This is a genomic window from Klebsiella sp. YJ, assembly GCF_002108615.1.
Lineage (GTDB): Bacteria > Pseudomonadota > Gammaproteobacteria > Enterobacterales > Enterobacteriaceae > Klebsiella > Klebsiella planticola.
This window is the reverse complement of sequence record NZ_MTEG01000006.1, coordinates 230,687-288,357: the sequence shown is the minus strand read 5'-3', so window position 1 is coordinate 288,357 and position 57,671 is coordinate 230,687. Positions and strand designations below refer to the sequence as shown.

Genomic DNA, 57,671 nt, shown 5'->3' with positions numbered 1-57,671 from the left:
CGCTGATTCTGGCGATTATGCAGACCGAATCCTCTTTTAACCCATACGCCGTGAGCCATGCTGATGCGCTGGGTCTGATGCAGGTTGTGCAGCACAGTGCCGGGAAAGATGTCTTCCGTGCACAGGGGAAATCGGGGCTGCCAAGCCGCAGCTATCTGTTCGATCCGGCGAATAACATTGATACCGGCACCGCCTATCTGGCGATGCTGAATAATGTGTATCTGTCAGGTATCGATAACCCGACCTCGCGCCGCTATGCCGTGATCACCGCGTATAACGGCGGCGCCGGCAGCGTATTGCGCGTCTTCTCCAGCGATAAGGTCCAGGCAGCCAATATTATCAACAGCATGACGCCGGGGGATGTCTATTCCACCCTCACCAACCGTCACCCGTCGGCGGAATCGCGCCGCTATCTTTATAAGGTGAATACGGCGCAGAAGTCCTACCGCCGGAAATAAGGTTATCTCCTCGCCCGCCCCTTTCCCGAGCAGAGAGGGTCGGGTTTTCCCGCTTCACCTCGCCTTTCCCATAGGAAAATGTTATTTGCATCACAATCTAATCTGCAAATTAATGGGGATTGCATTTTTTTGCGGAAGGTAACAAAACATCGCGGCGTTAACTGATAGAATTTCATCAAATTGAAACCCTGAATGTAATTATCACAACACATCCCCCGCTTACTCGTGAGGAAAATAACATGAACCTTAAGCTGCAGCTTAAAATATTGTCGTTTCTGCAGTTCTGCCTGTGGGGTAGTTGGCTGACTACACTTGGCTCCTATATGTTTGTGACGCTCAAGTTCGACGGTGCGTCTATCGGCGCCGTTTACAGCTCGCTCGGCATTGCGGCAGTTCTGATGCCAACGCTGCTGGGTATCGTGGCGGATAAATGGATCAGCGCGAAGTGGGTTTACGCGCTGTGCCATCTGGTGGGGGCAGGTACGCTGTTTATGGCGGCCCAGGTCACCACGCCTGGGGAGATGTTCTTTGTGATTCTGCTTAACTCGCTGGCCTATATGCCAACGTTGGGCTTAATCAACACGATTTCCTACTACCGTCTGAAATCCGCCGGTCTGGATATTGTGACCGATTTCCCACCGATTCGTATCTGGGGCACCATCGGCTTTATTATGGCGATGTGGGGCGTCAGCTTCGCGGGCTTCGAGCTGAGCCACATGCAGCTCTACATCGGTGCGGCGCTCTCCGTTGTCCTCGCGCTGTTCACCCTGACGCTGCCGCACGTTCCGGTCTCCAATCAGCAGAAAAACCAGAGCTGGAGCAGCATGCTTGGCCTCGATGCCTTTGCCCTGTTCAAAAACAAACGGATGGCGATTTTCTTTATTTTCTCCATGCTGTTAGGCGCAGAGCTGCAAATCACCAACATGTTCGGCAATACCTTCCTGCACAGCTTCGATAATAACCCGCTGTTCTCCGGGAGCTTTATCGTTGAGCACGCGTCGGTGATGATGTCGATTTCCCAGATCTCCGAAACCCTGTTCATTCTGACTATTCCGTTCTTCCTGAGCCGCTATGGCATCAAGAACGTGATGATTATCAGTATTTTCGCCTGGATGCTGCGCTTCGGTCTCTTCGCCTATGGCGATCCGACTCCGTTCGGCACCGTGCTGCTGGTTCTGTCGATGATTGTTTACGGCTGCGCCTTCGACTTCTTCAACATCTCCGGCTCGGTGTTTGTTGAGAAAGAGGTGAGACCTGAAATCCGCGCCAGCGCCCAGGGGATGTTCCTGATGATGACCAACGGCTTCGGCTGTATCCTCGGCGGCGTGGTGAGCGGGAAAGTGGTGGAGATGTATACCACCAACGGCATCACCGACTGGCAGCCTGTCTGGCTGATCTTTGCTGCCTACTCGTTGGTTCTGGCCATCGCCTTCATCGCGCTGTTTAAATACAAACACGTGCGTGTACCGGCCGGCGCGCAGACCACCCCCGCGCATTAACCGATTGTTCCCTCCCCTCTCTTCGGGGGGAGGGAAATTAACCGCACTTCGCTAAAACCCACGCCACCGACAGTAAATCCGCGCTCCCTCCCGGGCTTAAATGACGCTTTATCAGCGCCCGGTCCATCTCCAGTAAACGCCGGCGATCCCAGCCGTTTGCCAGCAGCGTTCGCGCATAGCTCTGCACATATCGCAGCCCGTGAATACCGCCGCGCGACACCAGATTACTGTCCGGATTCACCGCCATCAGGCGCAGGAGCAAATCATGCAGCTGGCGGCCGTTCCACTGGGGCAAGACGCGACGTACCGTCGCAAAACCACTTTCCGCCTCACCGCGGGCGCCGGTTAAACCCAGCTGCCGGAACTGACGTTCGCCTGCGGTTGCTGCCGCGCTGCGGCCAGCCAGCTCGCGCGCCACCAGCCCCCGGCACAGAATTCCCACTTCGCGACAGAGGTTTGACGCGGTCACCTCCCGCACCCTTCCGGCGGCAAAACAGAGTAACCCGAGAGCAAATATCCCCCCTTTATGAGTATTCACGCCACCGGTTGCGGCATACATTGCCTGCTCGCAGGCAATGCCCATCGGGCGTAGCAGGCGCAACTGCTCGCCTGCCGGTTGGTCTGCGTAGTCACTCCCCAGCGCGGTAAAGCGGGAGAGCCACGGCGCAATCGCGGTAATACTGCGGACAAACAGAGCGTGGTCCATATCGTGATGAGACCCGTTGTTGAGTCGGTCCACCAGCCCCGGCTTAGGGGTCAGCTCCAGCTCCTGCCACAGAGCCTCTTCCGCCAGACGAGGGACCTCAATGGCGCAAAATTTAGTCGCGGGCAAACCAGTCATTGATAATCTTCTCCACACTTCCCACCACCTGCCCGACCGGATGCTTGCGCGAGCGAGAGCAGACATGCGCCGGCTCATCACACACCAGGCAGCGGCGCATGTGCAGGCCAAGCGACAGGCGGCCAACGTGGCCATCCTGCGGGCAGATCACATCCAGGTCCCACAGCCTGCCGAGCGGATGGCTCTGCTCCAACGCCACGCAGTGGGCCTTGATCTCCGGCGCATTGTGCGCCACGGACCACATCGCCTCAGGCCCCGTCGGGAGCCACAGTATCTGGCGATCCCGCACCGGCCAGCGGTTCTCCCACAGCAGCTGGTCGCACATCTGTAGCGCCACGCCCATCGTATTGCGGTAGCGGAGACTATTTTTTACCGTTCCCGGTGTCACCAGGGTCAGCGAAATAATCGGCTGTTGATAACGTTTTAGCCAGTCAGCCTGGCGTGCCGCGCGGCATTCTTTCGCCGCCAGCCACGCCTCAAGGCTGACACCCGCCGCCACGGGTGTCGCAGTGTTCATGTTGCTACTCCTTAACCTGGCGCACGGTATCAATCACCCGCCCGTCGCGGTAGCGAATGACGCCGACGATTTTGTCGGTGAATTCAATGGGTTTGGGGATCCCGCTTAGCGAGATAGCCCGCGCATACAGCGCGTCGATATCGACGATGTTCATCCCGGCGGCAATCAGGCGCGCGCGGATCTCCGGTCGCGCCGGATTCACCGCAATCCCGTGGTCAGTGACCAGCACATCGATGCTTTCTCCCGGCGTCAGTCGCGTCGTCACCCGCTTGACTACCGTGGGAATGCGGCTGCGCAGCAGCGGGGCGACGACAATAGTCAGGTTTGCCGCTGCCGCCACATCACAGTGACCGCCGGACGCCCCGCGCATCACGCCGTCGGAACCGGTAATCACGTTAACGTTGAAATCGACGTCGATTTCCAGCGCGCTGAGAATAGCCACGTCCAGCTGGTCGCAGCTCGCCGCCTTGCTGCCCGGGTTGGCATAAACGTTGGTGGAGATCTCCACGTGATTGGGATTGCGCCCCAGCGAAGCGGCCGCCTGACCGTCAAAGCACTGGGTATCGAGCAGCTTTTCAATCAGCCCCTTCTCATGCAGATCCACCAGACTGCCGGTAATCCCACCCAGCGCAAAGCGGGCTTTCACGCCGCTGCGCTCCATCTTCTCTTCCATAAAGCGGGTGCAGGCGGTAGCCGCCGCTCCGGAGCCGGTCTGCATCGAAAAACCGGCTCTGAAGTAACCGGAGTGCTCAATCACATCTGCCGCATAGCGGGCGATCATCAGTTCACGCGGGTTACTGGTGACGCGCGCCGCACCGACGCTGATCTTCGCCGGGTCGCCCACGCTATCAACCTGTACGATGTAATCCACCTGATCCTGCATCAGGCTCGCCGGCATATTGGGGAATGGCACCAGTTCTTCAGTCAGCAGCACCACCCGCCGGGCAAAGTGCGCATCGACCATCGCATAGCCGAGCGAACCGCAGCAGGAGCGCCCGTGGGTCCCGTTGGCATTGCCGAACTCATCGCTGCACGGCACACCGAGAAACGCGACGTCAATGTTCAGTTCGCCATCCTGTAGTAATTTCACCCGCCCGCCGTGGGAATGGATTTGCACCGGCTCATCCATCACTCCGTGGGAGATAGCCTCCGCCAGTTTCCCGCGCATCCCTGAGGTATAAATGCGGCGAATCACTCCGTTCTGGATATGTTCGATAAGGGCATCGTTGCAGGTCATCAGTGAGCTGGAAGCCAACGTCAGGCCTTTAAAACCCATTTGCGCAAGCTTCGCCACTACGCTGTTAATCACCCGATCGCCTTCACGGAAGGCATGGTGAAAGGAGATAGTCATTCCGTCCTGCAGGCCGCTGCGCGCCACCGCCTCTTCGAGGGATGCACACAGCTTACGACGATGCTTTTCCTCCACGTCGGCCAGCCAGGGCGTAGCGCTGAGGGCAGAATCAAACGGTTTTAAATCCCGCAGATGAGGGAAGGTCGCATGGAGAAGTTCTGTCTGGTTCATTGTTTTATCCTTAACGGCGCACGCCGGAGGCGGCCGCGCGTTCCAGCACTCTCTGTGCGTGGTTAATAATCGGGGCATCGACCATTTTGCCGTTGAGCGAGACCACGCCCAGGCCATTGCGTTCCCCCTCCTGCGCGGCTTCAATCACTAACTGCGCGTGTTCGACCTCCTGCCGGGTTGGCGCATACGCATTGTGCAGCAGGTCAATCTGACGCGGGTTAATCAACGATTTGCCGTTAAAGCCCATTTTGCGGATCAACTCGACTTCGCGCAGGAATCCGGCTTCGTCGTTCACATCTGACCACACCACGTCGAAGGCATCGATACCGGCTGCCCGGGCGGCATGCAGTACCGCGCAGCGGGCGTAGAACAGTTCGGTACCGTCGCTGCGCTCGGTCTGCATATCCATCACATAATCAAAGGCCGCCAGCGCAATCCCAATCAGCCGCGGGGAACGGCGGGCAATGGCCACGGCGTTAATGACGCCAACGGCCGACTCAATCGCCGCCATGATGCGGGTGGACCCCACTTCACGCCCGCAGTCGCGCTCGATACGCACCAGGTGGCTTTCCAGTTCGTCGATATCTTCCGGAGTATCGGTTTTCGGCAATCGGATCACGTCCACGCCAGCCCGCACGGCGGCTTCCAGATCCAGCAAGCCAAACGGCGTGCTCAGCGGGTTAATGCGCACCACGGTTTCGATATCCTGATACATGGGGTGCTGGAGCGCATGCCAGACCAGCAGCCGCGCGCTGTCTTTCTCACGCAGCGCCACCGCGTCCTCAAGATCGAACATGATCGAATCGGGACGGTAAATAAAGGCGGTAGAGAGCATGGCTGCGTTAGCGCCCGGCAGGAATAACATGCTACGACGGAGCCTGTTCATCACAGTGTCCTCCAGTCGATATGCGGTTCATCGACGGCGCGCAGCACCGCGCTTTGCAGTCGCGCACGAATGACGCAATCCAGCGCGCCTTTGTCTTCGATGATAATCAATCCCTGCCGCACCGCCATCGCGCGCAGCGTTTCCTCAACCACCTGACGAATCTGCTCGCCAAACTGCTTCATCACTTCACTGTGGATGACAATCTCCAGCTCGCCGTCGGCGGGGGCGATTTTCACCATCAGGTCGCTGGACTCCTGCGTACCGGCCAGCGCCTCCCTTACAATTTTCATGTTCGTTTCCTGATAGTTAAGCGACTTCCGCGCTGTAGTGCGCTTCGAGATGCGCGAAAGTGGATTCCGGGACAATCTCCCGAATACGAGAATACTGTTCTGTCTTAAGTAAACGACGGACTTCCGAGGCCGAAATGGCGCTGCCCCCGGCCTTGATTCGGGCCACCTCCTCAACGTGGATGTGGCCAGCCAGCAGTTCGTGCAGCGCCTGGTTGTACTGACGGGTGATATCGCAAAACGGCTCGGAGCCGATAAAACGATGGGTAATGCCGAGAGACGGCGCGATGTAGTCGCGAAAGATCAGCACGTCGATTTCGCTCCACGCCTGCTGCACTTTTCCGCTCTCTTTCAGGAAGTAGGCCGGAAAAGTGGCGCGCGAGATGATGTACTGCGAGCCCTCGTGCACGGAGACATTCGACAGATGTGCCACTCCGGCCCGCACCATCTCCAGACGCGCGGTGAACGGAAAGAAAGAGGCGTCTTCACGTACCACAAACAGATGCAGCCAGTCGCAGCGTGCCGCCGCGTGTTCCACCAGATGACGGTGGCCAAGCGTGAACGGATTAGCGTTCATGACAATCGCGCCGATATCCTGGCCGGGCCGGCGCTCCTGGCGCAGCGAACGGCAGTAGCGCGTAATGCCCTGCGGCGTGTTTTCCATCAATACCGCGTTATTGCCACTGCGGGCGACAGGCCAGAAGCCGCTGCGGGCAAAGCGCTCCTCGTTGCAGGGCCGGGTGCAAAGGAAGAGATGAAAATGGCCGCGCGCGAGGGCGACGTTTTCCACTTCCGCCAGCAGCCGCGCGCTAAGGTTCACACCGCGCAGCTGCTCATCGACCGCCACGCATTTGATAACGTTGGCGGCCAGCCCCGCGCAGCCCACCAGCTGCCTTCCGGACCAGGCCTCAACAAACAGCGTGATATCGTTGTCCATCCCCAGACCGCTGTCCGTCAGCAGGTAACGAATCTGGCTCAGACGTTCCGGGTGTTGGGCCACTTCCGTGAAGCGAAAGTCGATAGCGGGTTGCGAGTCCATCATCACGCCCTACTCAGTGTGCCGTCGTCAGCGTGCTGGCTGGCGCTTCCATGATCACATTGCTGAGATGGCCAATATGCTCAATCTCAACCTCAATGCGATCGCCCTCCTGCATAAACAGCGGCGGGTTACGCTTTTTCCCCACCCCGCCCGGCGATCCGGTGATGATCACATCGCCCGGGCTTAAGCGGGTGAAGGTGCTGATGTACTCGATAAGTTCCGCCACCTTGTGGATCATGCTGCTGGTGTTGTCATCCTGAACCATCCGGCCGTTCAGCCAGGTGCGGATCGTCAGCTGATGCGGATCCGGGATCTCATCCGCGGTCGCCATCCACGGGCCGAATGCGCCGGTCTGCCGCCAGTTTTTCCCCGCGGTAAACCAGCTGTGCTGCCAGTCGCGCGCGGAGCCATCCATGTAGCAGCTGTAGCCGGCAACGTGGCGCAGCGCCTCCTCGCGACGGATGTTTTCGCCGCTTTTGCCGATAATCACCGCCAGTTCGCCTTCGTAGTCAAATTCGCTGGAATGGCGCGGTTTCAGCACCGGCGCGTTGTGCGCCGTCTGCGAATCCGGGAAACGAACAAACAGCGTCGGCGCCGGATTGTGCTGGTCGAACTCTTTGCGCTTTTCGGCATAGTTCATGCCGACGCAGAGGATTTTTTCCGGCTGCTCAATCACCGGCAGGAAGGTGACGGCACTCATCGGCACATCGACCGCATCGTTGAGATAGCGGCCGGCTTCCGCCAGCCCGTTGCCCTGCAGCAGCGCCTTGAGGTCACCGTAGCGATCGCCGAGGCGACGACCTAAATCGATCATCCCTTCCGCCTTGACGATGCCAAAGCTACGGGAACCCTGATAGATAAAGCTTGCGAGTTTCATGATGTTTTCCTGAAAACTTAAACGAGGAAGTTGCCGAGAACCAACAGCGAGATGGAGACGTTGATCGCCCCGCCGATGCGGGTGGCAATCTGGGCGAATGGCATCAGGCTCATACGGTTGCCGGCGGTCAGAATCGCCACATCGCCGGTGCCGCCCTGTCCGCTCTGGCAGCAGGAGACGATGGCGACATCAATCGGATGCATGCCAATCTTTTTGCCGACGAAGAAACCGGTCGCCACCAGCGCAGAGACGGTGCTGATAATCACCAGCAGGTTGCTGACGGTGAAAGCGGCGACCAGTTCGTGCCATGGGGTGATCGCTACGCCAACGGCAAACAGGATGGGATAGGTCACAGAGGTCTGGAAGAATTTGTAGACCACCTGAGAACCTTCAAGAATGCGCGGGGAAACGCCATTAAACAGCTTCACCAGCACCGCCATAAACAGCATGCCAACCGGTGCAGGCAGACCAATCAGCTTGTGGCCCAGCATCCCCAGCATATACAGCAGTACCGCCAGCAGCGCGCCGGAAGCGATGGCGGTGACGTCGACTTTGCCGGAGAAGGCAGGCTGTGAGGCCGTTTCGTCGGTATTCGCGCGGTTTGGCATCAGCTGGCCTTCACCGGTCAGGTGCGGATAGCGTTTGCCGAGTTGGTTCAGACAGCCGGAGATGATAATGGCGGTGAGGCCGCCCAGCATCACCATCGGCAGGACGCGTCCCAGCGCCACGCCCTGATCCATATGCAGCAACGTCGCATAGCCGATCGACAGCGGGATCGCCCCTTCACCCACGCCGCCCGCCATGATCGGCAGAATGATAAAGAAGAAGATCTGGAATGGTTCGAGGCCGAGCGCCAGCCCCACCCCCATGCCGACGATCATGCCGACGATTTCCCCGCACAGCATCGGGAAGAAGATGCGCAGAAAGCCCTGGATCAGCACGGTGCGGTTCATACTCATGATGCTGCCGACAATAATGCAGCAGATATAGAGATAGAGGATGTTGGTGGATTTGTAGAATTTGGTGGTGGACTCCACCACCACGTCCGGCAGCAGGCCGTAATAAACCAGCGCGGAGGGGATGAACGTCGCGCAAATCGCCGCCGCGCCGAGCTTGCCGACAATCGGCAGACGCTTGCCGAATTCACCGCAGGCAAAACCAAAAAATGCCAGCGTGGCAACCATCACCACGATATCGCTCGGTAACTTCCCCCCCAGACAATCGATGGCGATCAGCAGCCCGGCAAGAACAAACAGCGGTAAAGGAATAATCCCCACTTTCCAGCTATCCATAATATGCCACCAGCGCTCTTTGAGCGAAGGTTTATGAATATCAATTGGGTCCTGGGTAACAGAGAAAGAATCGTCAGTTGTGCTCATGATTAAGCCCCTTGGTTATTTTGTGCAGGCAGCTTAATGTGCCCGAAGCAGACTTAATGTGAGGCTCAGCATATTAAAACCGAAACTTTAATGGACGCTATGGTTTTAATGGTTTCTTTTATTTAATGTGATTCACAGTTTATTTATTAGCGTGGTTTTTATGGTTTATTTTCTAAAACGAACAAACAAATAACATTTATTAACCTAAATTTAAGATCTGTGGCGACAGCAATATTTTTCTCATGCAGAGCGCTTGTGCAAAGGATCACAAGTTTCCGGCAAAGCAGATGTCAGCCGGAAAAAAGATGATATATTAGCCACTTCCCTTGATACCCAGCGTGATAGCGATGAAAGTTTCATTTCAAATAAAGCTGTTCATTTCACTGACGGCCTTTTTCTCAGTGCTCTTCGTGCTGTTAGGAGGCTATTATTATATTGATGTCGAAAAACAGCTGTATATGGAAATGAGCACGCGGGCAAAAATACAAGCAGAAGAGATCGCCATCATCCCTGTATTACGTGAAAATGTCGCCCGCAAGGATATTAGCGCAATCACTAATTTTATGCATAAAATAGCGGCGCGCAGTGACGCCAGTTTTATTGTCGTCGGCGATAATCAGGGCCGTCATTTGTTTCATTCGGCCTTCGCCGACCGGGTCGGCACTCTGCTCGTCGGCGGTGATAATGAGGAGGTGCTGAAGGGCAAAACCACCACCACCATTCGCCAGGGGGGTTTAGGGATTTCGCTACGCAGTAAAGCACCGATCTTCAGCGATGACGGTCAGGTGGTGGGGATTGTCTCCGTGGGCTACCTCACCAGCTACCTCGACACCATTACCGTCAGTAAAGCCGTCAATATTCTGCTCGCTGCCGTTTTGCTGCTCGTTGCCCTGTTCGTGTTCTCGTGGTTTTTTACCCGCAGCATTAAGAAGCAGATTTTCTCGCTGGAGCCGCGTGAAATCGGCCTGCTGGTGCGCCAGCAAAAAGCGATGATGGAGTCGATCTACGAAGGGGTGATCGCTATCGATGACCATCTGCGGATCGAGGTGATCAACCAGGCTGCGCGGAAGCTGCTGGGCCTGAACCAGCCCGCCCGACAGCTGCGCGGACAGCCGATCGGCCAGGTGATCGCCCCCGTCCCTTTCTTCTCACCGCAAACGATGCTGCAACGGGACACGCATGATGAGATCTGTCGGTTCAACGATCTGACGGTGATCGCCAGCCGCGTACGGATCATGCTGGAGGATTCGCTGCAGGGCTGGGTGATAACCTTCCGCGATCGCAATGAGATAGACACCCTCAGCGCTCAGCTCAGCCAGGTGAAACGCTACGTCGACAATCTGCGCATCATGCGCCATGAGCAGCTCAATCGCATTACCACGCTCTCCGGCCTGCTGCATATGGGGCGTTATGAGGAAGCCATTGGCTATATTCAGGCCCAGTCAGAACACGCCCAGGAGCTGCTGGACTTTATCTCGTCGCGCTTTCATTCGCCAACGCTGTGCGGTCTGCTGTTAGGCAAGGCCTCCCGCGCCCGCGAAAAAGGGGTGCAACTCAGCTTCGATCCGGCCTGCCGGATGGCGAGCCCCTTCGCCCCGCTTGCCGAAGCAGAGCTGATTTCGATTATCGGCAACCTGCTGGATAACGCCATTGAAGCGACGCAGCGCGCGCCGCTGCCGCACGAGGCGGTAGAGGTGCTGATTAAGCTCAACGCCCGTGAGCTGATTATTGAAGTCGCCGACCGCGGCGTCGGCATTACACCGGCCTTGCGCGAGAGGATATTTGAGCGCGGCATCACCACCAAAACCTGCGGCGACCACGGTATCGGACTGTACCTGATCGACAGCTATGTCAGCCAGGCTGGCGGAACGATCGAGGTCGCCGACAATATGCCCCGCGGCGCGATTTTTTCACTGTTTATTCCCGCCACGGGAAGCGCCTGGCGCCCGGAACAGGAACTGGAAGAGACCGACTATGCAACATGAACTTATCGATGTACTGATCGTGGAAGACGAGCACGCGTTGGCGCAGCTGCATGCGGAGCTGATTGGCAAACATCCGGGCCTGCGGCTGGTGGGCATTGCGTCATCCCTGGCCGACGCGCAGACGCAAATTGAGAGTAAGCGGCCGCAGCTGGTGCTGCTGGATAATTACCTGCCGGACGGGAAAGGCATTACGCTTATCGGTAATGCGCTGCTGGCACGTACCCCCTGTTCGGTCATTTTTATCACCGCCGCCAGCGATATGGATACCTGTAGCCTGGCGATCCGCAACGGCGCGTTCGACTACATCCTCAAGCCGGTATCGTGGAAGCGTCTTAACCAGTCACTTGAGCGCTTTATGCAGTTCGCTGAACAGCAGCGGGTGTGGAAGATCGTCGATCAGCAAAACGTGGATTCCCTGTATCAACTGCAGGCGAAAAACTACCGTCAGGATAACGGCAGCAAAGGCATAGAGGGGAATACGCTGGCGCGGGTACAAAATCTCTTTAGCCACCATACGCTGCGCTGCTTTTCGGTGGACGAAGTCGCGAGCGCGACGGGACTGAGCAAAACCACCGCCCGCCGCTATCTGGAACACTGCGTGGAGAGCGGTTTTCTCAGCGTGGAGATGCAATACGGTAAGATTGGCCATCCGCGCAGAATGTACCGACATAGCGCGGGCTGAGCCACCGCATCCCCTCTCCCGACACACTGCAGGAGAGGGGTCGCTATTAAGAAAGGCGCATAGCCGCCTGGTTCAGCACATAGCCGTACAGCCGCTTGATGCCGTCAGAATCCGTTTCGCTATATACCCCCTGCAGCTCGGGTGAAAAACCGGGCAGCATGTTGACGCCCTCTTCCAGCGCCAGGAAATAGCGCAGTACCGCCCCGCCCCAGACTTCTCCCGGTACCACGCACAGCACGCCCGGCGGATACGGCAGCGCCCCTTCCGCGGCGACCCGGCCTTCGGCCTCGCTTAACCGTACCAGCTCAACGTTGCCGCGAATAAACTCGCGGTTTGCATCCTGGGGGTTCATCACCACGTGCGGGAAGCTCTGCTTGCGGAACATCTCTTTTTGCAGATCCTTCACATCAAAGCTGACATACAGATCATGCATCTCCTGGCACAGCTCGCGGAGGGTATAATCGCGATAGCGAACCGGATATTTGTTATAGATAGTCGGCAGTACATCGGCCAGCGGCGTGTCGGCTTCGATATGCTGTTCAAACTGCTCCAGCATCGCCACCAGGCGGGCCATTTTTTCCGCACTCTCGGCCGGCGTGAGCAGGAACAGGATCGAATTCAGGTCGCACTTCTCCGGCACAATGCCGTTCTCACGCAGGTAGTGCGCCAGAATGGTCGCCGGAATACCGAACCCGGTATATTCGCCGCTTTCGGCGTCAATGCCCGGGGTAGTCAGCAATAGCTTACAGGGATCGACAAAGTACTGCTCGCTGGCATAACCCGCGAAACCGTGCCAGCTGGCGCCCGGTTCAAAGCTGAAGAAACGCCGCTCGCGGGCAATCGTCTCGGTAGGATAATCCTGCCATGGGCGACCCGCCACAGCCGGCGGAATAAACGGCTGTATCATTTTGCAGCGGGCGATAATCGCCTTGCGCGCTTCAATGCCCTGCACCACGCACTCTGCCCACAGCCGGCGACCGCTCTCTCCTTCATGGATTTTGGCGTTCACATCCAGCGCCGCAAACAGCGGGTAAAACGGACTGGTGGAGGCATGTAGCATAAAGGCGTTATTCAGCCGCTTATGCGGGCAGAATCGCGCCTGGCCGCGCAGGTGATTATCTTTTTTGTGGATCTGCGACGTTTGCGAGAACCCCGCCTGCTGCTTATGCACCGATTGGGTTACAAAAATGCCCGGATCGTTTTCATTCAATTCCAGCAGCAGCGGGGAGCAGTCGGCCATCATCGGAATAAACTGTTCATAGCCTACCCACGCGGAATCAAACAGAATGTAGTCGCACAGGCCGCCGATTTTATCCACCACCTGACGGGCGTTGTAGACCGTCCCGTCGTAGGTGCCCAGCTGAATGACCGCCAGACGGAACGGACGTGGTGCGTCGGCTTTTTCCGGCGCCACTTCCCGAATCAGATTACGCAGGTAGTGTTCATCAAAGCAGTGGTCATCGATGCCGCCGATAAAGCCAAACGGATTTCGCGACGCTTCGAGATAGACCGGCGTGGCTCCCGCCTGAATCAGCGCACCGTGGTGGTTGGATTTATGGTTATTGCGGTCGAACAACACCAGGTCACCGCGCGTCAGCAGCGCGTTGCTGACCACTTTATTCGCCGCCGAGGTGCCGTTGAGGACAAAATAGGTTTTGTCGGCATTGAAAACCTTCGCCGCGAACTTCTGCGCATGCTTCGCCGAGCCTTCGTGGATCAGCAGATCCCCAAGCTTCACATCAGCATTGCACATATCGGCGCGAAAGACGTTTTCGCCAAAGAAGTCAAAAAACTGGCGGCCCGCCGGGTGTTTTTTAAAGAAAGCACCGTGCTGATGCCCCGGACAGGCAAAGGTGCTGTTGTCCATCTCGACGTACTGCGTCAGGGTATTGAAGAACGGCGGGAGCAGGTTCTCTTCATAGCTGCAGGCAGCGGCTTCCAGTTCGAGCCACTCCTGCTCCTTCCCGCCGATGATCGCCGTCACGCCGTCTGGCTTTGCCATGTCGCTATCGGTCAGCAGATAGACCGGCAGGTTAAAGCCGCTGCGTTTAAGCAGAGAGAGGATGCAGCTGCGGCTGTCCGCTGCGGTAATGACGACTGCCGCCACATCGGTAAAATCAGTACTGTCCAGCGCCACCACGCGACGGTGGGTAGAGAGATGAGAGACCAGCGCGTGGCTGGCGGCAATGTGCATTGATTTCATTAGCGCGAATACCCGTTTCCGGAGAGTAAAAGGCTTCAGGCAAGGCGTTGATGCCTTGCCCAACGAAATGTCAGGGTCCGACTGGATTCCAGCTCCGACCGCCAGACATCAGTAAAAGCAGACCGGGTCCGATCTTACTGTTGTCCTGCAGTGAGCATGCGCTGCCTTCACCGCATGGGGTGCAGAGAATCAGAATGCAGAGTAGCAAGATGAGACGGCTTACGCATCTGCGCGCAGCGGCAATGATGATGTACGGATGGGGTGATCATCGGCGGCCTCATCGCTGAAGAGAAGAAAATTCGCGCAATAATGTCACCTTTGACATACCTGCGCAAGATGAAATCTGTATGCAAACTGGCGACGTATTTGCAGGTCTTTACCCTGCTTTCGGGTCATAATGATGCCGTTGTCAGGGATAATGAACAGGAGCACTGCTATGGTGACAGGACCTTTTATTAATGCCGGCGCGGTCCTTTTAGGCGGCGTACTGGGCGCGCTGTTAAGCCAACGATTGCCGGAGCGAATTCGGACATCGATGACCTCTATTTTCGGTCTGGCCTCATTGGGGATTGGTATTCTGCTGGTAGTGAAATGCGCCAACCTGCCGGTGATGGTGCTCTCCACGCTGGTCGGCACGCTGCTTGGCGAAGCCTGCAATATGGAAAAAGGCATCAATACTCTGGTCAGCAAGCTTCAGCAGTGGCTCACGCCAGCGGGCAAAAAAAAGGCGCAGTTGAATACGTCGTTTATTCAGAGCTATGTCGCCATTATTGTCCTGTTCTGCGCCAGCGGTACCGGGATTTTCGGCGCCATGCGCGAAGGGATGACCGGCGATGCCAGCATTCTGATCGCCAAAGCCTTTCTCGACTTTTTCACCGCCACGATTTTCGCCTGCACGCTGGGATTTGCCGTTTCAGCTATTTGCGTCCCGATGCTGCTCATCCAGCTCACGCTGGCGGCCTGCGCATCGCTGATCATGCCGCTCACCACGCCGATGATGATGGCCGATTTCAGCGCCGTCGGCGGCATGCTGCTGCTGGCGACCGGGCTGCGCATCTGCGGAATTAAGATGTTTGCGGTGGTTAACATGCTACCTGCCCTGCTCCTGGCGATGCCGATTTCAGCGGCCTGGACGCTTTTTTTCACCTGAAAACGGGTGCTTTTAATTCAAACTGGTGATAGATTGTGCAGTCTGCATCGATTTAAATAAATTTCGTTGACGAAGCGAGGCGAATCGGTTTTAATGCGCCCCGTTGCCCGGATAGCTCAGTCGGTAGAGCAGGGGATTGAAAATCCCCGTGTCCTTGGTTCGATTCCGAGTCCGGGCACCAATCATTTAGAAACGGACGTCTACTGACGTCCGTTTTGCTTTATAAAGTCAACAAGTTATCCCCTTCCAGTTGTCTACTACTGTCCGTTAAAATCTACTGGCAGCGCCTCCGATTTGTTGGTAAAAGTGTTGGTAATCTCAGTTCGATGAGATTTTTACCAACATTTGCACAAGGAGGCTTGCTATGCGCTTAACTGATATTGCTGTAAAAAACGCCAAGCCTTCCGACAAGCAGATCAAGCTATCGGATGGAAAGGGGTTATATCTGCTGGTGCATCCGAATGGTTCCAAATACTGGCAAGCTGCTTATCGCTTTGATGGTAAGCAAAAAGTCTTCTCAATTGGTACCTATCCCGCAGTATCACTCGCAGAAGCTCGTACAAGCCTCTTAGAGATGAAATCTCTGTTAGCCAGTGGTATCGACCCACTTCAACAGAAAAAAGCTGTAAAGGCCGAAGAACGTGGAGATTTTACGTTTGAGGCTGTAGCTCGTGATTGGCACAAAAAAATGTCTGTTAGTGAGCGGTGGATACCTCAACACAGCGAACGGATTCTGAACAGCCTCATCAATCATCTTTTTCCCGCTCTTGGTTCAAAAGACATTACGAAATTAACTACCCGCGATCTGCTTCTTCCTCTTCGTAAAATTGAGGTCAAAGGACAACACGAAACGGCTTCACGCCTGAAACAACGTATTACAGCTATCATGCGTTATGCTGTTCAAGAAGATATGATTACCCATAATCCCGCTAATGAACTTGGCGGCACGTTAATCACACCTAAAAGAACGCATTACCCAGCGCTTGAACTTGAGCAGATACCCGATCTACTTGCTCGTATTGATGCTTATAATGGGCGTAGATTAACGGTATTAGCTTTAAAGCTCACTATGCTTGTATTCATCCGCTCAAGTGAATTGCGGTTTGCTCGTTGGCCTGAAATAGATTTTAAAAATGCTTTATGGGTTATTCCGCCAGAAAGAGACGAGATCGAGAACGTTAGATTTTCTGAGAGAGGATCTAAAATGCGGATACCGCATTATGTCCCTCTCTGTAAACAAGCTATAAAAATATTAGAAGAACTAAAAGAGATTAGTTATGATGTTTCAGATGGGCAGGGATTAATTTTCATTGGTAGCCATGACTACCGAAAACCAATGAGCGAAAACACAATCAATAAATCCTTAAGGCTCATGGGCTATGATACACAAAAAGATATATGCGGCCACGGTTTCCGCACAATGGCTTGTAGTAGTCTGGTTGAATCCGGCATATGGACTGAAGACGCTATAGAAAGGCAAATGAGCCATAAAGAACAAAATAATGTTCGTGCTGCTTATATTCATAAAGCCAAGCATATTACCCAAAGGCGGTTAATGCTTCAATGGTGGGCTGATTATTTAGACGCAAACAAAGAAAGGCATATTATGCCGTTTGATTTTGCCAGAATAAATTAACTGATTGCCGAAAACAATAAAAGAGGCTTTAAGCCTCTTTTATCGTGATTTAAAACTTCTTGGTTTTAAATGCTGATCGTCTTCCTGCTGTAGTGGTGTCATTTCTTTTTTTGCTTGTTCTTTCTTTAGATTTTCTTTTAACTTCGATTTAAATCTATTTTCATAATCAACCATATAAGATGGCTTTTTCTTTATTTCTTCTTTAACCAGCTTTTCCTTATTCTTTGGCTGAATAACTGGTTTTTTAATACCTAAACGCTCTCTTACTTCTTCGATCTTAGCTGCTCTACTATTGAAACGGCTACCGCTCTTGAGTCTAAATTGATTGGTGGCTGCGTTTGCTGTTTCTGCATGATCAAGTATCCTACCAATAGAACCGCCGCTAAATTTAGAACTCCCACTATTGAAGCCACCTTGATTATAATCATTGTCTGATTTTTCATTGTATTGTTTTTTAACTCTGTTGAGTATTTGTGCAGCTTTTTGTGTTGTTCTTCCAATTTTTTTGTTTGTTGGTCTATTATATTTTTCGCTGAGTTTAAAGCGGTTGTTGTTGCTTCTAATGAGTTGTTCACTTTTGTTAGTGTTTGTTGTGTCTAATTTAATGCTGTACTGACTGATTCTGATAATATCATCATCGTTTCTGATAATGGTTCTATCGTCATTGAAATCTGATTCAACAAGTGATCGTCCAATACTATTTGGTTCATCATCTTTTCTTGCTGAGAAAATTCTAACGAGTTCATCATCTCTATCTTTGTCATATTTCACCTTACTTTTTATAGTGTTCCAACTAAATTTTTTTCCAAGAGATGAACCCTTGAAAAAAATATTTTTTTCATTATTTTTGATACCAAATGACACCCCGGCGACGTTGCCAGTAGAAGCAACGTTAAAGGCCGGATCGATGTCTACAGCCTGTAGTCTGTCTATGAACGTCTGTAGGTCTGGTTTACCCAACATAGCCGCTTGTAGTGCATTCTGTAGCACTAAACGGGCTGGCTTTTCTCCAGTTCTGAGGGCTTGCTCGATCTCGTTCTTGGTTGGTGCTGATACCTCTGATTTTTGACCTTTTAAGCCATCCGTGATGGTTAAGCCGTGCTTTATCTCAAGACGTTCACAAGCTGCTATTGTGTTAAATGCTGAGTGCTGCCCAAGCCATACAGAACCGTCTAAACCTATGCGGTTGGCTACAATATGGATATGTTCTTTATCTGTATCGTTATGACGCACACAAATATATTGATGTTTTTCTATATCAATATTCATTTCTTTCAAATAGTCTTTTGCTATCTCTTGCCATTGCTCATCTGTTAAATGTTCATTTTTTGGAAGAGATAAATATGCATGAAACACTGGTTTTTTTATATCTTGTCTAAAGCTGCTTACAGCTTTAAACTCATCAGTTAAATCACTAACATTATTGTTATCTGCTGACATATTGCTACAAATAAAACTGTGATCATCTTTTAATATATAACCAACTCTATTTTTAAAAGACTTTCCAGTCTTGGCTACCTTTCCTTTCATATATAACCTAAATCCTTATTCACTTCTATCAATCTTCTGCCAACTTGCTTAATATTAAACATTATTTTATCAACATCATCTTTATTAAAATGTTCATTACCATTTAACTTTTTAACGGCCTGATTTATGTTATTACCAAGAGCTGACATCTGTAAGTATGTTTTTTGATTAACTTCTGGCATTTTTCTTTTTATCACTGGTTCTGCGTTTAAAATCTCTTTCCGGATATAATGGCCTCTTTCTAAACCAGAGGCTTCAACTAATAATTTTAAATATTCAAACTCTGATTTGTTTACTCTGAACTGTATTGATATATCTCTGCGTTCTTCGTGATTTAACCCTATACGTCCTCTTTTTCTGTCTGTATCCATATTTTATTATTCCCATGTAGTAAACATATAATCTCTTATAGCTTTTATATAGTCTTCATCATTTTCATCAATCAAAGATTTTAGAAGATCATCAGCTTTATTTTCTTGTATATACCTATGAGACACAAAATAACATAATCTTTGTTCATCACTATTTATTTCACAAAAAGGTATATCTTTATCTTGTTCTATGTAATAAAAAAACCTTGCTAATAACTCAAACTTCATTTTTAAACTTATCTGTTCCTCTATGTCATCATCAATCATATTCTATTACTCCTCTTATATTTAATCAGTGCTTTTTTATCGATTATTTTTCTAACATCTGATATTGCTTGTTTTGCTTCACTTGAAGAATTTGTTTTTCCAATGCAGCTCCTAATCATGCCCCCCCCCAACATTATACAAAGAAGCATCATTCCTATTGCTATAATCATATATTAATCTCCATAACTCTCATTTGAATAATAAAGTTAAGTTTTCGACAACTTCGCTGTATATGTCTTCATCAATAGCAAGCATTACGTCATTACCTACAATCTTATCAAAGATAAGTTTGTAGCTTTCTTTGTCGTGTCTATTCATCTCAAATGACTCCTTTTTGCTAATATCCTTATAATCTAAATGAACAAAAAAACGATTACAGGGAAGTAAGCGATCTAAATCGTTTATGTATAAACATTTTGATACTGATAAAACTATTTTCATATTTATTCCTTTTTGTTTTGAAGTGAATTGTAAAACTATTTACCGCCAACCCTTGATAGGGTGTTCAGGCGGAAGGGTAGATCTTTTTCAACCCTACGAGCAAAGCGAGATAGGGCCAATCGAAGATTGGGGTAAAATAGCGGATACGCTATTACACCTTGCCTCAGTTTCCGAAAAGCTAAAAATAAAGCTGAACTCAACCCATATTTAAATAAATTAACCGATATAAAAAGTTTGTCAATATAGCGGCTACATGAATAAATACACTGCACGACAAATAAAATGCAAATAAAAGATAGGGTAAATAATATATTGTCTTTCTGGTAGCTGCGCGTAATAGGTAGCTTTGCGTAAAAAGTACCGCTGCTATGTGAAATCTGGCAAAGTTCGTGACCATCAACTCACCCAGATTTGAAGGCATGGGGTTTGATCGGCGGCGACAGAAAGGGACAAAACTTGCTTTTGTGCGTTTGCTGGCGTCTATTGTATTGGTTTCAGAAAATCATTATCGATGATACTACTGTTTATGTTAATCTGAGGTCGCACAGCATATATAGCGGATATACATATGAAACCAACACCTTATGATAAAAAAGCATTAGTAGAAATTCATGCTTGGAAAAACCCTGAAATAACATGGTTAGATAAAGCATTAAGCGTTATAAATAAACCATTAGATTATGTCGGAGATGTTATATTAGATAATGAGACTGTTGGTCATGTCATAAAAAATCAATCAATGGTCTTGTAAGTGTATGTAATGATGCCGCACAATGGAGTGTGCGGAGTGAGGCTATATTTGAAGAGTTCCGTGGTGATGGTCATCATCATATAAACTCACATGAAGATATATCATCACTTACGCTAGAACATGTAGATAAAACAGTCGGATGGTTAGCAGCAAAATATAAAGGAATCGCACTCACTGAAGGTGCTGGAACTGGCGCGGTAGGTATGGCTGGAATGATCATTGACATTCCATCTTTGATAACTCTAAATTTACGTGCTATTGGTGAATATGCCACATATTATGGTTTCGACATAGAACGGCAAGAAGAAAGATTATTTGCTTTTAATATATTAGGTTTATCTTCATCACCAACAGATCTGTCTAAAAATTTAGCCATGTCTCAACTCATAAAGATATCTCAAGATGTCGCCAGAAAAAAAACATGGAATGAGCTTAATAAACAAGCTTTTGTCAAAGTCATTCAACAAATATCTAAAACATTAGGTATAAGACTCACCAAAGCAAAATTAGCACAAACGATTCCTGTTGCAGGTGCGGTAGTAGGCGGCGGATTCAATGTTTATTTTACAAATAAGGTATGTGATGCTGCGTACTATTTATACAGAGAGCGTTTTTTAGCAGCTAAATATGGTGCTGATGTTATCGAACAGACCGTAAAACCAGCAACCAGTTTTAGCATGGAAGATCCAGAAGATATAAAATGATTTATAAAATGGCAGATATTAAAAATTATCTGCCTTAAATTTAAATTTCCATTACGCCCTAAAATACAACATTTAAATAATATTGCCTGTTGTGTTTTATTTTTTATAAATAGTTTATGACATGAAACCTTACTGTTTTATATTTTCCTGTTTTGGTTTTTCATGTTCTTTTTTATTTAATTTTTTTGTACTAGTAGTACTAGAATTTTATCAGCTTAGGTTCTTGGGTTTTAGATGGCGACTTTCAGTCGTAGTAGTTTTCCGTTAGGAAAACTTAGTTTTTCTTGGAGCATTCCCCCCCCTCCCCCCGTGCGAAAAATGAAAATCGCTAAAGAGATAGAGAAAGGAAAAAAGAATGCTCATTGCGCTTTGATTACTCAAAAAGTATTCAGGCTGTTTCCAATCTGATACTCCCCCCCGCGACCCGCGCAAACCCTACCATGATCTTTTAAGCACTTCTCGTTTTACTAAAGAAGCTATAACGCTTTATAAATTTTAGGTAAGGCGATTCAGGCTGACAACATCGCTCCCGGTTAACCGCTGTCTACAATAACTCGATCTTCACCATCACTTGAGGGACCTTCGTATGATCGCACCCGATACAACAGGTTTTAACGTTATTGCTTTTGAGACTAAAAAGGATTCTGGGAATGGTATTTGACAGGCTTGTAAAAAGTTCAGATTTAGATTTGACAAATATAAGTTGATTAGATAATACTTTATTTATATTTGTAATCACGTTCCTGTTTAACTGATTACAAGACTTCAAAAGTCGTCGAAACTTTTTTAGTCCTTAAAAAGTCAACTTTCAAAGTTGGCTTTTTTTGTATCTTCATTCTTTGTAGATCTCTATATATTATATGTCAAGCGTAAATCAAGAATATTTTAACAACCATGATCAATTAGATAAAACCAAATAAATAAAAAAGGCCAGATAAAAACCTAGCCTTTTATTTTAAACATATAATATTTTTCATATATGGCCTTAAAACGCTCTGTACGCGATTTTGAGACGTTTTATAGTAAAAGCAATGGGATTTAATGATCAGTAAAGATAAAATCGCTTGTAATACGTTTTACGCAGCTTGATTACGCGAATAAAAAATCTTTTTATCAATCCACTGATCGACTTCACTTTCAATAAATGCGATAGACCGTTCACCTGTTTTTACAGGTGATGGAAAACTATTATTTTTAATCAATCGATAAATCCAAGCCCTGCAAAATCCTGTACGATCGATTACTTCAGAAATGCGGATCAGTTTTGTTTTTTCTTTCATATATTTTTCCTTTTGTTATTTGATGTCGCTATTATTCGAATATCGCTTATGACAATCAACACCTGTTTTTGTTATTTTCATTGTTTTTTGGAAGGGAACAGAGGAAAAACACAAGAAATCAATTAAAAACAATTAGTTATCATTCTAGCAAAAAGTGCTTTTTTATTTGACAACACGATATTTACACTATCTAAAAACCGATGTTTACTAACGAATAATAGTGTAACTTATTGATTTAAATTGACAACACCTATGATTTGTTGGTAAATGTACGTTGGTAAAAAACACTGCATACTTATTTTTATTCTATAAAATATAGGATTGCACAAATGTTCGATTCCGAGTCCGGCACCACTTATTTAAAGAAACCAGCCTGATGGCTGGTTTTTTGCTTTCTGCAACACGGACTCTTCATCAAACTTCGTTCGATTATTCGCGGCGCGCCGCTCACCCCTTCGGGGCCAGCGCGACAAGCGCGCTGTTCAACGCCTGCGGCGTTAGTCCGAGTCCGGCACCACTTATTTAAAGAAACCAGCCTGAGGGCTGGTTTTTTGCTTTCTGCAGCACGGACTCTTCATCGAACTTCGTTCGATTATTCGCGGCGCGCCGCTCACCCCTTCGGGGCCAGCGCGACAAGCGCGCTGTTCAACGCCTGCGGCGTTAGTCCGAGTCCGGGCACCACTTATTTAAAAAAACCAGCCTGAGGGCTGGTTTTTTGCTTTCTGCAGCACGGACTCTTCATCGAACTTCGTTCGATTATTCGCGGCGCGCCGCTCACCCCTCCGGGGCCAGCGCGACAAGCGCGCTGTTCAACACCCCAGCGGGCCCTCTCTGTGAAATAGCGATGCTGAACGCTGGCCCGCCCCTTCCGAATCATTTGTGATGCGTAAATGAATGCCCTGCTCTCCTGATTAATGCAGTTTATACACGCCCGCCTGCCATGGGCTTAAGGCGATAGAGGTACTTCCCTGCGGCGTATCGTTATGCTGATTAGTCTCGATAACAACCTGCTCGATGGCATCACTGGACGGCAGGAGATAGCGAACAGGCTGCTCTTTAAAGTTCACTACGACCAGATAGCGCTCCCTGCCCAGGATTCGCGTACAGGCATAGACAGTATTATCCTGGGCATTGAGATCCTGATAGGCGCCATACACCAGCGCCGGAATTTTATGACGCAGCTGAATCATTTTTTTATAGTCATTCAGCACCGAATCTCCCTGGGCCGACTCGCGCTCGGCATTGATTTGCACATAGTTTGGATTGATGTGAAACCAGGGCTTGCCGCTAGTGAAACCAGCGTTAGGACCATCATTCCACTGGAAAGGGGTTCTGCTGTTATCGCGGCTGGTCAGGCGCACGTTATCGAGGAACAATGAAATCACGCACGTCAATCTGTATAAGGATTTACTGAAGCGTCGGGATATTGCCTTACCCGATAATCATTTTACCCATCTGTATGACTGGCAAGGGCTTGCGGGATATAACGCTTTCATGCCTGGCGGCGTGAACCGGCAGCACTACTACAAATCGCCTGGCGTGATGGCGATGACTGAATTACTCGATCCCCCCCAGTATCAAAAACTGGTCGCCGGTTGCCTGCGTATTGGCATGACAGAACGCGATGTGCATTATTATGCTGAACACATCACGGTTGATATCGGGCACGCCGATGGATGGCTGAATAACGTTATCGTACCGACAGGTAAAAGACATCCGGCAGCGATGGAGGAAGTGTACTTCGGCGCCGCGCTGCGACTGCAAACCTGCAACGATTACTACGATCGCCTGCTGGAGACGTTACGCGCACTTGAAATACCCAACACGGTGCGATGATCAGAGCGTCTCGCCTTCGGAATAAATAAGAGCTTTCGCCGCACTCCAGGCCGTCATTCCCGGGGGGATCTCCCGGCACTCAGATGACTCAGCCTGCTGGGCGGCGATTGCGCCATCGATCAGCATGACCATCATCATCGCCACCCGTTCCGCCGGCTCCGGTTTTAATACGCACACCAGAATGTCGCGAAAAAACTGGTAAAGGCGTGATTTAAACGTCGAGCAGGTCATCCGGATGGACTGGGAAGAAGTGCCATATTCGAAGAGTGCGCGGGTGAACATGCAGCCATGAAAATCCTCGCACTTAAACCAGTTGTTGTAGTATTCAAAGACGGCAAACAGCTTCTCCCGCGCCGAGGATTTATCCGCAATAATGTTCTGCAGATCCTGCATAAACTCGTATTCTTTCAGCTGTAAAATGGCGAGGATGAGCGCTTCTTTATCCGGATAGTAGCGGTAGAACGTCATTTTAGAGATGCCCGCATTTTCCGAAATTCGGTCGATGCTTGGCGACTGGTACCCTTCCCGGTTAAACAGGGACATGGAATGACGGATAATTTCCGCTTGTTTTGGCTTCATACGTCGTTTTCCTGTTAAAGGATGCAATATTAGCTTTATACTGAAAATCTTAAGCGATAAACATTCAATTGATACACTGCTTTGCACTGCGCAAAGACAGGAGGCGGCAAGTAACCACGCTGCCGCAGTCTCTGACCCCTGCCTCTCCCCGCGTTAATGAAGCATTCATCGACGAAAAACACGTTGCCGGATGCCTGCACCCAATGCAAAAAGAGCACAGGTACTCAGCCATCCCCCCGCAGTCGCGCTTGCGCTGTGCGCCCGTTCCTGGACTGTTGTCACGGTACTGCTTTGCTCAACAACGAGATAAATTCTGACGTCTGCAACACGAGCCGCATCCCCCTACCGACAAGATGATGAGCAAAGAGGGCTTCCCGCAGGCAAAGGGAAACGATGCGCCCTGATTTCGCACCTCACTCAACCAACCGTCAGCTCTATGACCTTAACTGCAAAGGTATGCCGTTCCGGGGGGAGAATCCCCTGCTGTTTCATAGCCGGTATCAGAATCTCACTGCGCTCAATCTGCGCACAATTCACCGGAGAAAAACCGCGGCGTTAACAGCATAAAATATCGTCAATGGAAATATAATACCTCAACGCCAAACATAATTATAATGATTCTCTCTTTACCAGGCTAATTGTTCATCTTCAGCTGAATCCGCCCGACCCGTTTCGACACAAGATTGATCCTTCTCACGCTATTATTTTAACGGCCGTCAACGGTTTTGCTGACCCGTTCCTTCCGGTATTCCCCGGAGGGGAATAAATCAGACGAAAAGATGACGCTGTAATTGACCTATTCTAATACAATAATTAGAATATTTTCGCACATCCACTTTCAGTGTTTGTTGAGGGATAATACCGATGAATATAAAGGGGTTAAAACATAGAGCAGTAACAGAGGAAGACATTGCCATAATATGCAACTTTATCAAAAACCCCACAGAACTATTCTATTTCTTCCCAAAAGCAGAGTTCCCTCTTACCGTCTCTCAATTGCGAGAAGCGATTACCCAGCGCCAGGACTCAACCGTTTTTGTTATTAATGAAGTCCCCGTAGGTTTTGCAAATATCTACCGCTGGGAACAGGGAGGGTGCTGTTCTATAGGAAACGTAATTATTTCTCCTGAGTTCCGAGGACAGGGAGTATGCCGCTATCTAATAGCGACAATGTGTTCAATTGCTCGCGAGAAGTATCAGGCATCAGAGATTGCCGTCTCCTGTTTTAATCAAAATACAAGCGGGTTACTGGTTTACACGGCTCTTGGATTCACACCTTCCGCAATTGAAAAAAGAAAGGATAAATCAGGGAATAATGTGGCACTGATTCATCTCCACTTGACTGTATAAACTATTCGCCGCGCCAGCTCCCACCGAAGACAGGCATGCCGATGAATAGCTGAAAGCCCCGAAGAAACCCAAAGCTACTGACTCTGCTTTATTTACAAAACACCCCCTCTAAAATCATATCACTGGCCCTTGAAATCCCCCCTCACCACTCTGAAACTAAAACAATAAACATTAAAAATAAAACCCCATCTAAAACAAAATCCTTATAGCGATAAAAATCATAACCAGGAAAGACACCTTCACCATTACAGAACCAGATTTATGTTTTCCGACAGCGGATTATTTGAACATCGGTAAAGGAAGTGATTTTCAGCTCTGCCATATGCGAAGCCATGACTAACGGAGAAGTCTATGGGCTGACAAGATTTTCTCGCCCATGTATGACTGATGCGGACCTGGCGTTATCGAATGACGTAACCCAACCTCAGAGGCAGAGAAAACATCGATGCGGCGATACCTCTGGTACCGGGCTCTGCCTACCCCCTGGCGAGCATGACCCTTTCCTGGCAATAACCTGTCTGGCCGCGATGGGGGGCGGGTACAAACGACAGGCCTTATCGCTAAAGCCCGGGACATCTGCCCGGGCCAGTTTTTGCTTACCTCAGCGCGCCTGATAACCGGCGACCGCCCCCTGCGCTACCAGCGGTAATAGATATGCTCCGCATGCTCACGGGCCGCCGCCTCATCGCCCTGCAGACGCGCCGCCACCGTCAAGGAAAAATCAAACACCTTCCCGAGCCCCCGACCGCTAATCAGATTGCCGTCCTCCACCACATCGGCGTCAACATATACGCCGTCGCTCACCTGCCGCCAGAGCTCGCCGGAACAGACATAGCGGCGGCCTTTCAGCAGACCGTTGCCCCCCAGCACGCGCGCCGCGGCGGAACAAATCGGGCACAGGTATTTACCCAGCTCATCGTGGCGGCGTACAAAGGCGATCACCTGCTCGCTTTGGGCCAGAAAGACGCTCCCTTCAGGCCCGCCCGGCAGGACCACCGCGTCAAAAGTCTGCTCCATGCTTTCCGCCAGCGTCCTGTCCGCCATCATCGGAATAGCGTGATAGCTAACCACCTCGCGCGTCTGCGCGCAGGCAATCGTCTGCACGTGGATCTTCAAGCGCCGTAAAACATCGATTGCGACAATCGCTTCCCCTTCTTCGAAGCCCGGGGCCAATAAAACCGCTACCGTTTTCATGTTCTCTCTCTCCATTTCGCCATTACCACCACGAGTACCAGGTCTGGCGCAGACGTATCAGTGCTTCAAGATAGAAGTAGTCACCCCAGCTGCAGCACTGATCCACCCCTTTTCCACTGCCCATGTGATAAACCGAGTGCTTGAGCAGCCCTTCGGTCGGGTCATCGTCGGTCGCCAGATAGTTATCGGTCAGCGACTGGACGATACGCAACGCCATCTCCTCGTAATGCGGGCGATGCTGATCGAGCGCCGGCAGCGCATTGACCAGCTCCAGCAGACCGCAGGCGGTAATCGCCGCCGCCGAGCTGTCGCGTACCGCGTCGGTACCGAGCAAGGCCAGATCCCAGTGGCACACATCATCTTCCGGCAGACGGTTGAGGAAGTAGTGGGCCAGGCTGCGCGACAGCTCCACCATACTTTTATCACCGGTATAGCGATAGCTGAGCAGGAAGCCGTAGATGCCCCATGCCTGGCCGCGGGACCAGCAGGAGGTGTCGCTATAGCCCTGATGGGTGTTGCCAAAACGCGGCTCGCCGCTGTTCACGTCAATGTAGTAGGTATGGTAGGTCGAGGCGTCTTCACGCACGATATAGCGCGCCGCCTGTTGCGCATGGGCCGTGGCCGCCTGCGCATAGCGCGGGTCCCCGGTCTGCTCGCTGGCCCAGTAGAGCAGCGGCAGATTCATATTGCAGTCGATGATCATCCGCCCCTGCTGTTCCGGGTCGTTCAGATCCCCCCAGGCCTGAATAATTCTGGCCGTCGGGTTGAAGCGCTCCATCAGCGTTTCCGCGGCCAGCAGCGCGCTCTGGCGGGCGGCCTCATTGCCGGTGAGTCGCCATGCGCTGACGCAGGAGAGTGTATAGAGAAACCCCAGATCGTGGGTCGCCGTATCGATACGCTCCTCGATGCGCCGGGCAAAAGAGGGTAGATAGCGCTCTGCCGCCTCGCGATAGGCGGGATTACCGCTCATTTCCCACGCCAGCCACAGCTGGCCCGGCCAGAAGCTGGTCGTCCACTCGACGTTTTCAGAACGCGGCCAGATGCCGTTTTCACAGGCTTCGCCCGGGAATTTATCGCCAAAAGCGACAATGTTTTTATCGAGCTTGCGGGTCACGCGGGTCAGCGCATCATCGAGCTTCTGGCGCAGCGCCAGCCGGTCGACCTGATACAGCTCGACGGGGCGGAGGGCTTCGGTAATCACCTTTTTGGACATAACAACTCCTGAATTAATGTTTGGCCGGTTCAACCGGGGTGGCGTCCAGCGCCGGGGAAAAAGGTCGCGATGCGTCCCACGTCGAGCGACAGCGCGAGAGCGTAAAAGCGGAGATAAGGGTAAACAGCAGAGCGCAGCTGCCCATCAGCAGATAAGTATGCTCAAAGCCGATTTTGTCGTAGAGGTAGCCCGCCGGCGGCGCCACCACAATAGAACCGACGTAGATCATCGCCTGATAGCCCAGCAGGTACATCGTGGCGTTGACTCTGCGGTCAAAGTGCTCGGCGATGTATTTAAAGACCGAAATCAGCAACAGCGCGATTTCGACGCCATAAAACGGTTTGATAATCGAGATGATCACCGGATCGCTGGTCAAGCCTGAGGCGATCAGCCTGGCCCCGACAACGCAGCCGCAGAACAGCAGCCCCCGCTTTGCGCCGTAGTGATTCACCAGCAGCGGAATGAACATCATCATCACGAATTCCATACCGGACTGCACGGTGCTGAGATAGCCGTACCAGGCATTCCCCTGCTCTTTGGTGGCAAAAAAGGAGACGAAGTAGCGCGGAAACTGCTGCTCAGCAATAAACATCATCCATGCGACACCGGCGACATACAGGCTGAACATCCAGAATTTACGGCTTTTCAGTAACTGCATCACGTCGCTAAAAACGATTTTGTTCGCCGAAATCACGCTGTTGTTACGCAACTGCTCATCGCCGATCTTCAGGCTGATTAATACCAGCAGCATCAGGAGCGACGTGCTGCTGCTCAACAGAAAGTTGGCCAGCGGCGTGAAGTTGAACAGCAGCCCGGAAACGGAAGCGGCCATCGCCCAGCCGAGCGATCCCCACATGCGAATACGACCGAACTCCAGGCCGTACAGCCGGCTAAAGCGATCGGCATACGATTCCGACGCCGCGACGCCCGCATACCAGCCAAGACTTAAATAGAGCGCGCCAAGGATGATGCCGATCGTCGTGTGGCTTTGCAGCAGAGGTTGATAGACGAAGGCAAAGAACGGCGCCATCAGGGCCGACACGGCGCAGACAAAATAGAGCAGCCATTTGCTCATGCCGATCTTGTCCATGATGTAGCCGTAAACCGGCTTCAGGATCACCGCGAACACGCCGTTGATGGCGAAAACGCTGCCGATGGTGATGCTATCAAGGCCGACTTTCTGGCTCAGCCACAGCGCGTAGAGGCCAAAGCTTGAAGACCAGGTAAAAAAGTAGAGAAAGATAAAGGTGCTCATTTTGTACTGTGCGCCACGCACAGAGGATGAAGTGGTCATAGGACGTTCTCCGGGGACAGCGTAAGATGTTTTTCTTCCTGTGCCGTCACGAAGCGTACAGCATCATCGCTGATGAAGGCCTGTGGACAACCCTGCGGTGCAAAGGTGTCGGGATTCCCCGCCCAGACCGCACTTAACAACAGATGTGTTCCTGGTGCTAAATCACCGCGTAACACCGGAACCGCCGCGCGTTCGGCAAACAGCAGGTTGCTGTTAGGCGGCGTCAGTACCGCCTCACCGCAGCGCCTTTGCGGGCTCAGGCAGAGAATGGCCGACATATCGGCAGGGGTGATGATCCGGCAGCCGCCCTCCCCGTCCTGCACCTCAGGCAGGGGGCGGTTCGGCACGCTGAATCCCCCTTCGGCCGTATCAAGCGCGCGGGCCGTGCGGATACGATGTACACGCAGCTGCCAGTCGCCCATCGCGATAAGCCAGGTCTCAATCGCCACATCGCGCCACGGCCGCCAGCGGCTGTAAATCATGCCATCGGCAGTCGTCACCGCGTCACAGTCGCGCCGCCCGCGCCAGTAATCATCTTTCTCACAAAGCAGCAGCATGGAGTCAGGCGCAGCGTGGCTTAACCCATAGCGTCCGCGCTCAATTGTGAATCCGTAGCGCGTGGAGTAGGCAAACTTGCAATATTTCGCTTCGGTATTGACGAAGTTATTCCGCTCAAGCTGGCCGGAAGTGAGCATCCACAGATGATCGGTCTGATGCACCAGCACCTGATCGGCGTGCTTGATGCTGTGCTGCGCGGCGAGCGGCGGCAGCGGCAGCTCCGGCGCCAGCCAGAAGGGATCATCCTCACCCATCGCCAGAACCAGCATGGTTTTCAGGGCCCAGTAGGGAGAGCCCGGCGCATTGTAATCCTCGGCCATGATCAGATTCGGGTAGCTATAGCCCACGCTCAGCACGCCATCACGATCGAACAGCGGTTGCTTCAGCCACCAGCGGAGATGGCGCAGGACGATGCCCTTGATCACCCCCGGGGAGAATGCCTCCAGCCCGGCAAAAGCCGCCGCGCTCCAGAAAGCCGCCTGAGCAAAGCGGTAAGTCAGGCTGCGACCAAACGGCACGGCCGCCCCGTCGTCGGCAAAAAAATGGATAAAGTCGGCGGAAAACAGCAGCGCCCGATGACGCAGTTCAGCACAGCGCTGCGGGTCGATATCGGCCATCAGCTTCGCGTAAATCAGCCCGTAGAAGTGGAAGCCCATCGAAATGTAATAGTCCCGCGGCCTGTCCGGGCCATCGGAATACCAGCCGTCGCCCAGGTAGTAGCGTTCCATGGCGTTAAAATGCGCTTCCCGCACCTGAGGATTGGTCGGCATCCCGGCGTGATGAAAACCGACCTGTACCAGAATGGGAAAGAAGTGCCAGTTATTGTCCGGGATCGCCTGCGCCTCGCTCTGCTGCAACCAGCGCCAGAGATGGGCTTTCTCCTGCTCGTTGAAATGCGCCAGCACGCAATCGCCCGCCAGCGCTAACAGCAGGCCGTAGGCAGCCATCTCCACGATGCGCTGATCGTAGGGGTTCACTTCTCCCCAGTAATCGGCATGCCGCGGGTTGGTTCCATTTTTAATGGCCTGCAGGTAGAAAGAAAACTGTTGCGGCTCGCTGCCGCCTGCCAGCAGCGGCGTCACGCCCCACAGCAGGCGCGAGAAGGTTTCCATACTCGCCACGCGTTGCCCGTAATGGGCGGTGAAATTCGCCAGATCGACACGGCTGGCATCATTTTTAAAATTGGGCGACACGGCATTCAGCAGCTCATTGACCAGCTGCCGGAGGTCGTTGCCGGTTCTTAAAGGATTGGTCAGATGAATATTTTCAGGTTGCAAAAGGTCCTCCCGTCATGACACGAGAATTAGATAAGTTATTGTTATTTCGATTTTATAAAATTATTTATACGTCAACGGGAGGAAGGATAGTCGCTTTTATTTGTGCGGCTAAGTGAGCACAATCACAAAATTAAACCGCCATTTCATTTTTGCTGGATATTTCACGCTGCCGGGGGGATAAATTGCAAATGATGGCGTAAAAACTTAAATCTGTTGTCCTGGAGGAAAAATGAGTGAACCACAGCGGCTGGAACGCATCACACTCGATAGCCGGGCGATCTCTTTTAACCGATTGCGCTCAACCAGCGCGATTTACTACCACTGGCACCAGTGCGTCGAATTCCTCTATATCTCCAGCGGCTATGGCATTGTGGTGGTAGATAACCAGCACTACACCGCTCGCCCGGGGCGCCTGTTTATTTTTCCTCCGTTTCGCCTGCACAAAGTCCAGGTCGACCACAGCGAGAAAAATCCCTATCACCGCACCACGATGCATATTGAACAGTCGGTAGTTGAAAGCATTATGGGGGGGTTTTCGCGCCATCAGGCCCAGTTTGCCGCGCTTGCCGCCAGCAACGCGCCGGCACAAATTTACGACCTCAGCGAACACGGCCCTTTCATGGAGAGAATTCTGACCCAATTTGACGGGCTGTATCACGGCGGGCAGATCGCCACCAGCGAGGTGGCCTTTCTGGTGATGCAGATAATGGGCTTTCTCCCCGCGCTACCCGAGCCATGTATTCCCCGACAGCAGACGGTCGCGTCGCGGATTATGAGCTGGGTGGAGGCTCACTACGCCAACAAATTTTCGCTGGATGAACTCGCCCAGGCGCTGGGCCTGTCGCGCAGCTACACCTCGCGCATATTCCGCCAGCAAACGGGCGGCAGCATCCACGAGTATCTGCTGACGCGCCGAATAAAGCGCAGTTGCGATCTCCTGCGCAGCACCAGCGTCAGTATGGATGAGATTGCGGCCGAAGTCGGATTTCGCGAAGTGACCTACTTTATTACCTGCTTCAGGAAGATGATGGGCCAGACGCCGCTGCAGTACCGCAAGGCGAGTCTGGCCAGAAACAGCGTGCTAACGTAGCCCGCGGGGCTATTTCGAGACGTCCGCGCCGAAATAGTGCCTGGAAATTCGCTGATAGGTGCCGTCGGCGCGAATATCGGCGATGGCGGCATCGATCGCCTGGCGCAGCTCCGGTTCCCCTTTGCGGATCAACACCGCTTCTTGTTCAGCATCGGTTCTTTCCGCCACAATTTTCACCGGCGCGTCGGGCTTGTGCTTTTTGAAATCGAGGAACGAGAGGTTGCTGTTGATGGTCGCATCCGCGCGCCCCTGTGATACCAGGGCGATTGACTGATCAAAGCCATCCGTCCCCACCACCTCCGCGCCATTTTCACGGGCAATTTGCGCGTAGTTGCTGGTCAGCGTGTGGGCGGACTTTTTGCCCTTCAAATCCGCAAAGGTGTGAATATCCTGATTGTTGTTATTCACGATGAGGACCGCTTTCGGGGTGATATAGGGGACCGAAAAATCATATTTCGCCTGACGCTCCGGCGTAATCGAGACCTGATTAATCACCGCGTCGTAGCGATTAGCATCCAGCCCGGCCACCAGACCGTCCCACTTGCCCTCAACAAACTCCGCTTTCACCCCAATCCGGCGGGCAATTTCACGCGCGATATCGACATCAAACCCCACCAGCTTGCCGGAAGTATCATGGTAGGTAAAAGGCGGGAAGGTCCCTTCGGTACCGACTTTAAATACTCCTGCTGATTTTATCTTCGCCAGGTTTTCCCCGGCACAGGCCGCGTGCGTCACGCTCAGTTGAATGGCGGTAGCCAGCAATGCGGTCATCAATACTTTCATCATTTACTCCTTTATCTGGATTGCCGGGTTATTTTTTAAATTTCCCAGGAGTCGGGAAACGTCTCGGTCAGCGTGGAAATAAAAAGCTGCGTACGCGTTTTCTTTGCCCGGGTAAAAATGTCCCGCGAGGTCCCGCTCTCCACAATCTGACCGGACTCGAGGAACACCACCTGGCTGGCAATATTTGCCGCCAGCCGAAGATCGTGGGTCGCCATCAGCATCGTCGTTCCCTCGTGCGCCAGCTGGCGCAAAACGGCGATCACCTCCTGAGCCAGTTCAGGATCCAGCGCCGAGGTCGGCTCATCGCAGAGCAGCACTTTCGGCGAGGGGGCCATCGCCCGGGCAATGGCGACCCGCTGCTGCTGGCCACCGGAGAGCATCGCCGGCCAGGCATGGCGCTTGTGCGCCAGGCCGACTTTAGCAAGCAGCTCTTCCGCCCGTGCCCTTGCCCGTTCGCGGGGCCATTTCTGCACCACCATCAGCCCCTGCATAATATTTTCCAGCACCGACAGATGCGGAAATAACTGGAAGTTCTGAAAGACCATGCCGGTTTGCTGGCAAATACGCCGAACGTCTTTTCTTTTTGGCGTCGCGGCGGGAGAAAAAATAATCTCCTCATTACCAATCGTTAATTTCCCGGCCTGCGCGATTTCCAGTAAATTAATGCAGCGTAATAATGTACTTTTACCGCTGCCCGATGGGCCAATCAGCGCCGTCACGCTCCCCTCAGGAATCGTTAGCGAAATATCATGCAGCACCTTCTGGCGGGCGAAACTCTTTTCAAGTCCGGACAGCGTTATCATGATGTTCTTCCTTTGCCACCGTATTTCTTTCTAAACGTAATTCCAGCCGGGACTGTAAATATGATAAAACCGAACAAATTAATAAATAGAGCAGAGCCGCTTCGCTATACAGAATAAGCGGCTGATAGGTGACGGCGGCAATACGCTGAGCGGCTAAAAACAGTTCCGGAACGGTAATGACCGAGGCCAGCGAGGTATCCTTAACTAATGAAATAAAGGTGTTCGACAGCGGCGGCACCGCCACTCTCGCCGCCTGCGGCAGAATAATATAACGCAGCGATTGCCCCCAGCTCATGCCAATAGAGTGCGCGGCCTCCCACTGCCCTTTGGCGACCGACAGCAGCGTCGCCCTGATCACCTCCGAGGTAAAAGCGCCAACGTTCAGGGTAAAGCCGATAACCGCGGCCGGAAAGGCGTCAAGGGTGATCCCGACGCTGGGCAGGGCATAAAAAATCAGGAACAGCTGCACCAGCAAAGGCGTACCGCGGATAATCCAGACATAAAAACGCACCACGTTTTTCAACGGTGCCGGGCCATATAAACGAATCAGCGCGACAATAAACCCCAGCAGCAGCCCGAGGAAAAATGAAATTAAGGTTATGGGAATAGTAAAAACCAGCCCGGCATAGAGCATCGGCCAAAACGAGCTTATTGCTAATGAAATAAATTCCGGCACATATCACCTTTCTGCAAATCATCATTATTTATTACTGTTCTTTCCGGGGAACAGCTTATTAAAAGAGCTTACCATGCAGAACACCGCATCAGCATGTATCAATACTGGCATTAAATAGCCGACTTTGTGTTTTGCGCGGGCCGACCGCTACTCGTTGTTGCCGCGCCTGCGGCGCGTCGCTGACGCGACCAATGAATTTGCGCAGCTGGCGAAAAAATAATAATCACCAACCATAAAAATCTCCTGCAGCCTATGGAATATTTTCGCCAATCCTTTGCCGAAATAAAGATAAGCGTCGCCAGGAAAGGGATAATCCGGTGAAAAATACGGCAAAAAAGGGCTTATCTGGAAATCAACACACCCAGGCGGCTAACAGGCTTTCCCTCCGGATGGCTAAAAAGCATCTTATATTCCATTTCGCTCTTAATAGCGGACAAATATTCTTTAAATTACCAATTTTGCAGACCTACCATTCAAATATCTCGATACGAATGGGCAAATAGTTATGTCAGTCTTTCACTCCATTAGCGACCTGATTGGTCACACTCCCCTGCTTCAACTGCATAAGCTGGATACCGGCCCCTGCAGCCTGTTTTTAAAGCTGGAAAACCAGAACCCCGGCGGGTCGATTAAAGACCGCGTTGCGCTGTCGATGATCAACGAGGCGGAACGGCTGGGGAAATTAAAACCCGGCGGTACCCTTATTGAAGCGACGGCGGGTAACACCGGGCTGGGGCTGGCGCTGATCGCCGCGCAAAAAAATTACGCCCTGACGCTGGTGGTTCCCGATAAAATGAGCCGGGAGAAAATTTTCCATCTCCGCGCCCTGGGAGCCAAAGTGCTCCTCACCCGCTCGGATGTGAATAAGGGCCACCCGGCCTATTATCAGGATTATGCGCGCCGCCTGGCGGAGGAAACACCGGGCGCTTTCTATATTGACCAGTTCAATAACGAAGCCAACCCGCTGGCGCACGCCACCACTACCGCGCCCGAAATATACGATCAGCTCGACGGGGATATCGACGCCATCGTCGTCGGCGTCGGCTCCGGCGGCACCCTCGGCGGCCTGCAGGCCTGGTTTGCCAGACACTCGCCAAAAACCGAATTTATTCTTGCCGACCCGGCGGGATCGATCCTTGCCGACCAGGTTGAAACCGGGCGCTACGGTGCAACAGGCTCCTGGCTGGTCGAAGGGATTGGCGAAGACTTCATTCCACCGCTGGCCCATCTGGACGGCGTCCGAACGGCCTATCGCATCAGCGATAGCGAAGCGTTCGCGACCGCCCGCCAGCTCTTACAAAGCGAGGGCGTGCTTGCCGGTTCGTCAACCGGCACCTTACTGAGTGCCGCGCTGCGCTACTGCCGGGCGCAGACCACCGCGAAACGAGTGCTCACCTTCGCCTGCGACAGCGGCAACAAATACCTCTCCAAAATGTTTAACGACGACTGGATGCGCCAGCAGGGCCTGTTGAGCCGGCCGACGCGCGGCGATTTAAGCGATTTTATCGCCCTGCGCCACGATGAGGGAGCCACCGTTACCGCCGCCCCGGATGACACCCTCGCCGCCATTCTCGCGCGCATGCGTCTGTATGACATTTCACAGCTGCCGGTACTGGAAAACGGCCGCGTCGTCGGCATCGTCGACGAGTGGGATCTGATCAGCCACGTCGGGGGCGACAGCCGGCGCTTTTCACTGCCCGTTGGCGAGGCGATGACCCGCAACGTAGAAACGCTGGATAAACACGCGCCGGAAAGCGCATTGAAAGCCATTTTCGATCGCGGCCTGGTGGCCGTTATCGCTGACAACGAACGCTTTTTGGGTCTCATCACCCGCAGCGACGTGCTGACGACCTGGCGCAACCGACTTAAACACTAAGGACGAAAGATGAAAAATTTGCATACGTTGAGCGTACATAGCGGCATCTTTAACGACGGGCACGGCGCCGTTATGCCGCCGATTTACGCCACTTCCACCTTTGCCCAACCCGCGCCGGGGCAACATACCGGCTATGAATACTCGCGCAGCGGCAACCCGACCCGCCACGCGCTGGAGACGGCGATTGCCGAGCTGGAGAGCGGCGCCCGCGGCTACGCGTTTGCATCAGGGCTGGCGGCGATTTCCACCGTCCTCGAGCTGCTGGATAAAGACAGCCATCTGGTGGCCGTCGATGATGTCTACGGCGGCACCTGGCGGCTGCTCGAAAATGTCCGCCGTCACAGCGCGGGGCTGCGGGTCAGCTGGGTCAAGCCCGACGATCTGGCCGGCATTGAAGCGGCCATTCAGCCGGATACGCGCATGATCTGGGTCGAAACCCCGACCAACCCGCTGCTGAAGCTGGCGGATCTCAGCGCCATCGCGGCGATTGCCCGTCGGCACAATATTATCAGCGTCACCGATAACACCTTTGCCTCGCCGGTCATCCACCGTCCCCTCGAGCTGGGCTTCGATATCGTGGTCCATTCGGCGACCAAGTACCTGAACGGCCACTCCGACGTTGTCGCCGGGCTGGCGGTCGTCGGTGACAATCGCGATCTGGCGGAGAAGCTGGGCTATCTGCAAAATGCGGTGGGCGGCGTACTTGACCCGTTCAGCAGCTTCCTGACGCTACGCGGTATCCGGACACTCGCGCTGCGTATGGAGCGTCACAGCAGCAATGCGCTGGCCCTCGCCGAATGGCTTGAACAGCAGCCGCAGGTGGAAAAAGTCTGGTTCCCGTGGCTGGCATCGCCCCCCCACCATCAGCTGGCGCGCCGGCAGATGGCCCTCCCCGGCGGGATGATTTCCGTGGTGGTGAAAGGCGATGATACCTATGCGCAGCAGGTCATCAGCAGGCTGAAGCTGTTTACGCTGGCAGAGAGTCTGGGGGGCGTGGAGAGCCTGGTCAGCCAACCGTTCAGCATGACCCATGCTTCGATTCCGCTGGAACAACGGCTGGCCAATGGCATCACGCCTCAGTTGATCCGTCTCTCCGTCGGGATTGAAGATCCACAGGATCTGATCGCCGACTGGCAGCACGCTTTAGGCGACTGAAAAAAAAATCCGCCGCCGGAATCATGCTGGCCACTGCAGGCCAGCAGATTTTTCACGGCGTATTGGGGATTTGCCTGAGACATGCCGATGTCGGTCACGGTAGTTTGGGAGAAGGAACGTTTTCTGGCGCGGGTTCTGCGGAACGTGCCAACGTGGCCTGACAGGCCGCACGCAGGTGCGCCAGCTTTCGCCAGGCGGCCTTAAAATAGCCGTCTCGCTGACCGCCGTTCATAAATAGCGTTTTCCCTCTTTCAGCACATGCTCTACGAAGCGGGTCAGCTTCGGCAGCGGGCGAAGATCCTGACGCCAGAGTAAATGTACCGGACGCGGATGGGGGGTATAGGCCTCCAGCACCCGCACCAGTTTGCCGCTGGCCAGCGCCTCGCTCAGTAAAACCTCCGGCTGGAGCAGCAGCCCGGCTCCGGCTATCGCCGCCATGCGCAGGCCGTAACCATCATTGCAGCGCAGAATCGCATCGCGCTTCCAGCGCACCGTGTCTTGCGCGCCCGGCAATGTCCACTCATTGCGCGCCGTCCACACCGTATGGGACAGACAACGATGATCGACCAAATCCGCCGGTACGACTGGCGTACCGTGACGAGCCAGGTAAGCGGGCGCGGCACAAATCACCATCCGATAAGGACAGAAATATTTCGCCACCAGATCGGTGTGGTGAATATCACCAATACGGATCGCCAGATCGAAGCCCTCATCGACGAGATCGATCATCCGGTTAGTCAGATCCAGTTCGATGCGAACATCCGGCCACGCCTGTAAAAACGAGGCGGTCAGCGGCGCAATCACGCAGGCGCCAAAAGAGGTCGGCGCGCTGATGCGCAGCGTCCCGGCCGGCGCCAGTCGCAATCGTTCGACCGAGCTTTCGGCAATCGCGACCTGTTCAAGTACCCGTTTGGCCTCTTCATAATAGACGCGCCCGGCATCAGTCAGACTCTGGCGCCGGGTGTTGCGCTCAAGCAGTCGGGTGCCAAGCTCTCGCTCCGTCAGGGCGATATATTTACCGACCATGACCGCCGACATCTCCAGCCGCGATGCCGCGTCGGTAAAACTGCCGCACTCCACCACGGCAATAAACGTCTCCATTCCGCGTAGCTTATCCATATTACAAACCTCTGGTTAGTAATCATCTAACTTTTAGCCAGTTTATCCGATAACTGTTTCATTAAAGAATAGAGGCTCACAACCGATCAGGAGTCAGCCATGAAAATCGTCGTTATTGGTGCCAGCGGTACCGTCGGGCGCGCCGTCGCCGAAGAACTGAGCCGTCAACATCAAGTCATTCGCGTAGGTCGCACTCAGGGCGATCTTCAGGTGGATATCACCTCTCAGCCGAGCGTCGAAGCTCTCTTCGAAAAAGTCGGCCGGGTCGATGCGATTGTCTCGGCTACCGGCAATCTGTTCTTTGGCCCGCTGGCGTCCATGACGGACCGGGATTTCAACCAGGGTCTGCAGGACAAACTGCTGGGGCAAATTCGCCTGGCGCTAACCGGGCAGCATTATCTCAATGAAGGCGGTTCGATTACGCTTATCAGCGGCATAGTGGCCCATGAACCGATTGCCCAGGGCGTCAACGCCACAACGGTGAATGCCGGGCTGGAGGGCTTTGTCCGCGCCGCCGCCTGCGAACTGCCGCGTGGGATCCGTATCAACCTGATAAGCCCCACCGTACTGGCGGAGTCGCTCGCCGCTTATGACGGTTTCTTCCCCGGCTTCACCAGCGTCCCCGCTGCCGCCGTTGCCCAGGCCTATCGCCGCAGCGTGGAAGGGATACAGAGCGGCCGGGTGTACACCGTCGGCTACTGACCGCTGAGAGCACAGACAGCCTCTGCCCGGTCAGAGGCTGTTATCCCCGGCACAATAGCGGGGGACGACAGCCGTTTCCAGCCGCGATATTCGCGACAAAATAAAGAGAAAAGAGAACACCAGGTGTTGTAAATATTGATCTGCTGCACACTCCCGATAAATGCATTTCATTGTGAAGCGCCACGCACAATTTATTGCCCTGGGCCATCCTTTCAACACCTCAATCACTGTATACCACGGTGTAACAGACTGATTTTCAGAGTGTAAGTACTATTCCCTCATAAATATCATTGCTTAATACCGGGATGATCGCTTTTCCACATATTTAGCAGGCCTTTCTCATTCGACTGTACAACCAATCATTCCAGGCAACGGCCATCGCTACGGAGTTTTATCTGTCTGAAAATAACCTTCCAGCGGGTTAATTATTAAATATCAATTAAAGCAGCATAAATCGCTAAAAAATAGATTTAACGGTTTATTCAGCGCGTTGATTCAGGATCGAGGACGCAGGTAAAGCATTTTTTTTATATCGACGTTCGACATTTTTAATAATTTCTAAAATGATGCGAGATTGTGACAATAGTAAACGAAATGTTATGATGAGTAGATTAGCTGTACTCCTCATTGGAATATCCATCTAACGCTGATTTAGCCCTACAGTGATGAGAGAGCACCATGACTAAACCTCAATCCGTTCATGTTGAAAACCTCGAAAGTAATACCATAAGACCTATTCCTCTTAATATGCGACACGGTAAACCTGGCGATCTTTTTACCATTTGGTTCGGCTCGAATATCATGTTATTAACCGTGATCACCGGTGCCATGTCGGTGACCATTTTCCACCTTTCTTTTTTCTGGTCCGTGATTGCCCTGCTGATCGGCAGCCTGGTTGGCGGTCTTTTTATGGCATTACATTCGGCGCAGGGTCCGAGGCTCGGCGTGCCGCAAATGGTGCAAACTAAGGGACAGTTTGGCTCCTACGGGTCGGTACTGGTGGTATCGATCGTGGTATTAATGTATATCGGATTTACCGCCTCCAGCCTGGTATTAGGCGGGCAGTCAATGCACGCTATCTATAAGCCGATGAACGCCGACGTCGGGATTATTATCGTCGGGGCGCTCAGTTTATTCGCCACCATCTTTGGCTATAAAATCATCCACTCCTACGCCAGAATTATGTCGTGGATTTCCGGTATTGTACTGGCCGCCACATTTCTGTGGATCGTGTTTGTACATGGCCTGCCGGTTGATTTCCTCGATCGCGGCGGCTTTAACAAAGTTGGCTTCCTCGGCGCGGTATCCATAGCGGCGCTGTGGCAACTGGCCTATGCCCCCTATGTCTCTGACTATTCACGCTATATGCCCTACAGCACCAACGATAAAAGCGTTTTTTATGCCAGCTATTTTGGCTGCATTTTAGGCTCCTACCTGCCGATGGTCCTCGGCGTGCTGGTGGCTATCTGTATTAGTAATGATGATATTATTCAAGGCATTATAGATCTGACCGGTGGAATGGGCACCTTGGTCATTGTGGTACTGGCACTGGGGATCGCCGCCACGAACTCCATGATGTTGTACTGCGGGGTTCTCTGCACCTTGACCCTGGGCCAGACTTTTATTGATGGCTGGTCGCCGATGGCCCGCGCCAGAATAATTACCGCCATCCTGACGATGATTCTCGAAATATCGCTGGCGATCTATGGTCAGGAAAACTTTTTATTAATCTACACCAACTTTATCACCGTGCTGTTATACGTGCTGGTGCCGTGGACGGCGATTAATCTGGTGGATTACTATCTGGTCGCTCATGGCGAATATGAAGTTGAGTCCTTTTTTAAACGCGATGGCGGAATCTACGGTTATTTTAATACCACGGCTATTTTCTGTTATTTACTGGGAATCGCCGTGGAGGTGCCGTTTATGTCGACGGCGATCTACAGCGGACCTGTTGCGCTGTCATTTGGCGGCGCTGACTTATCATGGATTATTGGTTTGCTGGTTGTTTCTCCTGTCTATTATTACCTCTCCAGAGCGAAGACGGTCAAGAAGATGGCCTTTGTGAAAGAGAAAATTTAAAGCCACAGATTCCCTCAGTAATCATTTAGCTCCGGACAGATTCCGGAGCTTTTTTTATTGCTGGCGGGCAACAGGAAACGACCGCGGAGAATTAAAGAATGGCCTGAGCGAAAATAGAGAGCGGAAAAAATGCGGGAACAGAGGATGACGGAAATGCGCCCGGCCCCGGGCGCAAAAGATTCAGGAGGCCGCCATCCAGCGGCGCAGGTTATCCAGCATCGCCAGACATTGATCCAGCTGCGTCAGGGCAATAAATTCATCCGGCTTGTGCCCCTGCTCCATACTTCCCGGCCCACAAATCAAGGTTGCCACGCCCGCTTCGTCAAACAGCCCGCCTTCAGTGCCAAAGGCGACGGTGGAGAACGTATCATTTCCCGCCCATTGCGCCAGCCAACCGGCAAAGGCCGACTGCGGATCGCTCAGCAGGCCGGGATACTGGCTGAGCGGCTGAAAGCGGATTGTTGCCTCCTCCGCCACCGCGCGCATCGCCTGCTCCAGTTCATCTTCGGCATACGCCTGCAGCCCGGAGAGCGTCTCAGCGAGCGACACATCCGGCAAATGGCGGATTTCAAAATCGAACTGGCAGCGCTCAGGCACAATATTGAGCGCCGCGCCGCCCGTAATCAGCCCCACCTGTACGGTGCTGTACGGCGGGTCGAAGCGCGCATCCTGCCTGAGCGCCAGCTTTTCACCCAATACGCCTAAGCGGGTAATCAGCTTCGCCGCATACTCGATGGCATTCACGCCATCGGGAGCATAGGCCGAATGGCAGGCCTTACCGTGAATATGGCAGCGCATGGCTAGTTTGCCTTTATGGCCGTAGACCGGGCGCATCTCCGTCGGCTCACCGATAATGCACAGCGCAGGCTTATCCTTTGAGGCTTTGAGATGGTTCACCAGACTGCGGACGCCGAGACATCCCACCTCCTCATCATAGGAAAAGGCCAGATGCAGAGGCATGCTTAACGGTTGTGCGAGGAAGGCGGGAACAGAGGCCAGCACGCAGGCAATAAAGCCCTTCATGTCGGTGCTGCCGCGCCCGTAGTACAGGCCATCGCGGAGGGTAAGTGCAAAAGGAGGGACCGTCCAGCGCTGGCCGTCAACCGGCACCACATCGGTATGGCCGGAGAGCATTACCCCCCCTGGCCCCGGCGGCCCCAGGCGGGCGTAAAGATTGGCTTTTTTGCCGTCGTCATCGTAGAACAGCCGGCATTCAATGCCAAAACCGCTCAGAAAGCGGTTTATGTAATCGATCATCTCGAGATTGGATTCGCGACTGGTGGTATCAAAAGCCAGTAGCGTTGCCAGTATCGACTGCAGCTCATTATTCATCGCCCGGTACTCCGTAACTGGGGGCCTCCCGCGGGTCGAGCGCGCGCGTGATATAGGCCTGCATCTGCGGCTCATAGGCCTGCCAGAGCGCGGCCAGCTCGCCGATGGGATCGTCCTCGCTCCAGTCAATGCGCAAATCCACCAGCGGCCACGAATAATCATCCACGACCTTCACCGCCGCAGAGTGGACCGGACCGGCCTCACCGCCGCAGGCCAGACCGGCCTGTAGCGCGGCCAGCAGGCGCAGCGCCATTTCGCCTTCGCTCTGTTGAAAACCCGCCACCATCGCCTCAATAACCGCCGTGCTGGCCAGCATATTTCCAGCGGCAATACAGTTTTCTCCTTCGGCAACATGATAGATACCGAGGGTTTTATCGCCGCTGAAGGCGGCGGTTTGTCCATTGGCGTCGATGGCGATAATCTGCCGGTAGCGGCTGAAATCATCCTCCGCCAGCGCCCTGCGCAACGCGATATCCGGCGCTAGTCCCTGTTCCAGCTGCGCTAACGCCAGCTGACCCAGCGCCGGTAAGGTGATGTTCTGACTGGATACCGCCCCCACCCCGGCCTGTAGCCAGGGACAGCGGGCGCCGACGGCAATGCTGGAGGAGCTGAGCGCAATCCCAAACTGCCCGCTTTCCGGGCAATATGCTGCGATAGAAAAGGTCATCGTCGCTCCTTACTTCACGAAATCATCGGGAATGACGGCAATCACATCGATCTCCATCAGCCATTGCGGCTGCGCCAGCGCGGAAATCACCAGCCCCGTGGAGATCGGGAAAACCCCCTTCAGCCATTTCCCCACCTCCTGATACACCGGCTCACGATAACGCGGGTCAATGATATAGGTCGTGGTTTTCACGATGTGCGACAGGTCGCTTCCGGCCTCTTCCAGCAGCTGTTTGACGTTTTTCATCGCCTGCTCGGCCTGAGCCTGCGGGTCGCCCAAACCGACCAGGTTACCGGCAAAATCGGTTCCCACCTGACCGCGCACGTAGACGGTATTCCCGGCGCGAACCGCCTGACATAAATCGTTATCCAGGCTCTGATTGGGGTAAGTCTCTTTAGTATTAAACATGCGAATACGGGTATGCGTTGGCATCTTTTTTATCCTGTTTAGTGGGCGAACGTTCAGCGCCGATCGGCGGCCTGGTACTGGCTGTACTTACGCTGGGTGGCAATATGGTCAGCAATGTGTTTCGCGTCATGCCAGACGCCCCAGATGAAGGTAGATCCCCGGCGTGACAGCCACGGCAGTCCGAGAAAATAGACCCCGGGTTCACTGGAGACGCCGCGTTGATGCTGCGGACGGCGTTGCTCATTAAAAGCATTCACGTTGAGCCAGCTGTAATCCACGGCGTAGCCGGTCGCCCAGATAATGGTGGTGATCCCCGCCTCCGCGAGATTCAGAGAGAGGATCGGCGAAGTCATACACGACGGGTCAGGTAAAAACTCGCGGGCAGCAGGTTCTTCCGGCAGATCCAGACCATTGGCCGCAATGTAGGCATCTGCGGCATCCAGCAGCGCCAGGTAGTTCTCATCCCCGCGTCGGATGTTGTCGCACAGGTCCGGCTGAAAGGTCGCCGTCCCGGATTCAAAGGCTTTCGTCAGCCCGACCAGGGTGATGCCACGATGCGCCAGCTCGCGGAAGTCCACGGTGTGCCCGCCATGAGCGCCGCTGACGGCGATAGTGACATGCTCTTTGCCCGGGGCGCTGGCGGGGGCATCCCACATGCCCAGCACTCCCAACCACCAGCAGAAGTCCCGGTTGCGATATGCGCGCGGCGGGCGGTCGTGTGCGCCGACGGATAAATAGACCCGACGGCCGGCACGCTGAAGCTCGTCGGCAATCTGCACGCCGGAAGAGCCCGCGCCAACGACCAGCACGGCGCCCTCAGGAAGCTGCTGCGGGTTGTAATATCGGGCGGAGTGGATTTGATGAATGCTGCCCTCTTGCGGCGCAATCGGAGGAATGACCGGTTTTTGAAACGGCCCGGTCGCGGCAACAATACGCTGGGCCTCAATGACGCCCTCCGTGGTCTCAATGGTAAACCCCGGTCGCCCGCTGTTGCGCACCGCGCTTTTGACTTCAACGCCGGTACGCACCGGCAGATTGAAGGCCCTGACGTAATCTTCAAAGTATTCCGCCACATCGTCTTTGGGAATGAAGCTGTCGGGATTTCCCCCTTTAAATTCCATCCCCGGAAAACGGTCATGCCACGCCGGACCATTTGCCACCAGCGAGTCCCAGCGCCCGGTTCGCCAGGCTTCGGCGATGCGGTTTTTCTCGATAACCAGATGTGAGATCCCCAGCGTTGTCAGATGCTCACTCATGGCAATACCGGCCTGACCCCCGCCAACAATCAACGTATCAATGTTCGTTTTTTCTACGGTCATAAATGTGTCCTTCGAATGGTGTTCAATCGCCAGGAATAAACCACTGCGCAGGACCGAGGTTAATAAACCGTAACAAGCAGGTAAATTATTATAAATTTAGAACCTGAGAATAAAATAGTGATGCAGAACGCAGTATCTTGAATCTACTGAATAAAAATATTATTTCTAGCAGATTACCGATAAAAGATAATCCGGCGAGCGCCTGATTATTCATAAAAAATAAATCGCAAGCCATCAAGCCTATTAAAAATATATTCAGAGGCTCGTTTTTTTATATTTAACATCACCGGCAGAGACTGATACGGCCCGCAACAAGGCGAGCCGTCTCTTATTCTCCGCTGAATTTACGCCACCCGCGCATCAATGTCCGCCGGGCTGAGCACCGCATGGCGACAATATTCCATAAATAGTTTAGTCGGTTTGGTCGGCTCGCTACTGCGCAAGTGCGCCATCACCAGCGTCGAGTTCGCCATCTCGTCCTGAATTTCCACGCAGCGCACCTGCTGGCCATCGTAGGTCATGTCGGAAACCGGGCGGGTTACCAGCACGGAAAAACCCAGCCCCTGGCCGACCATACAGCGCACCATCTCAATAGACGGCGAGCTATAGGCAACCTGAGGGTTATACCCTTTATCTTTGAAAATACTGATGAAATAGTTTCGACTTGGCACCACGTCCAACAGGACCATCGGCAGGTTATTGAGTTCGGAGAGTTTCACCGCCGCCCGCTGCGCCAGCGGATGATGTGCCGGCAGCAGGGCATAAGGCTTCTGCGGCGCATTGAGGCTTTCGGTGTGAATCGCGCTATCCAGCTCAAGATCATAGAGAAACGCCAGATCGAAACGACCGCGGTGCAGACCGTGAGTAATTTCATGCTGCTCCCCATCGCAAATTTTGAGGGTGATATCGGGATAGATTTTTTTAAATCCGGCGATCAGCGAAGGTAAATAGAGCGGCGCCGCCGTTTCAAAACAGCCTAATGAAATAATGCCGGAGACCAGTTCATTATCCGCTTTTGAATTTTGCTCAAACTGATACGAAAGCCGCAGCAGCTCTTTCGCTTTTTCATAAAAGCGTTGTCCGCTGGGGGTCAGCGAAACCCCTTGCGCATGGTGGCGAATAAAGAACTGCTGTTCAAACATATCTTCCAGGGTTTTAACCGCAATGGAAATTGACGGCTGGGCGATATGTAACTGTCTGGAGGCTTCCGCAATACTCTCTGCTTCGACAACGGCAACAAAGTATTTGAGCTGCTTCAGGGTGAAATGGGGCATGGGACACCTTATTTTTTATTCTCAGAGAGATAAGCTAAATAGCTTTAAACGATGCTCCCCGTCGCCGGCAACCCCGCCAGCGGAAAAAGATCAACAATCCGACTCGGGTCGTACTTTTACAGAAAATTAACAGACAAAGCGCAGGAAAGCTGCGAGCCAACGACAAGCATGCGGCATCAGATCGCAAGGAATGAGGGTCATTCATCTTTTTTTCATTACCTGTTATTAAATCAAACAATATTTAATGTATTTAAAAGGCAGCGGGTGCTGTGCTCATAAAAGCGAAGCATAAAAATAATATCCTTTTAAATACAAAACATTAAAAATTCATCCGCGTAAATTTTATGAATACCGTCACAGAAATAACCGCGCCTCACGCCCCGGAGAATTATCCCCTTTCCGGGACTAGCTACGTTTTTTATAGAGGTTAGCTAGATTTTTAGTCCTTTCTCGTCGCTGCCCCCTCCTGCATCATGAATCAATAGCAACAAATCAATAACAAATAAGCAACACATCAAGGGAGAGGCGCATGTCTGGTATGTCTGATCGAAATTTTTGGCAGGACAAACTGCGGGAGCAACGCTTTATCAGCCACGCGATCGTTGATGGTCGTCCCTACCTCGCCATCAGCCGTAAAGTCTGTCCGGCCGTCAACCCGGCGACCAATAACGTGCTCGCCGGGGTGACGGCGCTGCAAGCAGACGATATTGATATTGCAGTAAAATCATCCCGCGCCAGCTTCGCCTCCGGCGTGTGGTCCGCTCTGGCGCCGCAGGAACGCAAAACCGTACTGCTCAGGCTCTCCGCGCTGATTCTCGAACACCGTGAAGAGCTGGCGCTGCTTGAAAGTGCCAGCATGGGCAAACCGGTCAACGATGCGCTGAATGTTGATATTCCCGGCGCGGCGCACGTCCTGGCCTGGTACGCTGAAAGCGTCGATAAAATTTACGCCGAGGTCGCCCCCACGCGTAACGGGTCGCTCGCCACCCTCACTCGTGAAGCGGTCGGCGTGGTGGCGGCAATCGTACCGTGGAACTTTCCGCTCGATCTGGCCTGCTGGAAACTCGGGCCGGCGCTGGCCGCCGGGAACAGCGTGATCCTCAAACCCTCAGAAAACTCGCCTTTTTCGGCACTGCGCCTGGGTGAACTGGCGCTCGAAGCGGGTCTCCCGCCAGGCGTGCTGAACGTGGTGACCGGTCCCGGCACCGAAACGGGCGCCGCGCTTGGGCTGCATAACGATATTGATGTTATCACCTTCACCGGTTCGACCTCCGTCGGCAAGGCCTTCATGACCTACTCCGCGCAGTCAAACCTGAAACAGGTCTGGCTGGAGTGCGGCGGTAAAAGCGCCAATATCGTCTTTGCTGACTGCCAGGATCTCGACCTGGCGGCGGAGAAAGCCGCTTTCGGTATCTGTTTTAACCAGGGCGAAGTCTGTTCCGCCAACTCACGGCTGCTGGTAGAACGCGCGATTTATGCCGACTTTATCACCCGGGTAGAGGCCAAAATGAAAGCCTGGGCACCGTCTCACCCCTTTGATCCGGCAGCCAAAATGGGCGCGATGGTCAGCGCGGCGCATGCGCAAAAGGTCATACGCGCGATCCGTTCTGCCGAACAGGCCGGCGCACGCGTGCTGACCGGCGGCCGTGAGGTCGAGATTGAAGGGATCGCCAACTACGTTCAGCCCACGCTGCTGGATGAAGTGCACGAAGAGATGTCGCTGTGGAAAGATGAAATTTTCGGCCCGGTGCTTGCCGCTATCCCTTTTGATGATGAACAGCAGGCCATCGAGCTGGCTAATAACCATATTTATGCCCTCGCCGCGTCGATCTGGACAGACGATCTGCACCGCGCACACCGCGTAGCCGGACGGCTTAACGCCGGCACGGTATCGGTCAATACCGTGGATGCGCTGGACGTCACCGTGCCGTTTGGCGGCAATAAACAGTCTGGTTTTGGTCGGGATTTGTCGCTGCATGCCTTCGACAAATTCACCACCCTTAAAACGACCTGGTTCCAGTTTCGCTAGCAGGCAACGGCCTTGCCTTGCCCTGATTCCGCTTACAGGAGAGATAACATGACTTACCCGATTCACCCGACGCGATCCACCACCGAGTATCAAAGCGGGGATGCCGCACACCATATCCACGCGTTTCTCGACCAGAAAGCGCTGAACGCTGAAGGACCGCGCGTCATGGTACGCGGCGAAGGCCTGTACCTGTGGGACAATGACGGCAACAAGTATCTGGACGGTATGTCAGGACTGTGGTGTACCCAGCTGGGCTACAGCCGCCAGGATCTGGCGGATGCCGCGGCGGCGCAGTTCGCGAAGCTGCCCTATTACAATATGTTCTTCCACACCACGCACCCGACGGTGATTGAGCTGTCCGAACTCCTTTTCAGCCTGCTGCCCGGGCACTACAGCCACGCCATTTACACCAACTCCGGTTCTGAATCGAATGAAGTGCTGATCCGCACCGTGCGTCGCTACTGGCAGATTCTCGATAAGCCGCAGAAAAAGGTGATGATTGGCCGCTGGAACGGCTACCACGGCTCTACCCTCGCCGCCACCGCGCTCGGGGGCATGAAAGCCATGCATGCCATGGGGGGGATGATTCCCGACGTGGCGCATATTGATGAGCCCTACTGGTATATGCACGGCGGCAACCTGACGCCGCAGGAGTTTGGCCTGCGCTGCGCCCGCCAGCTGGAAGAGAAGATCCTGGAGCTCGGCGCGGAGAACGTCGCGGGCTTTATCGCCGAACCGTTCCAGGGGGCGGGCGGGATGATCTTCCCGCCGGAGAGCTACTGGCCGGAGATTCAACGCATTTGCCGCAAATACGACGTGCTGCTGTGCGCCGATGAGGTGATTGGCGGCTTTGGCAGAACCGGCGAATGGTTTGCGCACCAGTATTTTGGCTTTGAGCCGGATACGCTCTCCATCGCCAAAGGGCTGACCTCCGGCTATGTTCCGATGGGCGGCCTGGTGCTGAGCAAACGGATGGCCGAGGTGCTGGTTGAGAAAGGCGGCGTCTTTGCCCACGGTCTGACCTATTCCGGCCACCCCGTCGCTGCGGCCGTCGCCATTGCCAACCTGAAAGCACTGCGCGATGAAAACCGGGTCACCACCGTACGTGACGATACCGGCCCGTATCTGCAAAAAACGCTGCGTGAAGTGTTTAGCCACCACCCGATGATTGGCGAAATCCAGGGCACAGGCCTCGTGGCCGCTCTGCAGTTCGCCGAAGATAAGTCGACCCGCAAACGCTTTGCGAATGAAAACGATCTGGCCTGGCGCTGCCGGACTATCGGCTTTGAAGAGGGGGTCATTATCCGCTCTACGCTGGGGCGTATGATTATGGCTCCCGCGCTGATTGCCAGCCACAGCGAACTGGATGAGCTGGTCGAGAAGACCAAACGCGCTATCGACCGGACCGCAAAAGAGAGCGGTCTGTTATAGCTCTTTTACCGTTAGCGCATAACCGCGCTAACGGGACCTGTCCCGCTCGCCCGGAGGTAAAAAAGACCTCCGGGATGTCATCCCGTTTGCGCAGCAGGTACACTACGCCCCCGGTTTCCTCTCCCTGACTAATCCATGCTGAAGAAATTACCGCTTATTATTCCGCTGCTGGCGCTCATCGCGCTGCTTGTCTGGTGGTTTACGCCCCGCTACTCCGAAGAAGAGATGGCCTGGTACCGTTCGGTTTTCTGTGTCATCGACCACCGGGATAGCCAGGCGTTTCTTCGCGATATGGAAAATATTGTCGAAGGCGGTAATGCCGATTACGCGCTGCGCAAAAACCACTATATCCCGGCACTTGGCGAACGTATGCGTCAGACCTGGCTGCAGCTCAGCCAACAAGAACAAGAGAGTATTGGTCAGGATCAGCAGCGCTGCCGCCAGCTGATGAGCGAAAAACAGCGTTAACGCTGCTTTTGAAATCCCAGGCCAGACGGCAATGGGCGGCCCCCTGTCCCGCAATGGTATTCTGCCCGCGCTGTCCCTTTAAAAAATAAGGAAAACAGATCTTACCGGTGGCGATAAAAAAGAGTTGATCTGATATGCACAAGCTCTTACTTTGCTAACCAGTTTTCACACGAGATAAGACGATGCCGACAATAACAGCAAGTAGTATGCAAGAAGCGAAAGAGTTAATTCACTGCGGGAAATACAGGGAAATCGTGCTGAATTTTGATATTGATGCTGATGATTTCTTCACGCTCGCCACCTCCCAGTCCGCGACGAAAGTCACGATGATCAACAGAAACAATCACTCACCGGTAAAAGCAGAAAAATAATAAAAAACCTCTGAGGTATTCTTTATGTGGCTATTTATTGGCACACTCGGCGTTGCATTTCTCTCCTCACTGATGCTGATTTGGCTCGATGACCGCATCGCCGAAAGCGATTAAACCAGATTAACACTCCGTGCCGCCCGGCGGCGCGGAGTTATTTATATAGCTACAGCGATTTCGCCAGACGTTCAACGGCCGTCATCAGCCCTTCTTCCGAGACCGTAGAGTAGGACAGACGCAGCGTACGGGTATCCGGATTATCGTGATAGAACGCTTCGCCAGGGACAAACACCACGCCGTTTGCCAGCGTTTTCTTCATCCATTCCATGGTATCGAACGAATAGCGGAAGCGAGCCCACAGGAACATCCCGCCTTTTGGTCGGCTGAAGGCAATGTGCTCCCCGAGTCGCGACTCCAGCGCATCCGCCAGCGCCACACACTTCTTACGATAATCCTCACGGATCAGCGCGATCTGGTTATCCAGGCGATTCATCGCCAGATATTCCGCCGTAATCACCTGCGACAGCATGTTGGTATGCAGATCCGCCGCCTGCTTGACGATCACCGTCTGCTGCGCCAGCCAGTCCGGCATCACAATCCAGCCGATACGCATCCCCGGAGCGAGAATTTTGGAGAAGGTGGAGGTGTAGACCACCTGATCTTCACAGCCCAGCTCAACCGCGTGCTGATACAGCGGACGGCGGACTTCATCGGTAAAGCTGATTTCGCCATAGGGGTCGTCTTCGATGATGACAAAATCATGCTGCTTCGCCAGTTCCACCAGACGGCGGCGGCGATCTTCGCTCAGGGTTTTTCCGCCGGGGTTGCCGAAGGTGGGCACCAGATAAACCGCTTTGACGCGGGTCGTTTCCAGCAGGTCGGCCAGCTGTTCGACCAGCATCCCGTTATCGTCAGTATCCACGCTGAGAATATTGGCCTGCGCTAACTGGAATACCTGCAGCGCCGCCAGGTAGGTCGGGCGCTCAACCACCACCGCATCGCCCGGATCGAGCAGCGTACGGGCGACAATATCCAACGATTGCTGAGAACCGGAGGTGATATAAACATGGCTGGCCTGGCAGTCAACGCCGCGCGCCTGACACAGTTCGCTCACGGCCTGACGCAGCGGCGGGTAGCCTTCGGTCAAACCATACTGAAATGCATCGTTGAAGCGCCCGCTCATCACCTGTTGCACAGCCAGATTCAGACCTTCGGTATCAAACAGCTCCGGAGCCGGAATCCCGCCGCCCAGAGAGATAACGCCGGGCAGTTTACTGTGCTTAAGAAGTTCGCGGACGGCGGAGGGCTTGAGTTCACCCGCGCGGGCGGCGAGTCGCCTGTCGTGCATATTATTTTCCTTTTCTGTCTTGTTGTTGTCTTTGTGACTTATCGTGTTTGCAGGATTTGTTGCCCGGACAGGTCGTTTACGGCGCTGTCCGGGCTGCCGGCTACCGGCCGTCGCTGTCTTTCAGCACAATTAACGGTTCGATATCACTCTCTTTTTTGACTACCAGCGAATCATCGCCGCGCAGACAAGTACCGCCGTAGTTGCCGCCGACGGTAAACGTACACACCTGAATGTATTTACCATCCACTTTCGGCAGGCACCAGAGCTGCTGGTAAATATTTTTACGATCGACAAACTGCCCGCTGGTTTTATCCAGCACTTCGTCTTTCGGACCAATCAAATCAATGTTGCTGCCGCAGCGGCCAGAGATAGGTTTCACCGCGTAACCGGTTTTCGCCAGCTCATCGTTGACCACAAAATCGGTATCCAGCAGATAGCGGTGGTTCGGGAACAGCGACCACAGTACCGGCAGAATGGCCTTGTTACCGGGGATCACCGTCCACAGCGGTTCGAAGACCAGCACTTCCGGACGCAGCAGCACGTCAATCAGCCGCACGGCGTTTTGCGGATGTCCGGTACGGATCGGCACGGCGGCGTACTCATCGGCGCTGACTTCACGCACCTGCTCGATGGCGGTTTCCCAGGCCCAGGTTTTCCAGACGCAGTTCACCAGACGCCCGTCGCCGTCGATCAGCTGCCCGGCGGCATCCCAGTGCAGCTCATCTAGGCCAAAGAGGATCTTACTTTCGAACCCCGCCTGCGTGAGCGAGCGCTGGATAAACAGCGCGTGGTAGTTCTCCTCCAGATCCTTGTCCTGCATGATATGCACGAAAGGACGGGCGCGGCTGTGTTTCCAGGCGCCCGCCAGCTCATCAAGCAGATTTTCCGCCGGGTTGTGTCCGCTGCCGTAGTAGCCCTGCTTCAGCCACTGTTCGAGGATCAGCCCGCCTTCGGTATGACAAGAGGCGGAGTCGGCGTTGTATTCATAGACCTTCAGCCCGCGCTCATCCATACAGAAATCCATGCGGCCGGTAATCATATGATGACGGCGTCGCTGCCACGAGAGGCGCAGGCGCGGCCAGAGAATTTTAGGGATATCAAACAGCGCCAGCAGGTTGTCATCTTTCATCACCTTATCGGTGGCGTGCAGGTACATCAAATGCAGCTCGTTGGTCGCTTTGATTAGCTCCTGCTCGGCGCTTTCGGTAATGGTGAAGTACTGATAGGGATCTTGATTGATGAAGTGACCGTTGGCGGCCACGTAGGCTTTCTGCAGTGAATCTTTCTCGTTCAGCCAGTTACCGCGGAACTGGCCTTTATTCGGCAATCTCGCGCCCTGAATCGCCATCGCTTCACCCGGCAGCACCGGCTGCGGCAGGCTGTGCTCGGTATCGGCGGTCTGAATCATCCAGCCTAATATTTCCGTATCGGCAAAGGTATCTTTGATGGTGTAGAAACCGTCTTTCACTTCCAGCGTTAATTCGCGGGTCCATTGCTGGCCCTGCGGCAGCGGAGCGTGAATCACGTTTTGCTCGGCGATGCGGACCTTATTGCCGACCAGCTGCGTAATCACCGCAACATGGCCGGTATGCTTGAACTCACCGCCCTTTTGCCAAATCAGCAGCGAACCGGCCATCGGCGGACGGCGGGCGCCGTTTGCGAAAGCCTGCAGCGGCAGAATATTGTCATTGACCACTTCACGCAGAAAACGCAGGGAGAAGATTTCATAGGCCATGCCGACATCGGTAAAGACAAAGCCGTAGGTGAGAAACAAAAAGCGGCGCGCGAATTCAACGCACTGCCATTTATGCCCCATATACTCACTGCCGATGTAGCTGCGGAACGTCGCGTCATCCGGATAGTCGCGCGGATTTAAACTGCTGTAATTCGATGAATAAATTGCTACGCCCCCCGGCGCGTAGCCTAACAATGTACCAAAAGGGGCATCACTACTTGTCGATCCTTTGCTCATTAGCCTGACCTCAAATTAATGCAGCCCGGGCAGTTGGCGGAACAAAACTCCCTCTTCTTATCCTGCCACAGGCACTTACCAGACAGAGGTGAAATGATGATACCACTCATTGGATTCAGCGATCGTGCCCTGCGGGAAAATAACCCGGCGCCTTTGGGTAAAAGTGATATCGTTATTTGTAATATCTCCCCGTAATACTTCAGGTTGCATTGCCGTTGACAACAGCCCGGGTGATTCAGGGAATCATAACGAAGAATGAGACAACGTCAGGAGTTGATTATGAGCGCACAACCGCATCTGCAGGCTCAACCGCTGGTCTGGGGCCACGGCCCACGTACTTTTGAGGTTTTCCTTGAGCCAACCTGCCCGTTTTCCGTCCGGGCATTCAATAAGCTCGACGAGCTACTGGACGAAGTCGGCGCGGATAATGTGACCATCAAGATTCGTCTGCAGTCGCAGCCATGGCATCTTTTCTCCGGCGTCATCGTACGCTGCATTCTTGCCGCCTCGACGCTCCCGCACGGCAGAGAGCAGGCGCACAGGGTGTTAAAAGCCGTCGCCGACCATCGCGAAGAGTTTGAATTTACCGACCATTGCAGCGGGCCGAATATGGAGACCACGCCGCAGCAGATTATCCAGCGCATTGAGCGCTATAGCCAGGTTCTGCTCTCTACGGCCTTCGCCCGCCCTGAGCTGCAGGCTGAAATTAAATGGCATTGCAAATACGCGCGACAGAACGGTATTCATGTCTCGCCTACCTTTATGGTCAACGGTCTGGTGCAGCCGGACCTTGGCAGCAGCGACGATATCAGCGTATGGGCCGCGCGGATTATGGCCTGAGTCCCCCTCGCCCCGGTTGCGCGACGCTGACCGGGGCCAATAAGCCTCACACGGTTAAACCTGCTTAGCATCTCCTGCTACACTCCCTCAACGGCTCACTAAAAAGGCAGGTCCTCATGTCAGAGAATAACTACCAACCACCTAAAGTGTGGGAGTGGAAGCAAAACAACGGCGGCGCGTTCGCCAACATCAACCGTCCCGTCTCCGGCGCAACCCATGAAAAAGCGCTACCGGTCGGCTCACATCCGCTGCAGCTCTACTCCCTGGGCACGCCAAACGGCCAGAAGGTGACCATCCTGCTGGAAGAACTGCTGGCGCTCGGCGTGAGCGGCGCGGAATACGATGCCTGGCTGATTCGCATTGGCGAAGGCGATCAGTTCTCCAGCGGTTTTGTTGAGGTGAACCCCAACTCAAAAATTCCCGCCCTGAGCGACCACTCCACCACCCCGCCGACGCGCGTATTTGAGTCCGGCAGCATCCTGCTGTACCTCGCTGAGAAGTTTGGTTTCTTCCTGCCTAAAGATCCCGCCGGGCGGACCGAAACCCTTAACTGGCTGTTCTGGTTACAGGGCGCAGCCCCGTTCCTCGGCGGCGGTTTTGGCCACTTCTTTAACTATGCGCCGGTGAAAATCGAGTATGCGATTGACCGCTTCACGATGGAAGCCAAACGTCAGCTCGACGTGCTGGATAAGCAGCTCGCCCGCAACCGCTATGTTTCCGGGGAAGAGTACACGATCGCTGATATGGCTATCTGGCCGTGGTACGGCAATGTGGTGCTGGGCGGGGTGTATAACGCCGCTGAATTCCTTGACGCCGGCAGCTATAAAAACGTCCTGCGCTGGGCGCAGGACATCGGCAATCGTCCGGCAGTCAAACGCGGGCGTATCGTCAACCGGACCAACGGCCCGCTTAACGAGCAACTGCATGAACGCCACAGCGCCAGCGACTTCGATACCCTGACCGAAGACAAACGCCAGGCATAACGCCTCACCTACCGGAGGCCTCGGCCTTCGGTAGTTAACTTTCCAGCCGGTATCCCGCCATAAAGTAACGCATTGCAGTACAGGAATGTCCCTCCCTGAAGAAGTCCATGACCATGTTTCTGTCCAGGCCATAACGGCGGGTGAGGATCCCGGCCTCCCAGGCGCTAAGCTGACGATCGCCGGTTTGTTCAAACATCCGCTGAGAATAACCGAGGACAAACCCACGTTTATAATCCGCGCAAAAACCGGCTGCGTTGCTGGCGCTTTCAGCCTGAGAAGCCTTCAACCCCGCCATTAAACCTTTGCCAAAATGGTTATCCATCGCTTTCACCCCCAATCGTTATATATAAAATTATATAGCGATTTTTTGAGCGAGTGCCAGCGCTATTTCCGCCCTTTTTAGCCGAGATATTTGGCAAACCACGCCAGCGTTCGCTGCCAGGCAAGTTCAGCGGCGGCCCGGTCGTAACGCGGCGTGGAGTCGTTGTGAAAACCGTGGTTCACCTGAGGATAGATATAGGCCTCAAACACTTTATGCTGCGCCTTCAGCGCCTGTTCATAGGCGGGCCAACCGTCCGTGATGGGCTTATCCAGCTCCGCATAGTGCAGCAGCAGCGGCGCACGGATTTTTTCGACATCCGCGATCGGCGGCTGGCGGCCATAAAACGGCACCGCGCAGGCCAGTTCCGGGATCGCCACGGCGGCAGCATTGCACACACCGCCGCCGTAACAAAAACCGGTTATTCCCACTTTGCCGCTCGCCTGCGGATGCTTTTCCATAAAGGCGACGGCGGCAAAAAAGTCGTTCATCAGCTTCTGCGGATCGACTTTCTGCTGAAGCTCGCGCCCTTCGTCATCATTGCCGGGATAGCCGCCCACCGAACTCAGGCCATCCGGTGCCAGCGCGATGTAACCGGCTTTGGCCACTCGCCGGGCGACATCTTCGATATAGGGATTCAGCCCGCGATTCTCATGCACGACGATCACCGACGCCGGTTTTACGGTGGGTTTCGTCGGCATCACCAGATAGCCGCGCACCTCTCCGTGCCCTTCGGGCGAAGGATAGCGAATATATTCCGCATGAATATCCGGGTCGGTAAACGAGACCTGCCCGGCAAGCGCATAGTTGGGTTTCAGCAGATTAAACAGTGCCAGGGCGGTCATGCCACCGACGGCGTACTTCCCGGCCATCTGTAAAAACTCCCTCTTGCTGATTTTGCCGTGTGCGTAATAGTCGTAGTACTCCAGCAGCTCTTGCGGAAAATCTTTCGCCGTCAGTCGCGTCATCATCTCTTCTCCGTAAATTAACCCCTTTTAAGCAAAGCATAAGCTCGCGGTGA

54 protein-coding genes, 1 tRNA gene and 1 pseudogene (1 of these 56 cut by a window edge) are annotated in these 57,671 nt (G+C 53.4%); 22 read left to right on the top strand and 34 right to left on the bottom strand.

The genetic code is table 11. From position 1 onward, the window contains the following. Both mltC and BV390_RS08790 read left to right on the top strand, forming a co-directional pair. Positions 1–458, top strand: partial view of a membrane-bound lytic murein transglycosylase MltC gene (gene mltC / locus BV390_RS08795; RefSeq protein WP_015585742.1) — the final stretch only. It extends 625 nt beyond the left edge of the window; the window shows 458 of its 1,083 coding nt (coding positions 626–1,083); the start codon falls outside the window, past its left edge; its stop codon occupies positions 456–458. A gap of 239 nt (positions 459–697) precedes the next feature. Beyond that, entirely contained in the window at positions 698–1,957 is a 1,260-nt protein-coding gene (locus BV390_RS08790) for a nucleoside permease (protein WP_032690751.1), read from the top strand. A 37-nt stretch (positions 1,958–1,994) separates the two neighbouring features. Here BV390_RS08790 and citG read toward each other — a convergent pair whose 3' ends face one another. From citG to BV390_RS08750, 8 genes are read right to left on the bottom strand one after another with little or no spacing between them, the layout of a single operon-like run. Next, a complete protein-coding gene (gene citG, locus BV390_RS08785) occupies positions 1,995–2,798 on the bottom strand; it encodes a triphosphoribosyl-dephospho-CoA synthase CitG (protein WP_046853457.1) in 804 nt (267 codons plus the stop codon). Continuing rightward, positions 2,776–3,315 (bottom strand): citrate lyase holo-[acyl-carrier protein] synthase, encoded by a 540-nt coding sequence (gene citX, locus BV390_RS08780; protein WP_032697602.1) that lies wholly within the window; start codon positions 3,313–3,315, stop codon positions 2,776–2,778. Before citX ends, citG begins: the two co-directional genes overlap by 23 nt. 4 nt (positions 3,316–3,319) lie before the next feature. After that, positions 3,320–4,837: a citrate lyase subunit alpha gene (citF, locus tag BV390_RS08775; RefSeq protein ID WP_085396833.1), complete on the bottom strand. Its 1,518-nt coding sequence runs from the start codon at positions 4,835–4,837 to the stop codon at positions 3,320–3,322. Positions 4,838–4,847: 10 nt separating this feature from the next. After that, complete coding sequence (gene citE / locus BV390_RS08770) at positions 4,848–5,723, bottom strand: citrate (pro-3S)-lyase subunit beta (RefSeq protein WP_004867558.1); 876 nt, start codon at positions 5,721–5,723, stop codon at positions 4,848–4,850. Continuing rightward, entirely contained in the window at positions 5,723–6,013 is a 291-nt protein-coding gene (citD, locus tag BV390_RS08765; RefSeq protein ID WP_032697600.1) for a citrate lyase acyl carrier protein, read from the bottom strand. The genes citE and citD overlap by 1 nt, the downstream gene beginning before the upstream one ends. A gap of 16 nt (positions 6,014–6,029) precedes the next feature. After that, on the bottom strand, positions 6,030–7,049 hold the full coding sequence (citC, locus tag BV390_RS08760) for a [citrate (pro-3S)-lyase] ligase (RefSeq protein ID WP_085396841.1): 1,020 nt from the start codon (positions 7,047–7,049) through the stop codon (positions 6,030–6,032). A gap of 13 nt (positions 7,050–7,062) precedes the next feature. Then, complete coding sequence (locus BV390_RS08755; RefSeq protein WP_047663477.1) at positions 7,063–7,926, bottom strand: fumarylacetoacetate hydrolase family protein; 864 nt, start codon at positions 7,924–7,926, stop codon at positions 7,063–7,065. A gap of 17 nt (positions 7,927–7,943) precedes the next feature. Beyond that, on the bottom strand, positions 7,944–9,305 hold the full coding sequence (locus BV390_RS08750; protein ID WP_085396831.1) for a 2-hydroxycarboxylate transporter family protein: 1,362 nt from the start codon (positions 9,303–9,305) through the stop codon (positions 7,944–7,946). Positions 9,306–9,652: 347 nt separating this feature from the next. On the opposite strand from BV390_RS08750, the gene BV390_RS08745 reads away from it, so the two are divergent. After that, positions 9,653–11,290 (top strand): ATP-binding protein, encoded by a 1,638-nt coding sequence (locus BV390_RS08745; RefSeq protein WP_085396830.1) that lies wholly within the window; start codon positions 9,653–9,655, stop codon positions 11,288–11,290. Further along, positions 11,280–11,972, top strand: a complete 693-nt coding sequence (locus tag BV390_RS08740) for a response regulator (protein WP_032690742.1) — start codon at positions 11,280–11,282, stop codon at positions 11,970–11,972. The genes BV390_RS08745 and BV390_RS08740 overlap by 11 nt, the downstream gene beginning before the upstream one ends. 46 nt (positions 11,973–12,018) lie before the next feature. On the opposite strand, the gene BV390_RS08735 is transcribed toward BV390_RS08740, so the two are convergent. Next, positions 12,019–14,175 (bottom strand): ornithine decarboxylase, encoded by a 2,157-nt coding sequence (locus tag BV390_RS08735; RefSeq protein ID WP_085396829.1) that lies wholly within the window; start codon positions 14,173–14,175, stop codon positions 12,019–12,021. A gap of 436 nt (positions 14,176–14,611) precedes the next feature. On the opposite strand from BV390_RS08735, the gene BV390_RS08725 reads away from it, so the two are divergent. The 3 genes from BV390_RS08725 to BV390_RS08715 all read left to right on the top strand — a co-directional run bounded on the left by BV390_RS08725 (position 14,612) and on the right by BV390_RS08715 (position 16,961). Beyond that, on the top strand, positions 14,612–15,325 hold the full coding sequence (locus BV390_RS08725; protein ID WP_032690739.1) for a DUF554 domain-containing protein: 714 nt from the start codon (positions 14,612–14,614) through the stop codon (positions 15,323–15,325). Positions 15,326–15,430: 105 nt separating this feature from the next. Further along, positions 15,431–15,506 (top strand) — tRNA-Phe (locus BV390_RS08720). 183 nt (positions 15,507–15,689) lie between these two features. After that, positions 15,690–16,961 carry a tyrosine-type recombinase/integrase gene (locus tag BV390_RS08715; protein WP_085396828.1) on the top strand — a complete coding sequence of 424 codons (1,272 nt, stop codon included), beginning with the start codon at positions 15,690–15,692 and terminating at the stop codon, positions 16,959–16,961. Positions 16,962–17,000: 39 nt separating this feature from the next. On the opposite strand, the gene BV390_RS08710 is transcribed toward BV390_RS08715, so the two are convergent. From BV390_RS08710 to BV390_RS08695, 4 genes are all read right to left on the bottom strand, one after another. After that, positions 17,001–18,491 carry a relaxase/mobilization nuclease domain-containing protein gene (locus BV390_RS08710; protein ID WP_085396827.1) on the bottom strand — a complete coding sequence of 497 codons (1,491 nt, stop codon included), beginning with the start codon at positions 18,489–18,491 and terminating at the stop codon, positions 17,001–17,003. Further along, positions 18,488–18,862, bottom strand: coding sequence for a plasmid mobilization protein (locus BV390_RS08705; RefSeq protein WP_085396826.1), 375 nt, complete (start codon positions 18,860–18,862; stop codon positions 18,488–18,490). The genes BV390_RS08710 and BV390_RS08705 overlap by 4 nt, the downstream gene beginning before the upstream one ends. A 6-nt stretch (positions 18,863–18,868) precedes the next feature. After that, complete coding sequence (locus BV390_RS08700) at positions 18,869–19,129, bottom strand: hypothetical protein (RefSeq protein WP_085396825.1); 261 nt, start codon at positions 19,127–19,129, stop codon at positions 18,869–18,871. Between the two features lie 189 nt (positions 19,130–19,318). Next, the gene (locus tag BV390_RS08695) at positions 19,319–19,570 is read right to left on the bottom strand and encodes a hypothetical protein (protein ID WP_085396823.1); all 252 of its coding nucleotides are present in this window, start codon (positions 19,568–19,570) and stop codon (positions 19,319–19,321) included. Between the two features lie 568 nt (positions 19,571–20,138). Here BV390_RS08695 and BV390_RS31460 point away from each other — a divergent pair. Then, positions 20,139–20,321 carry a hypothetical protein gene (locus BV390_RS31460; RefSeq protein ID WP_227517231.1) on the top strand — a complete coding sequence of 61 codons (183 nt, stop codon included), beginning with the start codon at positions 20,139–20,141 and terminating at the stop codon, positions 20,319–20,321. Between the two features lie 29 nt (positions 20,322–20,350). Continuing rightward, positions 20,351–21,025: an EcsC family protein gene (locus BV390_RS08690; RefSeq protein ID WP_255379410.1), complete on the top strand. Its 675-nt coding sequence runs from the start codon at positions 20,351–20,353 to the stop codon at positions 21,023–21,025. A 1,076-nt stretch (positions 21,026–22,101) separates the two neighbouring features. On the opposite strand, the gene BV390_RS08685 is transcribed toward BV390_RS08690, so the two are convergent. After that, positions 22,102–22,305, bottom strand: coding sequence for a helix-turn-helix transcriptional regulator (locus tag BV390_RS08685; RefSeq protein ID WP_085396821.1), 204 nt, complete (start codon positions 22,303–22,305; stop codon positions 22,102–22,104). Positions 22,306–23,216: 911 nt separating this feature from the next. Then, entirely contained in the window at positions 23,217–23,666 is a 450-nt protein-coding gene (locus BV390_RS32080; RefSeq protein ID WP_437440647.1) for an alpha-amylase family glycosyl hydrolase, read from the bottom strand. A gap of 10 nt (positions 23,667–23,676) precedes the next feature. Here BV390_RS32080 and BV390_RS08675 point away from each other — a divergent pair. Then, positions 23,677–24,141: pseudogene (locus BV390_RS08675) on the top strand (iron-containing redox enzyme family protein); the annotation flags it as partial. On the opposite strand, the gene BV390_RS08670 reads toward BV390_RS08675, so the two are convergent. Then, positions 24,142–24,720 carry a TetR/AcrR family transcriptional regulator gene (locus BV390_RS08670; RefSeq protein WP_085396820.1) on the bottom strand — a complete coding sequence of 193 codons (579 nt, stop codon included), beginning with the start codon at positions 24,718–24,720 and terminating at the stop codon, positions 24,142–24,144. It lies immediately after the preceding pseudogene. 864 nt (positions 24,721–25,584) lie between these two features. Here BV390_RS08670 and BV390_RS08665 point away from each other — a divergent pair. After that, the gene (locus BV390_RS08665) at positions 25,585–26,070 is read left to right on the top strand and encodes a GNAT family N-acetyltransferase (RefSeq protein ID WP_085396819.1); all 486 of its coding nucleotides are present in this window, start codon (positions 25,585–25,587) and stop codon (positions 26,068–26,070) included. 636 nt (positions 26,071–26,706) lie between these two features. On the opposite strand, the gene BV390_RS08660 is transcribed toward BV390_RS08665, so the two are convergent. From BV390_RS08660 to BV390_RS08640, 4 genes are read right to left on the bottom strand one after another with little or no spacing between them, the layout of a single operon-like run. After that, positions 26,707–27,264: a DJ-1/PfpI family protein gene (locus BV390_RS08660; RefSeq protein WP_064793585.1), complete on the bottom strand. Its 558-nt coding sequence runs from the start codon at positions 27,262–27,264 to the stop codon at positions 26,707–26,709. Positions 27,265–27,286: 22 nt separating this feature from the next. Next, on the bottom strand, positions 27,287–28,477 hold the full coding sequence (locus tag BV390_RS08655; protein ID WP_049268328.1) for a glycoside hydrolase family 88 protein: 1,191 nt from the start codon (positions 28,475–28,477) through the stop codon (positions 27,287–27,289). Between the two features lie 13 nt (positions 28,478–28,490). Next, complete coding sequence (locus tag BV390_RS08650) at positions 28,491–29,771, bottom strand: oligosaccharide MFS transporter (RefSeq protein ID WP_032698786.1); 1,281 nt, start codon at positions 29,769–29,771, stop codon at positions 28,491–28,493. After that, the gene (locus BV390_RS08640) at positions 29,768–31,606 is read right to left on the bottom strand and encodes a DUF2264 domain-containing protein (protein WP_139155982.1); all 1,839 of its coding nucleotides are present in this window, start codon (positions 31,604–31,606) and stop codon (positions 29,768–29,770) included. Before BV390_RS08640 ends, BV390_RS08650 begins: the two co-directional genes overlap by 4 nt. Before the next feature lie 229 nt (positions 31,607–31,835). Here BV390_RS08640 and BV390_RS08635 point away from each other — a divergent pair, with 229 nt between their 5' ends. After that, positions 31,836–32,696 (top strand): AraC family transcriptional regulator, encoded by an 861-nt coding sequence (locus BV390_RS08635; protein ID WP_032690723.1) that lies wholly within the window; start codon positions 31,836–31,838, stop codon positions 32,694–32,696. 9 nt (positions 32,697–32,705) lie between these two features. Here BV390_RS08635 and BV390_RS08630 read toward each other — a convergent pair whose 3' ends face one another. Genes BV390_RS08630 through BV390_RS08620 form a run of 3 tightly spaced genes read right to left on the bottom strand, consistent with a single transcriptional unit; the run spans position 32,706 to position 34,916 of the window. Continuing rightward, the gene (locus tag BV390_RS08630) at positions 32,706–33,479 is read right to left on the bottom strand and encodes an amino acid ABC transporter substrate-binding protein (protein ID WP_032690722.1); all 774 of its coding nucleotides are present in this window, start codon (positions 33,477–33,479) and stop codon (positions 32,706–32,708) included. 35 nt (positions 33,480–33,514) lie between these two features. Beyond that, complete coding sequence (locus BV390_RS08625; RefSeq protein ID WP_085396818.1) at positions 33,515–34,282, bottom strand: amino acid ABC transporter ATP-binding protein; 768 nt, start codon at positions 34,280–34,282, stop codon at positions 33,515–33,517. After that, positions 34,260–34,916 carry an amino acid ABC transporter permease gene (locus BV390_RS08620; protein WP_049268324.1) on the bottom strand — a complete coding sequence of 219 codons (657 nt, stop codon included), beginning with the start codon at positions 34,914–34,916 and terminating at the stop codon, positions 34,260–34,262. Before BV390_RS08620 ends, BV390_RS08625 begins: the two co-directional genes overlap by 23 nt. Positions 34,917–35,457: 541 nt before the next feature. Between BV390_RS08620 and BV390_RS08610 the strand changes: the two genes are divergently transcribed. Next, entirely contained in the window at positions 35,458–36,834 is a 1,377-nt protein-coding gene (locus BV390_RS08610; RefSeq protein WP_168185412.1) for a pyridoxal-phosphate dependent enzyme, read from the top strand. A 9-nt stretch (positions 36,835–36,843) separates the two neighbouring features. Next, positions 36,844–37,989: a trans-sulfuration enzyme family protein gene (locus tag BV390_RS08605; RefSeq protein WP_085396814.1), complete on the top strand. Its 1,146-nt coding sequence runs from the start codon at positions 36,844–36,846 to the stop codon at positions 37,987–37,989. Between the two features lie 228 nt (positions 37,990–38,217). On the opposite strand, the gene BV390_RS08600 is transcribed toward BV390_RS08605, so the two are convergent. Next, entirely contained in the window at positions 38,218–39,108 is an 891-nt protein-coding gene (locus BV390_RS08600) for a LysR family transcriptional regulator (protein WP_085396813.1), read from the bottom strand. Between the two features lie 99 nt (positions 39,109–39,207). Here BV390_RS08600 and BV390_RS08595 point away from each other — a divergent pair, with 99 nt between their 5' ends. Continuing rightward, positions 39,208–39,810, top strand: a complete 603-nt coding sequence (locus tag BV390_RS08595) for a short chain dehydrogenase (protein ID WP_032698778.1) — start codon at positions 39,208–39,210, stop codon at positions 39,808–39,810. Between the two features lie 678 nt (positions 39,811–40,488). Next, positions 40,489–41,892, top strand: a complete 1,404-nt coding sequence (locus BV390_RS08590) for a purine-cytosine permease family protein (RefSeq protein ID WP_085396812.1) — start codon at positions 40,489–40,491, stop codon at positions 41,890–41,892. 180 nt (positions 41,893–42,072) lie between these two features. Here BV390_RS08590 and argE read toward each other — a convergent pair whose 3' ends face one another. The 5 genes from argE to BV390_RS08565 form a co-directional block, all read right to left on the bottom strand. Continuing rightward, a complete protein-coding gene (gene argE / locus BV390_RS08585; protein ID WP_085396810.1) occupies positions 42,073–43,224 on the bottom strand; it encodes an acetylornithine deacetylase in 1,152 nt (383 codons plus the stop codon). After that, on the bottom strand, positions 43,217–43,891 hold the full coding sequence (locus BV390_RS08580; protein WP_032690712.1) for a DUF1028 domain-containing protein: 675 nt from the start codon (positions 43,889–43,891) through the stop codon (positions 43,217–43,219). The genes argE and BV390_RS08580 overlap by 8 nt, the downstream gene beginning before the upstream one ends. 9 nt (positions 43,892–43,900) lie before the next feature. After that, positions 43,901–44,323 (bottom strand): RidA family protein, encoded by a 423-nt coding sequence (locus BV390_RS08575; RefSeq protein WP_004867660.1) that lies wholly within the window; start codon positions 44,321–44,323, stop codon positions 43,901–43,903. A gap of 29 nt (positions 44,324–44,352) precedes the next feature. Then, complete coding sequence (locus BV390_RS08570; RefSeq protein WP_032698775.1) at positions 44,353–45,618, bottom strand: flavin-containing monooxygenase; 1,266 nt, start codon at positions 45,616–45,618, stop codon at positions 44,353–44,355. 344 nt (positions 45,619–45,962) lie between these two features. Next, positions 45,963–46,892 carry a LysR family transcriptional regulator gene (locus tag BV390_RS08565; protein ID WP_085396808.1) on the bottom strand — a complete coding sequence of 310 codons (930 nt, stop codon included), beginning with the start codon at positions 46,890–46,892 and terminating at the stop codon, positions 45,963–45,965. Between the two features lie 538 nt (positions 46,893–47,430). On the opposite strand from BV390_RS08565, the gene BV390_RS08560 reads away from it, so the two are divergent. The 4 genes from BV390_RS08560 to BV390_RS08545 all read left to right on the top strand — a co-directional run bounded on the left by BV390_RS08560 (position 47,431) and on the right by BV390_RS08545 (position 51,191). Then, entirely contained in the window at positions 47,431–48,921 is a 1,491-nt protein-coding gene (locus BV390_RS08560) for an aldehyde dehydrogenase (protein ID WP_085396840.1), read from the top strand. 48 nt (positions 48,922–48,969) lie between these two features. Beyond that, positions 48,970–50,352: an aspartate aminotransferase family protein gene (locus tag BV390_RS08555; protein ID WP_046853446.1), complete on the top strand. Its 1,383-nt coding sequence runs from the start codon at positions 48,970–48,972 to the stop codon at positions 50,350–50,352. A gap of 135 nt (positions 50,353–50,487) precedes the next feature. Further along, entirely contained in the window at positions 50,488–50,820 is a 333-nt protein-coding gene (locus BV390_RS08550) for a hypothetical protein (RefSeq protein ID WP_064793583.1), read from the top strand. Positions 50,821–51,002: 182 nt separating this feature from the next. Then, positions 51,003–51,191 carry a hypothetical protein gene (locus BV390_RS08545; protein WP_032690707.1) on the top strand — a complete coding sequence of 63 codons (189 nt, stop codon included), beginning with the start codon at positions 51,003–51,005 and terminating at the stop codon, positions 51,189–51,191. A 163-nt stretch (positions 51,192–51,354) separates the two neighbouring features. Here the strand turns inward: BV390_RS08545 and BV390_RS08540 are convergent, their stop codons facing one another. The 3 genes from BV390_RS08540 to BV390_RS31910 all read right to left on the bottom strand — a co-directional run bounded on the left by BV390_RS08540 (position 51,355) and on the right by BV390_RS31910 (position 54,718). After that, positions 51,355–52,536, bottom strand: a complete 1,182-nt coding sequence (locus BV390_RS08540) for an aminotransferase-like domain-containing protein (RefSeq protein WP_032690706.1) — start codon at positions 52,534–52,536, stop codon at positions 51,355–51,357. A gap of 100 nt (positions 52,537–52,636) precedes the next feature. Further along, a complete protein-coding gene (gss, locus tag BV390_RS08535) occupies positions 52,637–54,508 on the bottom strand; it encodes a bifunctional glutathionylspermidine amidase/synthase (RefSeq protein WP_032690705.1) in 1,872 nt (623 codons plus the stop codon). Between the two features lie 75 nt (positions 54,509–54,583). Further along, on the bottom strand, positions 54,584–54,718 hold the full coding sequence (locus tag BV390_RS31910) for a hypothetical protein (protein WP_306417341.1): 135 nt from the start codon (positions 54,716–54,718) through the stop codon (positions 54,584–54,586). A 69-nt stretch (positions 54,719–54,787) separates the two neighbouring features. Between BV390_RS31910 and BV390_RS08530 the strand changes: the two genes are divergently transcribed. Continuing rightward, positions 54,788–55,348, top strand: coding sequence for a DsbA family protein (locus BV390_RS08530; protein WP_004867687.1), 561 nt, complete (start codon positions 54,788–54,790; stop codon positions 55,346–55,348). 116 nt (positions 55,349–55,464) lie between these two features. Next, complete coding sequence (gene yghU, locus BV390_RS08525) at positions 55,465–56,331, top strand: glutathione-dependent disulfide-bond oxidoreductase (protein WP_032690704.1); 867 nt, start codon at positions 55,465–55,467, stop codon at positions 56,329–56,331. Between the two features lie 34 nt (positions 56,332–56,365). On the opposite strand, the gene BV390_RS08520 is transcribed toward yghU, so the two are convergent. Together BV390_RS08520 and yghX are read right to left on the bottom strand one after the other, a co-directional pair. Next, positions 56,366–56,653: a DUF2623 family protein gene (locus BV390_RS08520; protein ID WP_032690703.1), complete on the bottom strand. Its 288-nt coding sequence runs from the start codon at positions 56,651–56,653 to the stop codon at positions 56,366–56,368. A 77-nt stretch (positions 56,654–56,730) separates the two neighbouring features. After that, complete coding sequence (gene yghX / locus BV390_RS08515) at positions 56,731–57,618, bottom strand: YghX family hydrolase (RefSeq protein WP_032690791.1); 888 nt, start codon at positions 57,616–57,618, stop codon at positions 56,731–56,733. Between the last annotated feature and the right edge of the window lie 53 nt (positions 57,619–57,671).

Coding starts and splice junctions, on each gene's coding strand:
- BV390_RS08630 (WP_032690722.1), bottom strand. CDS start 33,479: ATGAAAGTATTGATGACCGCATTGCTGGCTACCGCCATTCAACTGAGC.
- citX (WP_032697602.1), bottom strand. CDS start 3,315: ATGAACACTGCGACACCCGTGGCGGCGGGTGTCAGCCTTGAGGCGTGG.
- BV390_RS08695 (WP_085396823.1), bottom strand. CDS start 19,570: ATGAAAATAGTTTTATCAGTATCAAAATGTTTATACATAAACGATTTA.
- BV390_RS08635 (WP_032690723.1), top strand. CDS start 31,836: ATGAGTGAACCACAGCGGCTGGAACGCATCACACTCGATAGCCGGGCG.
- BV390_RS08595 (WP_032698778.1), top strand. CDS start 39,208: ATGAAAATCGTCGTTATTGGTGCCAGCGGTACCGTCGGGCGCGCCGTC.
- yghX (WP_032690791.1), bottom strand. CDS start 57,618: ATGACGCGACTGACGGCGAAAGATTTTCCGCAAGAGCTGCTGGAGTAC.
- BV390_RS08740 (WP_032690742.1), top strand. CDS start 11,280: ATGCAACATGAACTTATCGATGTACTGATCGTGGAAGACGAGCACGCG.
- BV390_RS31460 (WP_227517231.1), top strand. CDS start 20,139: ATGAAACCAACACCTTATGATAAAAAAGCATTAGTAGAAATTCATGCT.
- BV390_RS08625 (WP_085396818.1), bottom strand. CDS start 34,282: ATGATAACGCTGTCCGGACTTGAAAAGAGTTTCGCCCGCCAGAAGGTG.
- BV390_RS08750 (WP_085396831.1), bottom strand. CDS start 9,305: ATGAGCACAACTGACGATTCTTTCTCTGTTACCCAGGACCCAATTGAT.
- BV390_RS31910 (WP_306417341.1), bottom strand. CDS start 54,718: ATGCAACCTGAAGTATTACGGGGAGATATTACAAATAACGATATCACT.
- BV390_RS08530 (WP_004867687.1), top strand. CDS start 54,788: ATGAGCGCACAACCGCATCTGCAGGCTCAACCGCTGGTCTGGGGCCAC.
- BV390_RS08755 (WP_047663477.1), bottom strand. CDS start 7,926: ATGAAACTCGCAAGCTTTATCTATCAGGGTTCCCGTAGCTTTGGCATC.
- BV390_RS08555 (WP_046853446.1), top strand. CDS start 48,970: ATGACTTACCCGATTCACCCGACGCGATCCACCACCGAGTATCAAAGC.
- BV390_RS08605 (WP_085396814.1), top strand. CDS start 36,844: ATGAAAAATTTGCATACGTTGAGCGTACATAGCGGCATCTTTAACGAC.
- BV390_RS08520 (WP_032690703.1), bottom strand. CDS start 56,653: ATGGATAACCATTTTGGCAAAGGTTTAATGGCGGGGTTGAAGGCTTCT.
- BV390_RS08790 (WP_032690751.1), top strand. CDS start 698: ATGAACCTTAAGCTGCAGCTTAAAATATTGTCGTTTCTGCAGTTCTGC.
- BV390_RS08545 (WP_032690707.1), top strand. CDS start 51,003: ATGCCGACAATAACAGCAAGTAGTATGCAAGAAGCGAAAGAGTTAATT.
- BV390_RS08745 (WP_085396830.1), top strand. CDS start 9,653: ATGAAAGTTTCATTTCAAATAAAGCTGTTCATTTCACTGACGGCCTTT.
- BV390_RS08660 (WP_064793585.1), bottom strand. CDS start 27,264: ATGAAAACGGTAGCGGTTTTATTGGCCCCGGGCTTCGAAGAAGGGGAA.
- BV390_RS08580 (WP_032690712.1), bottom strand. CDS start 43,891: ATGACCTTTTCTATCGCAGCATATTGCCCGGAAAGCGGGCAGTTTGGG.
- citC (WP_085396841.1), bottom strand. CDS start 7,049: ATGGACTCGCAACCCGCTATCGACTTTCGCTTCACGGAAGTGGCCCAA.
- argE (WP_085396810.1), bottom strand. CDS start 43,224: ATGAATAATGAGCTGCAGTCGATACTGGCAACGCTACTGGCTTTTGAT.
- BV390_RS08665 (WP_085396819.1), top strand. CDS start 25,585: ATGAATATAAAGGGGTTAAAACATAGAGCAGTAACAGAGGAAGACATT.
- BV390_RS08685 (WP_085396821.1), bottom strand. CDS start 22,305: ATGAAAGAAAAAACAAAACTGATCCGCATTTCTGAAGTAATCGATCGT.
- gss (WP_032690705.1), bottom strand. CDS start 54,508: ATGAGCAAAGGATCGACAAGTAGTGATGCCCCTTTTGGTACATTGTTA.
- BV390_RS08590 (WP_085396812.1), top strand. CDS start 40,489: ATGACTAAACCTCAATCCGTTCATGTTGAAAACCTCGAAAGTAATACC.
- citF (WP_085396833.1), bottom strand. CDS start 4,837: ATGAACCAGACAGAACTTCTCCATGCGACCTTCCCTCATCTGCGGGAT.
- BV390_RS08670 (WP_085396820.1), bottom strand. CDS start 24,720: ATGAAGCCAAAACAAGCGGAAATTATCCGTCATTCCATGTCCCTGTTT.
- BV390_RS08655 (WP_049268328.1), bottom strand. CDS start 28,477: ATGTCCAAAAAGGTGATTACCGAAGCCCTCCGCCCCGTCGAGCTGTAT.
- BV390_RS08710 (WP_085396827.1), bottom strand. CDS start 18,491: ATGAAAGGAAAGGTAGCCAAGACTGGAAAGTCTTTTAAAAATAGAGTT.
- BV390_RS08705 (WP_085396826.1), bottom strand. CDS start 18,862: ATGGATACAGACAGAAAAAGAGGACGTATAGGGTTAAATCACGAAGAA.
- BV390_RS08700 (WP_085396825.1), bottom strand. CDS start 19,129: ATGATTGATGATGACATAGAGGAACAGATAAGTTTAAAAATGAAGTTT.
- BV390_RS08725 (WP_032690739.1), top strand. CDS start 14,612: ATGGTGACAGGACCTTTTATTAATGCCGGCGCGGTCCTTTTAGGCGGC.
- citG (WP_046853457.1), bottom strand. CDS start 2,798: ATGACTGGTTTGCCCGCGACTAAATTTTGCGCCATTGAGGTCCCTCGT.
- BV390_RS08540 (WP_032690706.1), bottom strand. CDS start 52,536: ATGCACGACAGGCGACTCGCCGCCCGCGCGGGTGAACTCAAGCCCTCC.
- BV390_RS08550 (WP_064793583.1), top strand. CDS start 50,488: ATGCTGAAGAAATTACCGCTTATTATTCCGCTGCTGGCGCTCATCGCG.
- BV390_RS08650 (WP_032698786.1), bottom strand. CDS start 29,771: ATGACCACTTCATCCTCTGTGCGTGGCGCACAGTACAAAATGAGCACC.
- yghU (WP_032690704.1), top strand. CDS start 55,465: ATGTCAGAGAATAACTACCAACCACCTAAAGTGTGGGAGTGGAAGCAA.
- citE (WP_004867558.1), bottom strand. CDS start 5,723: ATGAACAGGCTCCGTCGTAGCATGTTATTCCTGCCGGGCGCTAACGCA.
- citD (WP_032697600.1), bottom strand. CDS start 6,013: ATGAAAATTGTAAGGGAGGCGCTGGCCGGTACGCAGGAGTCCAGCGAC.
- BV390_RS08600 (WP_085396813.1), bottom strand. CDS start 39,108: ATGGATAAGCTACGCGGAATGGAGACGTTTATTGCCGTGGTGGAGTGC.
- BV390_RS08575 (WP_004867660.1), bottom strand. CDS start 44,323: ATGCCAACGCATACCCGTATTCGCATGTTTAATACTAAAGAGACTTAC.
- BV390_RS08570 (WP_032698775.1), bottom strand. CDS start 45,618: ATGACCGTAGAAAAAACGAACATTGATACGTTGATTGTTGGCGGGGGT.
- BV390_RS08620 (WP_049268324.1), bottom strand. CDS start 34,916: ATGCTCTATGCCGGGCTGGTTTTTACTATTCCCATAACCTTAATTTCA.
- BV390_RS08735 (WP_085396829.1), bottom strand. CDS start 14,175: ATGAAATCAATGCACATTGCCGCCAGCCACGCGCTGGTCTCTCATCTC.
- BV390_RS08565 (WP_085396808.1), bottom strand. CDS start 46,892: ATGCCCCATTTCACCCTGAAGCAGCTCAAATACTTTGTTGCCGTTGTC.
- BV390_RS08560 (WP_085396840.1), top strand. CDS start 47,431: ATGTCTGATCGAAATTTTTGGCAGGACAAACTGCGGGAGCAACGCTTT.
- BV390_RS08715 (WP_085396828.1), top strand. CDS start 15,690: ATGCGCTTAACTGATATTGCTGTAAAAAACGCCAAGCCTTCCGACAAG.